The 57,671-nt window shown below is 40.2% G+C and carries 49 protein-coding genes, 4 tRNA genes and 1 pseudogene (1 of these 54 running past the window's edge); 21 read left to right on the top strand and 33 right to left on the bottom strand.

Features of this window, described 5'->3' with window-relative positions:
- On the bottom strand, window positions 1-2,193 hold the 5' portion of the coding sequence (locus ACSC97_RS05345) for a Tex family protein (protein ID WP_416701266.1). The gene continues 165 nt to the left of window position 1, outside the view; only the first 2,193 of its 2,358 coding nucleotides appear in the window; it begins with the start codon at window positions 2,191-2,193; its stop codon lies beyond the left edge, outside the window.
- A 318-nt stretch (window positions 2,194-2,511) separates the two neighbouring features.
- On the opposite strand from ACSC97_RS05345, the gene ompR reads away from it, so the two are divergent.
- The 3 genes from ompR (at window position 2,512) to ACSC97_RS05330 (ending at window position 6,414) form a co-directional block, all read left to right on the top strand.
- The gene (ompR, locus tag ACSC97_RS05340) at window positions 2,512-3,276 is read left to right on the top strand and encodes an osmolarity response regulator transcription factor OmpR (protein ID WP_004657337.1); all 765 of its coding nucleotides are present in this window, start codon (window positions 2,512-2,514) and stop codon (window positions 3,274-3,276) included.
- Between the two features lie 17 nt (window positions 3,277-3,293).
- Window positions 3,294-4,748 (top strand): ATP-binding protein, encoded by a 1,455-nt coding sequence (locus ACSC97_RS05335; RefSeq protein ID WP_039047992.1) that lies wholly within the window; start codon window positions 3,294-3,296, stop codon window positions 4,746-4,748.
- Window positions 4,749-4,899: 151 nt separating this feature from the next.
- Window positions 4,900-6,414, top strand: coding sequence for an acetyl-CoA hydrolase/transferase family protein (locus tag ACSC97_RS05330; RefSeq protein ID WP_004964686.1), 1,515 nt, complete (start codon window positions 4,900-4,902; stop codon window positions 6,412-6,414).
- A 53-nt stretch (window positions 6,415-6,467) separates the two neighbouring features.
- Here ACSC97_RS05330 and ACSC97_RS05325 read toward each other — a convergent pair whose 3' ends face one another.
- From ACSC97_RS05325 to ACSC97_RS05310, 4 genes are all read right to left on the bottom strand, one after another.
- Window positions 6,468-7,727 (bottom strand): OmpP1/FadL family transporter, encoded by a 1,260-nt coding sequence (locus ACSC97_RS05325; protein WP_436659629.1) that lies wholly within the window; start codon window positions 7,725-7,727, stop codon window positions 6,468-6,470.
- A gap of 196 nt (window positions 7,728-7,923) precedes the next feature.
- Window positions 7,924-7,999 (bottom strand) — tRNA-Phe (locus ACSC97_RS05320).
- Between the two features lie 139 nt (window positions 8,000-8,138).
- Window positions 8,139-8,214 (bottom strand) — tRNA-Phe (locus tag ACSC97_RS05315).
- Window positions 8,215-8,322: 108 nt separating this feature from the next.
- Window positions 8,323-8,700 carry a GNAT family N-acetyltransferase gene (locus ACSC97_RS05310; protein WP_004909759.1) on the bottom strand — a complete coding sequence of 126 codons (378 nt, stop codon included), beginning with the start codon at window positions 8,698-8,700 and terminating at the stop codon, window positions 8,323-8,325.
- A gap of 103 nt (window positions 8,701-8,803) precedes the next feature.
- Here ACSC97_RS05310 and hisB point away from each other — a divergent pair, with 103 nt between their 5' ends.
- The 6 genes from hisB to ACSC97_RS05280 all read left to right on the top strand — a co-directional run bounded on the left by hisB (window position 8,804) and on the right by ACSC97_RS05280 (window position 13,985).
- Window positions 8,804-9,397: an imidazoleglycerol-phosphate dehydratase HisB gene (gene hisB, locus ACSC97_RS05305; RefSeq protein ID WP_004877928.1), complete on the top strand. Its 594-nt coding sequence runs from the start codon at window positions 8,804-8,806 to the stop codon at window positions 9,395-9,397.
- Window positions 9,397-10,014: an imidazole glycerol phosphate synthase subunit HisH gene (gene hisH, locus ACSC97_RS05300; RefSeq protein WP_042893150.1), complete on the top strand. Its 618-nt coding sequence runs from the start codon at window positions 9,397-9,399 to the stop codon at window positions 10,012-10,014. The genes hisB and hisH overlap by 1 nt, the downstream gene beginning before the upstream one ends.
- Window positions 10,015-10,195: 181 nt before the next feature.
- The gene (locus tag ACSC97_RS05295) at window positions 10,196-10,729 is read left to right on the top strand and encodes a DUF805 domain-containing protein (protein ID WP_436659625.1); all 534 of its coding nucleotides are present in this window, start codon (window positions 10,196-10,198) and stop codon (window positions 10,727-10,729) included.
- A 93-nt stretch (window positions 10,730-10,822) separates the two neighbouring features.
- The gene (locus ACSC97_RS05290; protein ID WP_436659623.1) at window positions 10,823-11,485 is read left to right on the top strand and encodes a 3'-5' exonuclease; all 663 of its coding nucleotides are present in this window, start codon (window positions 10,823-10,825) and stop codon (window positions 11,483-11,485) included.
- A gap of 65 nt (window positions 11,486-11,550) precedes the next feature.
- Entirely contained in the window at window positions 11,551-12,282 is a 732-nt protein-coding gene (gene hisA / locus ACSC97_RS05285) for a 1-(5-phosphoribosyl)-5-[(5-phosphoribosylamino)methylideneamino]imidazole-4-carboxamide isomerase (protein WP_004951455.1), read from the top strand.
- Between the two features lie 233 nt (window positions 12,283-12,515).
- Window positions 12,516-13,985 (top strand): SulP family inorganic anion transporter, encoded by a 1,470-nt coding sequence (locus ACSC97_RS05280; protein ID WP_199955482.1) that lies wholly within the window; start codon window positions 12,516-12,518, stop codon window positions 13,983-13,985.
- A 61-nt stretch (window positions 13,986-14,046) separates the two neighbouring features.
- Here ACSC97_RS05280 and ACSC97_RS05275 read toward each other — a convergent pair whose 3' ends face one another.
- Window positions 14,047-14,598, bottom strand: a complete 552-nt coding sequence (locus ACSC97_RS05275; RefSeq protein ID WP_199955481.1) for a helix-turn-helix domain-containing protein — start codon at window positions 14,596-14,598, stop codon at window positions 14,047-14,049.
- Between the two features lie 155 nt (window positions 14,599-14,753).
- On the opposite strand from ACSC97_RS05275, the gene ACSC97_RS05270 reads away from it, so the two are divergent.
- Window positions 14,754-15,596: a DMT family transporter gene (locus ACSC97_RS05270; RefSeq protein ID WP_436659636.1), complete on the top strand. Its 843-nt coding sequence runs from the start codon at window positions 14,754-14,756 to the stop codon at window positions 15,594-15,596.
- A 1-nt stretch (window position 15,597) separates the two neighbouring features.
- Here ACSC97_RS05270 and ACSC97_RS05265 read toward each other — a convergent pair whose 3' ends face one another.
- From ACSC97_RS05265 to ACSC97_RS05245, 5 genes are read right to left on the bottom strand one after another with little or no spacing between them, the layout of a single operon-like run.
- Entirely contained in the window at window positions 15,598-15,924 is a 327-nt protein-coding gene (locus tag ACSC97_RS05265) for an antibiotic biosynthesis monooxygenase family protein (RefSeq protein WP_436659620.1), read from the bottom strand.
- Entirely contained in the window at window positions 15,914-16,417 is a 504-nt protein-coding gene (locus ACSC97_RS05260; protein ID WP_436659618.1) for a GNAT family N-acetyltransferase, read from the bottom strand. Before ACSC97_RS05260 ends, ACSC97_RS05265 begins: the two co-directional genes overlap by 11 nt.
- 37 nt (window positions 16,418-16,454) lie before the next feature.
- The gene (locus tag ACSC97_RS05255; protein WP_004909785.1) at window positions 16,455-16,847 is read right to left on the bottom strand and encodes a DUF4870 family protein; all 393 of its coding nucleotides are present in this window, start codon (window positions 16,845-16,847) and stop codon (window positions 16,455-16,457) included.
- A gap of 27 nt (window positions 16,848-16,874) precedes the next feature.
- Window positions 16,875-17,492 carry a DUF1294 domain-containing protein gene (locus ACSC97_RS05250; RefSeq protein WP_346808802.1) on the bottom strand — a complete coding sequence of 206 codons (618 nt, stop codon included), beginning with the start codon at window positions 17,490-17,492 and terminating at the stop codon, window positions 16,875-16,877.
- 9 nt (window positions 17,493-17,501) lie between these two features.
- Entirely contained in the window at window positions 17,502-18,452 is a 951-nt protein-coding gene (locus ACSC97_RS05245; RefSeq protein WP_436659616.1) for a homoserine kinase, read from the bottom strand.
- A 112-nt stretch (window positions 18,453-18,564) separates the two neighbouring features.
- Here ACSC97_RS05245 and hisF point away from each other — a divergent pair, with 112 nt between their 5' ends.
- Window positions 18,565-19,323, top strand: a complete 759-nt coding sequence (gene hisF / locus ACSC97_RS05240) for an imidazole glycerol phosphate synthase subunit HisF (protein WP_004812244.1) — start codon at window positions 18,565-18,567, stop codon at window positions 19,321-19,323.
- Between the two features lie 300 nt (window positions 19,324-19,623).
- Here hisF and ACSC97_RS05235 read toward each other — a convergent pair whose 3' ends face one another.
- Window positions 19,624-20,271 (bottom strand): sterol desaturase family protein, encoded by a 648-nt coding sequence (locus ACSC97_RS05235; RefSeq protein WP_129261401.1) that lies wholly within the window; start codon window positions 20,269-20,271, stop codon window positions 19,624-19,626.
- 115 nt (window positions 20,272-20,386) lie between these two features.
- On the opposite strand from ACSC97_RS05235, the gene ACSC97_RS05230 reads away from it, so the two are divergent.
- Together ACSC97_RS05230 and aqpZ are read left to right on the top strand one after the other, a co-directional pair.
- Window positions 20,387-21,397, top strand: a complete 1,011-nt coding sequence (locus ACSC97_RS05230) for an AraC family transcriptional regulator (RefSeq protein WP_004951429.1) — start codon at window positions 20,387-20,389, stop codon at window positions 21,395-21,397.
- A 164-nt stretch (window positions 21,398-21,561) separates the two neighbouring features.
- Complete coding sequence (aqpZ, locus tag ACSC97_RS05225) at window positions 21,562-22,251, top strand: aquaporin Z (RefSeq protein ID WP_099947949.1); 690 nt, start codon at window positions 21,562-21,564, stop codon at window positions 22,249-22,251.
- Window positions 22,252-22,303: 52 nt separating this feature from the next.
- Here aqpZ and ACSC97_RS05220 read toward each other — a convergent pair whose 3' ends face one another.
- The 3 genes from ACSC97_RS05220 to ACSC97_RS05210 all read right to left on the bottom strand — a co-directional run bounded on the left by ACSC97_RS05220 (window position 22,304) and on the right by ACSC97_RS05210 (window position 25,726).
- On the bottom strand, window positions 22,304-22,546 hold the full coding sequence (locus ACSC97_RS05220) for a hypothetical protein (RefSeq protein WP_004951422.1): 243 nt from the start codon (window positions 22,544-22,546) through the stop codon (window positions 22,304-22,306).
- Window positions 22,547-22,616: 70 nt separating this feature from the next.
- Window positions 22,617-23,690, bottom strand: coding sequence for a DNA/RNA non-specific endonuclease (locus tag ACSC97_RS05215; protein ID WP_436659612.1), 1,074 nt, complete (start codon window positions 23,688-23,690; stop codon window positions 22,617-22,619).
- Between the two features lie 158 nt (window positions 23,691-23,848).
- Window positions 23,849-25,726 (bottom strand): potassium transporter Kup, encoded by a 1,878-nt coding sequence (locus ACSC97_RS05210; RefSeq protein ID WP_436659610.1) that lies wholly within the window; start codon window positions 25,724-25,726, stop codon window positions 23,849-23,851.
- 123 nt (window positions 25,727-25,849) lie between these two features.
- Between ACSC97_RS05210 and ACSC97_RS05205 the strand changes: the two genes are divergently transcribed.
- Window positions 25,850-25,940, top strand: a tRNA-Ser gene (locus tag ACSC97_RS05205).
- 101 nt (window positions 25,941-26,041) lie between these two features.
- Window positions 26,042-26,850, top strand: a pseudogene (locus ACSC97_RS05200) (IS5 family transposase); the annotation flags it as partial.
- Window positions 26,851-27,065: 215 nt separating this feature from the next.
- On the opposite strand, the gene ACSC97_RS05195 reads toward ACSC97_RS05200, so the two are convergent.
- The 4 genes from ACSC97_RS05195 to ACSC97_RS05180 form a co-directional block, all read right to left on the bottom strand.
- Window positions 27,066-28,172 (bottom strand): Imm72 family immunity protein, encoded by a 1,107-nt coding sequence (locus ACSC97_RS05195; protein WP_436659608.1) that lies wholly within the window; start codon window positions 28,170-28,172, stop codon window positions 27,066-27,068.
- A 33-nt stretch (window positions 28,173-28,205) separates the two neighbouring features.
- Window positions 28,206-29,756 (bottom strand): hypothetical protein, encoded by a 1,551-nt coding sequence (locus ACSC97_RS05190; protein WP_436659606.1) that lies wholly within the window; start codon window positions 29,754-29,756, stop codon window positions 28,206-28,208.
- Complete coding sequence (locus tag ACSC97_RS05185; RefSeq protein WP_436659604.1) at window positions 29,753-32,590, bottom strand: type VI secretion system Vgr family protein; 2,838 nt, start codon at window positions 32,588-32,590, stop codon at window positions 29,753-29,755. The genes ACSC97_RS05190 and ACSC97_RS05185 overlap by 4 nt, the downstream gene beginning before the upstream one ends.
- 600 nt (window positions 32,591-33,190) lie before the next feature.
- Complete coding sequence (locus ACSC97_RS05180) at window positions 33,191-33,463, bottom strand: hypothetical protein (protein WP_436659602.1); 273 nt, start codon at window positions 33,461-33,463, stop codon at window positions 33,191-33,193.
- A gap of 385 nt (window positions 33,464-33,848) precedes the next feature.
- On the opposite strand from ACSC97_RS05180, the gene ACSC97_RS05175 reads away from it, so the two are divergent.
- Window positions 33,849-33,924 (top strand) — tRNA-Thr (locus tag ACSC97_RS05175).
- Window positions 33,925-33,928: 4 nt separating this feature from the next.
- Here the strand turns inward: ACSC97_RS05175 and ACSC97_RS05170 are convergent.
- From ACSC97_RS05170 to ACSC97_RS05155, 4 genes are all read right to left on the bottom strand, one after another.
- Window positions 33,929-34,348 (bottom strand): GFA family protein, encoded by a 420-nt coding sequence (locus ACSC97_RS05170; RefSeq protein WP_005403371.1) that lies wholly within the window; start codon window positions 34,346-34,348, stop codon window positions 33,929-33,931.
- A 7-nt stretch (window positions 34,349-34,355) separates the two neighbouring features.
- On the bottom strand, window positions 34,356-35,180 hold the full coding sequence (locus ACSC97_RS05165) for an SAM-dependent methyltransferase (protein WP_436659600.1): 825 nt from the start codon (window positions 35,178-35,180) through the stop codon (window positions 34,356-34,358).
- Between the two features lie 2 nt (window positions 35,181-35,182).
- Window positions 35,183-36,481 (bottom strand): FAD-dependent oxidoreductase, encoded by a 1,299-nt coding sequence (locus ACSC97_RS05160; RefSeq protein ID WP_035338523.1) that lies wholly within the window; start codon window positions 36,479-36,481, stop codon window positions 35,183-35,185.
- Between the two features lie 431 nt (window positions 36,482-36,912).
- Complete coding sequence (locus ACSC97_RS05155) at window positions 36,913-37,773, bottom strand: pirin family protein (RefSeq protein ID WP_346801687.1); 861 nt, start codon at window positions 37,771-37,773, stop codon at window positions 36,913-36,915.
- Window positions 37,774-38,060: 287 nt separating this feature from the next.
- Between ACSC97_RS05155 and ycaC the strand changes: the two genes are divergently transcribed.
- The gene (gene ycaC, locus ACSC97_RS05150; RefSeq protein ID WP_004951392.1) at window positions 38,061-38,687 is read left to right on the top strand and encodes an isochorismate family cysteine hydrolase YcaC; all 627 of its coding nucleotides are present in this window, start codon (window positions 38,061-38,063) and stop codon (window positions 38,685-38,687) included.
- A gap of 73 nt (window positions 38,688-38,760) precedes the next feature.
- Window positions 38,761-39,687 (top strand): LysR substrate-binding domain-containing protein, encoded by a 927-nt coding sequence (locus tag ACSC97_RS05145; RefSeq protein WP_436659633.1) that lies wholly within the window; start codon window positions 38,761-38,763, stop codon window positions 39,685-39,687.
- 70 nt (window positions 39,688-39,757) lie between these two features.
- Here the strand turns inward: ACSC97_RS05145 and ACSC97_RS05140 are convergent, their stop codons facing one another.
- Window positions 39,758-41,206 (bottom strand): NAD-dependent succinate-semialdehyde dehydrogenase, encoded by a 1,449-nt coding sequence (locus ACSC97_RS05140; protein WP_436659597.1) that lies wholly within the window; start codon window positions 41,204-41,206, stop codon window positions 39,758-39,760.
- Complete coding sequence (gabT, locus tag ACSC97_RS05135) at window positions 41,203-42,495, bottom strand: 4-aminobutyrate--2-oxoglutarate transaminase (protein ID WP_212638964.1); 1,293 nt, start codon at window positions 42,493-42,495, stop codon at window positions 41,203-41,205. Before gabT ends, ACSC97_RS05140 begins: the two co-directional genes overlap by 4 nt.
- Window positions 42,496-42,649: 154 nt before the next feature.
- Here gabT and ACSC97_RS05130 point away from each other — a divergent pair, with 154 nt between their 5' ends.
- The gene (locus tag ACSC97_RS05130; RefSeq protein WP_125299672.1) at window positions 42,650-44,149 is read left to right on the top strand and encodes a PLP-dependent aminotransferase family protein; all 1,500 of its coding nucleotides are present in this window, start codon (window positions 42,650-42,652) and stop codon (window positions 44,147-44,149) included.
- Window positions 44,150-44,220: 71 nt separating this feature from the next.
- On the opposite strand, the gene ACSC97_RS05125 is transcribed toward ACSC97_RS05130, so the two are convergent.
- From ACSC97_RS05125 to ACSC97_RS05110, 4 genes are all read right to left on the bottom strand, one after another.
- The gene (locus ACSC97_RS05125) at window positions 44,221-45,663 is read right to left on the bottom strand and encodes an amino acid permease (RefSeq protein ID WP_436659594.1); all 1,443 of its coding nucleotides are present in this window, start codon (window positions 45,661-45,663) and stop codon (window positions 44,221-44,223) included.
- Between the two features lie 506 nt (window positions 45,664-46,169).
- Window positions 46,170-46,754 (bottom strand): single-stranded DNA-binding protein, encoded by a 585-nt coding sequence (ssb, locus tag ACSC97_RS05120; RefSeq protein WP_004909838.1) that lies wholly within the window; start codon window positions 46,752-46,754, stop codon window positions 46,170-46,172.
- Between the two features lie 52 nt (window positions 46,755-46,806).
- Window positions 46,807-48,171, bottom strand: coding sequence for an MFS transporter (locus ACSC97_RS05115; RefSeq protein WP_204379460.1), 1,365 nt, complete (start codon window positions 48,169-48,171; stop codon window positions 46,807-46,809).
- A gap of 136 nt (window positions 48,172-48,307) precedes the next feature.
- Window positions 48,308-49,390 (bottom strand): DUF475 domain-containing protein, encoded by a 1,083-nt coding sequence (locus tag ACSC97_RS05110; RefSeq protein ID WP_004909842.1) that lies wholly within the window; start codon window positions 49,388-49,390, stop codon window positions 48,308-48,310.
- Between the two features lie 174 nt (window positions 49,391-49,564).
- On the opposite strand from ACSC97_RS05110, the gene tenA reads away from it, so the two are divergent.
- Window positions 49,565-50,239 (top strand): thiaminase II, encoded by a 675-nt coding sequence (gene tenA / locus ACSC97_RS05105; protein WP_004951380.1) that lies wholly within the window; start codon window positions 49,565-49,567, stop codon window positions 50,237-50,239.
- A gap of 154 nt (window positions 50,240-50,393) precedes the next feature.
- Here tenA and ACSC97_RS05100 read toward each other — a convergent pair whose 3' ends face one another.
- From ACSC97_RS05100 to ACSC97_RS05090, 3 genes are all read right to left on the bottom strand, one after another.
- On the bottom strand, window positions 50,394-50,747 hold the full coding sequence (locus ACSC97_RS05100; protein ID WP_436659590.1) for a DUF1304 domain-containing protein: 354 nt from the start codon (window positions 50,745-50,747) through the stop codon (window positions 50,394-50,396).
- Window positions 50,748-50,819: 72 nt separating this feature from the next.
- Window positions 50,820-51,797 (bottom strand): zinc-binding dehydrogenase, encoded by a 978-nt coding sequence (locus tag ACSC97_RS05095; RefSeq protein ID WP_436659588.1) that lies wholly within the window; start codon window positions 51,795-51,797, stop codon window positions 50,820-50,822.
- Window positions 51,798-51,800: 3 nt separating this feature from the next.
- Window positions 51,801-52,403 (bottom strand): TetR/AcrR family transcriptional regulator, encoded by a 603-nt coding sequence (locus tag ACSC97_RS05090; RefSeq protein WP_436659586.1) that lies wholly within the window; start codon window positions 52,401-52,403, stop codon window positions 51,801-51,803.
- Window positions 52,404-52,769: 366 nt separating this feature from the next.
- Here ACSC97_RS05090 and uvrA point away from each other — a divergent pair, with 366 nt between their 5' ends.
- Window positions 52,770-55,601, top strand: a complete 2,832-nt coding sequence (gene uvrA, locus ACSC97_RS05085) for an excinuclease ABC subunit UvrA (protein WP_234856597.1) — start codon at window positions 52,770-52,772, stop codon at window positions 55,599-55,601.
- Window positions 55,602-55,673: 72 nt separating this feature from the next.
- Here the strand turns inward: uvrA and ACSC97_RS05080 are convergent, their stop codons facing one another.
- Window positions 55,674-57,395: a GGDEF domain-containing protein gene (locus tag ACSC97_RS05080; RefSeq protein WP_234856598.1), complete on the bottom strand. Its 1,722-nt coding sequence runs from the start codon at window positions 57,393-57,395 to the stop codon at window positions 55,674-55,676.
- Between the last annotated feature and the right edge of the window lie 276 nt (window positions 57,396-57,671).

Raw genomic sequence — 57,671 nt, 5'->3', positions numbered from 1 at the left:
ACGCTCTTGCTGTGGGCGCTGCTGCTGACGTGGTGCTTTAGCAGGTGCAGAACCTTCAGCACGCATACTCAAGTTCACACGATTACGTTCAACATCAACTTGCATCACACGAACTTGCACGATCTGACCTGGTTTCACAACTTTGTGTGGGTCAGAAACGAATTCATTTGCAAGTTCAGAGATATGCACTAAACCATCTTGGTGTACACCTACGTCCACGAATGCACCGAAGTTGGTTACATTGGTTACAACGCCTTCAAGCTGCATCCCCTCTGTGAGTTGTGCAACTTCGGTAATGTCTTCACGGAACTTCGCTGTGCGGAACTCTGGACGAGGATCACGACCTGGTTTTTCCAATTCTGCTAAAACGTCTTGAATCGTCGGCAAACCGAATTTGTCATCGACAAATTCCTCTGCTTTTACTTGGCGAATAATTTCTGTATTACCAATGATGTCTTTTACAGTTGTTGCTTTTGCGGCAACAATTTTCTCAACCAAGCCATAACTTTCAGGGTGAACAGCAGATGCATCTAATGGCTCAGAACCATCTTGAACACGTAAGAAACCAGCTGATTGTTCAAAAGTACGCTCGCCTAAACGTGGAACTTTCTTCAATGCTTGACGATTATCAAAACGTCCATTTTCTTTGCGGTATTCAACGATTTGTTGTGCAATCGCTTTGTTTAAACCTGCGATATAAGCCAAGATCGCTGGAGATGCTGTATTGACATCCACACCCACCGCGTTCACACAGTCTTCAACAACTGCATCTAGTGTTTTTGCTAAACCTGTTTGGTTTACATCGTGTTGGTACTGACCTACACCAATTGATTTTGGATCAATTTTTACAAGCTCTGCTAATGGATCTTGTAAACGACGAGCGATTGAAACGGCTCCACGAATAGATACATCAAGCTCTGGAAGTTCTTGTGCAGCCAATTCACTTGCAGAATAAACAGATGCACCTGCTTCACTCACAGTGATACGTGTTAATTTCAGATCCGTATTTGCCGCCATCATTTCAGCAACAACAGCTTCTGTTTCACGGCTTGCTGTTCCATTACCAATCGCAATAAGTTCCACGTGGAACTCTCTGCATAAACGCGCAAGCTCTGCAATCGAACCTTCTTTATCTTCTTTCGGTGCAAATGGATAGATCGTGCTATGTGCAAGGACATCACCAGCTTCACTAATCACTGCCAGTTTTACTCCTGTACGAATACCAGGATCAACACCTAAAGTAACGCGTCCACCTGCTGGTGCAGATAGAAGTAAATGACGCAAGTTCTCTGCAAATACATCCATTGCTTCAGCTTCAGCAGATAGACGCTTATCTGTTAGTAATGAGTGTTCAATCTGTGGACGAATCTTACCTAGCCAGAATAATTTTGCAGTTTGCTTTAAATAATCTTGACGGCTCTGTGGTTGTACTTGGTCTAAGTTGTATTCAGTTTCAATACGCGCCAATGGTGCATCATCTTCACCATCCACTTTTAAACCTAATACATTTTCTTGACGACCACGTAGCATCGCTAACAAACGGTGTGAAGGAACTTTGTTTAAGTTTTCAGAGAACTCAAAGTAATCACGGAATTTCTTACCAACTTCTTTTTTCTCTTCAGATGCCACAGCACTTTTTAGCACAGCAGTTTTAGAAAAAGTTTGTTTTAATTCAGTGGTTAACGCAATATTTTGCGCCCAATCATCAATTAAAATATGCTGAATCGCATCCAACTGACTTTCAAGATCTGGGTAATCTTCATGGCTGAAGCCTGATAATGCTTCTGTAAGATCAACTTGTTCAGCAAAAATCTTTTCTGCGATCGGCCCTAAACCCGCTTCTTTCGCTTTGAAAGATTTGCTTGTGCGTTTTGGACGATACGGCGCATAAATTTCTTCTAATGCATTTTTGGTTTCAGCCGCATTTACACGTGCAAGTAAATCATCACTTAACTTATCTTGTTCTTGTAAAGATTGAATCACTTTCTCACGACGTTCGTACAAATCACGTAGGTAAGCCAAACGTGTGTCGAGTTGACGCAATTGAGTATCGTCTAAGCCTTGCGTGACTTCTTTACGGTAACGTGCAATAAAGGGAACACTGGCGCCTTCATCAATTAAACGAATAGCAGCTTCTACTTGGTTTGGACGTACGGCAAGTTCATTTGCCAACTGCTGAACTAAGTCAGTCATCGTGATTGATTCCACAAGGGTTAATTCTAAAAGCACTGATTATAAAGTCCACGGCTATAAAATCCACCATTGTTTTTTTGAAAATTTTACGAGTAGATTATGCAAATTGATCAATGTTTCTAAAATCCCAAGATTTTTTCAGCTAAATATTGAAAAATAGATTGATTGTCATAATTTTACCTGTATATGTTTGGTATCTATCTCTTGATTTTATTGGCAATATTTGTTGCTTTATAACATAGCCAAACCTGTGCAATGAATCGTATACTGCCTGACATTGCATAATTACGATGACAATAAACGATAAAGGAGCACATCATGAGTTTAGTTGTACCTGCTGAATCGACGGAAACCGTACACCATGAGACAGACCGAGTCGAACGCATTTTAGTGGTCGATGACGATGTGCGTTTGCGTACGCTTTTGCAACGATTTTTAGAAGATAAAGGTTTTGTAGTCAAAACTGCTCATGACGCGACACAAATGGATCGTTTATTACAACGTGAATTGTTTTCGTTGATCGTTCTTGATTTCATGCTTCCTGTCGAAGATGGCTTAAGTATTTGTCGCAGATTACGTCAATCTAATATTGATACTCCAATTATCATGTTGACGGCACGTGGAAGTGACTCTGATCGCATTGCAGGTTTGGAAGCTGGCGCAGACGATTATTTACCGAAACCATTTAACCCAAATGAACTTTTAGCTCGTATTCGTGCTGTATTACGTCGCCAAGTGCGTGAAGTACCGGGTGCACCGAGTCAACAAGTTGAAGTTGTTAGCTTTGGACCATGGTCTTTAGATCTTTCAACTCGTACACTTACTCGCGAAGGTCAAGTTGTGACTTTGACGACTGGTGAATTTGCTGTATTAAAAGCACTGGTTCAGCATCCACGTGAACCTTTGACCCGCGATAAATTGATGAATTTAGCACGTGGTCGTGAATGGGGTGCAATGGAGCGTTCGATTGATGTTCAAGTGTCTCGTTTACGCCGTTTGATCGAAGACAACCCTGCCCGCGCTCGTTATATTCAAACTGTTTGGGGTGTAGGCTATGTTTTTGTTCCAGATGGTGCTGAGTAAGTTCAGGAATTTCAACGTTGAAACTGGAACCCATTGACCCTCAAGCTTTTACTGAGTTTGTATCTTACTCTGAACGACCACGTACCAAGTGGGAACGTTTCTTAGATAAGATCAAACCACGTTCCGCTGCGATGCGTACCACTATTTTGGTACTGTTCACCGTATTCTTCAGCTTATTTATGTCTTTGTGGTTCTTCTGGCGAACTTTGTATTTGCCAGAATTACAACAACACGCACGCTATCTCGCTATTGAATTAGAGCTGGTCAATAATCCTGATATTCGAATTTTGCATCGTGATACAGAAGTCGATATTGATACGTGGTTAAAAAACCGTATCGGTATCGAATACATCACTGATCCGAAAGAATTTCCAAAGATTGAAGACAAATTTCTAGCTGAATTATTTACTGATGAAATCGAAGCCAAACTTGCCAAAGAGTTAGGTGTTGATAACGTCACCGTTTATTTTAAATTTAAACCGATTCCACGTATCTGGATTCAAACTCCAGAGATGAATGGTAACTGGGTGCGTGAACCACTAAAAACCTATACCAATTACAGTGTTGAGCTGATTGCAACATGGTTATTTGGTGTACCGATCTTATCTTCAATTATTATTCTAACCTTGGTTCGCCAAATGAATCGTCCATTGCGTCGATTACAAAATGCCGCCAATAGTTATAGTAAAACAGGTAAAGCACCTTATTTAGATACTAATCACGGACCTTTAGAAATTCGTCAGGTGAACCAAGCTTTTAACCATATGGTTTATACGCTTGAACAAACTGAGCGAGACCGTCAAATTATGTTGGCTGGGATTTCTCACGATTTGCGTACACCATTGACGCGTATTCGTCTCACTGCAGAAATGCTACCCGATGAATTCTTTCGTGAAGGTCTAATTTATGATGTTGATGATATGGATGCGATTCTCAACCAATTCATTTCGTACATGCGTGATGGATCGGATGAAGAACTTACTGATACCAATATCAACACGTTGCTGCAAGAACTCGTCATTCAATTCAAACCATTAGATATACGTTTTGAAATGCAGGATTTACCTATTATTCCTGCACGAAGTCTCTCTTTAAAGCGTCTGATCGCCAATTTAATCAATAATGCGAAACGCTATGGTGCTGAACCCATTGAACTTTCTGCAAGTCATGTAGACGAACACATCCTCATCACTGTTGCTGATCATGGTGAAGGTATCCCACCCGATCAAGTTGAAGAACTCATGCAACCCTTTGTACGTGGTAATTCAGCACGCACTGTTCAAGGTAGCGGACTTGGCCTTGCAATCGTAAAACGTATTGTGGATATTCATCAGGGTAAAATTAGCATTCGCAATCGTGAGCAAGGTGGCTTAGAAGTTGTGATCTCTTTACCAATCGTGACCCCTCATGTTGAAGAGACTGAGAAAAATACGATTAGCAAGATTAAACAAACACTTAGTGAACACTTCTAATTCAATACGAGACCAGTCAAAAATGTCTCGTATTTTTCCTCGCAAATCATCTTCTATTTCACATATTAGACCTTAGCCTTAGTCCAATTCCCTTTTGCTTTTTTAGCGCTAAAATCCATATCTAATGAAAAAGCAATATTGAGAATGGATGATGTCTTTAAGTCGTATTCGCCTTGCGTCTCTACACGACAAAGTGATGAGTGCAGAACAGGCTGCTCGCTTTATTGAAAATGATATGACGGTTGGTATGAGCGGATTTACTCGTGCAGGAGAGGCAAAAGCTGTTCCTCAAGCACTGGTTGAACAAGCCAAAAAAAATCCGTTAAAAATCACGTTAATTACTGGTGCAAGTCTCGGAAATGACTTAGACAAACAACTGACGGAAGCAGGTGTACTTGCGCGCCGCATGCCATTCCAAGTTGACAATACCTTACGTCGTGCAATTAATAACGGCGAAGTGATGTTTATTGACCAACATTTATCTGAAACCGTTGAACAAATGCGTAATCAGCAGCTCAAACGTCCAGATGTAGCTGTGATTGAAGCGGTCGCTATCACTGAAGATGGTCACATTGTTCCAACAACATCCGTTGGTAACTCTGCAAGCTTTGCAATTTTCGCGGAAAAAGTGATTGTAGAAATCAACACATCACTCAGCGAAAACTTTGAAGGCTTACACGATATTTACATACCAACCTATCGTCCAACGCGTACACCACTGCCTTTAACTCAAGTGGATGATCGTATCGGCTCTACTGCGATTCCAATCGATCCTGCAAAAATCGTCGGCATCGTGTTCAATGATACAGCTGACTCACCTTCAACAGTGACAGCGCCAGATGATGAGACTCAAGGCATTGCGAATCATTTGATTGCATTTTTTGAGAAAGAAGTTGCTGCTGGTCGTTTAGCGAAAAACTTAGGTCCTTTACAAGCGGGTATTGGTTCTATTGCAAACGCTGTTCTCACTGGTTTGAAAGATTCAAACTTCGAAGATCTTGTGATGTACTCTGAAGTACTTCAAGACTGTACGTTTGAGTTGATCGATGCAGGTAAAATGAAGTTTGCTTCTGGTAGCTCAATTACACTTTCAGCTCAGTGTGGCGAGCGTGTATTTGGCAATCTAGAGCACTACAAAGATAAATTAGTCTTACGTCCACAAGAAATTTCAAATCACCCTGAAATTGTGCGTCGCTTAGGTATTATTGGGATCAACACTGCCCTTGAATTTGATATTTATGGCAACGTAAACTCAACTCACGTTTGTGGTACCAAGATGATGAATGGTATCGGTGGATCAGGTGATTTCGCACGTAATGCGCACTTGGCAATCTTTGTCACCAAGTCAATCGCAAAAGGTGGGGATATTTCTTCGATCGTGCCAATGGTGAGCCATGTTGATCACTGTGAACATGATGTTGATATTCTAGTAACAGAACAAGGCTTGGCTGACCTTCGTGGTTTAGCACCGCGTGAGCGTGCACGTGTGATTATCGATAATTGTGTACACCCACTCTACCAAGCCGCATTAAACGATTATTTTGATCGTTCATGTGAGCGTGGTGGACATACACCTCATATTCTTCGTGAAGCATTGTCATGGCATGCAAATTTTGAAGAAACAGGTCATATGCTATCGAACGGTTCTTTAGCTAAAACAGCTTAAATTTCCCTTGTAGCAAATAAAAGGCTGAATCTGTTGATTCAGCCTTTTTCTATTTAGAACTTCACACCGTAAGATATACCTAAGATATGTTGATCCATTTCTAGATTTGCCTCACCCCCACCAAATGCTGTCGGGATAGACTGATTGCCTTTTACGGTTTCTTTTAAACCATAGGTATAGGCAACACTTAACTCTTGCGCTCGGTCAATATCCCACGTCGCACCTAGACTAACATGATCTTTAATCACACCTGGTGCTAGAATATTTAAGAAAGTCTGATCTTGTGGGATAGGCTGATCATTATGGCTATAACCAGCACGCACTGTGAGTTGTGGATTGACTTGATAGCTTGCTCCCAACTTATAGACGTTAATATCTTTCCAGCCGAAACCCTGTCCCTTTTCTGATCCGAAAGTATTCCCTTGCATCACTGAAGCTAAACTAAAAGGATTACCGACCGAATCAACATCCGAATAATTGATTCGCTGTACATCCGCTAATACAGTCAAAGCAGGGGTTAACTTGAAGCTCGCTCCAATCCCGTAACTCTCAGGAACATCAAAATCACCCGATTCAGCAAATAAACCGCGATACTTATCAAATTTATCTGCATCAATTTTTGACGCATAGTTTGCTCCGACAGTAACGACATCATTTAATTTCGCACTCCAGCCCACTCGTACCCCAATCCCTGTAGCAGAGTCTTTACCTTTATTGCTTAGATTTTTTCCATCATTTGAAAATGGGGCAAAACCAGAAATTCCTTTCGCTTCAAAACGTTGATAAAGAAAATTTGTCGCAATCCCGATTGATTGATTTTCACTATAGCGCCATGCAACCGTTGGAGAGACAAATACTTGAGATAAATCAACACCCGCTTCGTCTGTATTACCAAATGCAGCATAAGGATTGCGTTTATAGGTCGTATTCATACCACCATTGCCATAAATCGCTAGACCTAAAGCAACGGTATCATTTACTTTCTTATTGATCGCAAATTCAGGCAGTACAAAGTATTCACGACCATTACCACTGTATTGTCCATTGGCACCTGCTAAGTTACCCTCAATCTCAGCTGAGCGTTTAGGATTAAATAGGGTCGCACCAACATCTACACGGCTATCAATCCAGCTCAAACCTGATGGATTACTCGCTATAGTGAGCGCATCGTTAAATGAAGCAATAGAGGCACCAGCTTGACCTTGGGCTTTCACGCCATAACCATGCATAAAATAGCCCGTTGTCGCAGATGCGTGCTGTGCTATACCCGATAAAAGAACAACTGGAAGAGCTACCCCGATAAACTTTTGCATAACTTATCTTCAACAAAAATAATATATTCGCAAGTATATTGTTTTTGTTTTATTCATATAACTAAGTAAAATTGAGATGCATATTCTTTTTATTCATAAAGAGTTTTTAATATAGAACTTAGAAAGACTTAAATATGAATTACGCATAATTTAACCCATAAAAAAACCCCAAACTTTAGTTTGGGGTTTTTGAATATGGTGGCGTGACCCAGGATCGAACTGGGGACACACGGATTTTCAATCCGTTGCTCTACCTACTGAGCTATCGCGCCAATGGCGTGTATTAAGCCGTATCTACAGCAAATAGTCAACAATTATCCTGAGCTTTTGATTTGATTGCCCATTTTTCAGGCAAAAAAATCCAGATAAAAAAAATCCCTGATGGGATCAGGGATTGAAATTTCGAATCTATGGTGGCGTGACCCAGGATCGAACTGGGGACACACGGATTTTCAATCCGTTGCTCTACCTACTGAGCTATCGCGCCAAAGTGGGCGTATTAAACAATGTTTGTCAAAATCCGTCAAGTTAATTTAAGGATTTTTAGATTAAGTGTTTAATTTAACTCCAATTAGACCCCATATTTAGCTCGCGATTAGATTTTTCCAAGATGTGATAGACAACGATGAATCGCGCCACATCCAGGTTCAAACTGTTTTACGCCCTGCTCTTCCTCGATACGGCAAACCTCCTCAACGAGGCGTTCTGCCACACCACGACCGCGATTGGATGGATGTACAACAATATATTCCAAAACACGGCTTTCACCTTGTCCTGTGACCCAGATTGCACCTATAATTTTGGTGTTAAATTCAGCGGTATAAACTGTGGTATATTGCTGTAGATCTTGTTCAAGTTGCTGCATTGCATCTTGCCCATCACCAAACTCTGGACTGGTGTCATAAAGTCGCTCTAGCTGGGTACGAATTCCTAGATTTTCTAGTGAACTGTAAGCATGTACGGTAATAGGCATTGATTAACCCTCCTGAGCAAACTATGATGCTGTCACTTTTTCGTCACAGCGAAACTTTGGTTTTTAATTCAATCATTTTTGACGTTTTTTGAGGAACGTGTCCATGACGCAACGTATCAGTGAAGTGGTAAGAAATACCAACGAAACAAAAATTCGAGTTCGTCTCAATCTCGATGGTACTGGTCAAGGCACACTCAACACTGGAGTTCCATTTTTAGACCATATGATTGATCAAATCAAGCGCCATGGTCTATTTGATATCGATATTCATTGCGATGGTGACTTGGAAATCGATGATCACCATACCGTCGAAGACTGTGGAATCACCTTGGGACAAGCCTTTGCGCAAGCTTTAGGCGATAAAAAGGGCTTACGTCGTTACGGTCATTTTTATGCACCACTCGATGAAGCACTTTCTCGTGTTGTCGTTGATCTCTCTGGTCGTCCAGGCTTGTTTATGGATATTCCATTCACACGTGCCCGTATCGGAACATTCGATGTCGATTTATTTTCAGAATTTTTCCAAGGTTTTGTCAACCATGCGTTGATGACCTTACATATCGACAATTTAAAAGGCAAAAATAGCCATCACCAGATCGAAAGTGTATTCAAAGCTTTGGCACGTGCTTTACGTATGGCGTGTGAGGTTGATCCTCGTGCCGAAGGCATGATTGCATCAACGAAAGGTAGCTTGTAATGACGCGTATTGCTTTACTTGATTATGGCATGGGCAACTTACACTCAGCAGCCAAAGCGCTAGAGCATGTAGGTGCAACAGTTGATGTGACTAACGATCCTAAGCTGATTGCCAAAGCGGATAAAATCGTGTTCCCAGGCGTAGGTGCCATGCGTGACTGTATGCAAGGCATGCATGAGGCAGGAATTGATGAAGTCGTTCGTCAAGCGGCTTTTAACAAACCTGTACTCGCGATTTGTGTTGGTATGCAAGCATTGCTACAAAGCTCTGAAGAGAATGGTGGCGTAGAAGCTTTGGGTATTTTTGAGGGTGTAGTCAAACACTTCCCTGAAATTCCGAATTTAAAAGTTCCGCACATGGGTTGGAACCAAGTACATCAACTTGATCCAAGTCATCCAATGTGGAACAACATCGAGCAAGATGCTCGTTTTTATTTCGTACATAGTTACTATGTAGAACCAAAAGATTCTACAGTTACAGCAGCAACTTGTGATTATGGTGTGAACTTCTGTACCGCGATTCACAAAGACAATTTATTCGCGACCCAATTCCATCCAGAGAAAAGTCATACTGCTGGTTTACAGTTGTTAAAAAACTTTGTGGAATGGAAAATCTAAGCATTTGAACAAGTTTAGTTCCTGATAATAAAGCCAATTTTAAATTGGCTTTATTTTTTTAATTGCCTTATCTATTTATTTCTCATTATTTTTTGCATATCATGCAAACACTTTGAATAAAAATCAAACAACAGATAATTTCAAAATTAAATTTAAAAATCAGAGACTACAGGAAAATAATATGTCTTCTCAGCTTCAAACAAATGATTCAGGTTTTAGTGCAAATGGGCGTTTTGGCAGACTCTCTTACTTAGGCTGGAATATGTTACTCGTGGTCTTCGTATTCATTTTAGGTATTATCGCAGCGTTTTTTGTTCCAGCTTTGAGTCCTTCAACGACAAGTTCATCGATGTATGTATTTGGTGGACTCTTTATCATTGTTTACATTGCAATGATCTACTTCAGCTTTGTTTTCTCAATCCGCCGTTTACATGATCGCAATCAAACAGGTTGGTTGTCATTAGTGATGATTATTCCACTCATCAACTTCTTATTTTTTATTTACTTGAGTTGTGCAAAGGGTGATGAAAATGCAAATAACTATGGCTCACCTCGTATTACTCAGGGTTGGGAAAAAGTCTTAGCTTGGATATACATTATTATTCTTCCACTCTGCATTTTAGCCATGGCTGCGTCCTCAATTACTGCTTACCAAAACTATATTCAAAAAAGCCAACAGCTCCAGATGGAACAAATGAATAGATATGCAAAATAAACCAAGTCTATTTTTCAAAGCCAAGTGGGAAAACTTGGCTTTTTCATTTGATCAAAACGGTTTAAGCTGAGTGAAACGATTTGAGCTCATTTCATGGAAATGCAACAACAAACTGCGCTTTTAAGCAAAGAACAAATACGCACCTTCCCTGCATTTCAAAACTTAAATCCAGATCGAATTTATGTCATCCAAACACTTGATCAGTGTTTACAAGTTGAAGCTGAGCTTGAATCTGTGCAAGTGTTCGGCTTTGACACAGAATCCAAACCAACCTTCAAAGTCGGTGAAAAATCAACAGGCCCTCACCTTATCCAGTTGTCTAGCTTGGAAAATGCTTATCTTTTTCAGGTGAATCCAGAAATATTGGCTTTCTTAAAACCTATTTTAGAAAATGAACAACAACTCAAAGTTGGTTTTGGTTTAAAAAATGATGCCAGTGGTTTTAGACGCAAAGGGATTGATCCAAACGGTCTGATTGATTTAGCAAAATGCTTTTCAAATTTTGGATATAACACCCAAGTCGGTGTACAAACGGCAATTGCTTTATTATTTCAGCGTTATTTTCCTAAAAGTAAAAAAATTAGCACCTCTAACTGGTCTGTTAAACAACTCAGCCCTCAACAAATCAATTATGCTGCGGCAGATGCTTATGCCGCGCGTATTATTTTTGAATATCTCTACCGGCATCAAAGTTTCACGTCACCACTTCAACAACAAATCGAAAGAATACTCACAGGTTCTCAATCCAAGACTTAGAGATTGATCAATACTTTGTTAATATGTAGCCAATTTTAATTTACGATGAAGCTAGGAGCGAAAGCATGCTAATCATCCCTGCAATTGACCTGAAAGATGGTAAATGTGTACGTTTAAAACAAGGACGCATGGAAGACGATACTGTTTTCTCTGATGATCCTGTGGCAACTGCACAACATTGGGTTGATGAAGGCGCACGTCGTTTACATTTAGTTGATTTAAATGGTGCTTTCGCTGGTACGCCAATTCACAAACCAGTGGTTGAAGCTATTGCGCGAGCACAACCTGAATTACCAATCCAAATTGGTGGTGGCATCCGTTCACTTGAAACCATCGAGCACTACTTAGATGCTGGCGTATCGTTTGTCATTATCGGTACCAAAGCAGTCAAAGAACCTGAATTTGTTGAAGAAGCATGTAAACAGTTTGCAGGTCGTATTATCGTTGGTATCGATGCGATCAATGGCATGGTTGCCACTGACGGTTGGGCAAATGTCACTGATGTCAAAGCGACTGATCTCGCTAAACGTTTCGCTGACGCTGGTGTATCTAGCATCGTCTACACTGATATTGCACGTGATGGCATGATGCAAGGTGTCAACGTTGAGCAAACTGTTCACTTAGCTCAATATTCAGGATTACCTGTTATTGCATCTGGTGGTGTCACCAATCTTGATGATGTACGCAACTTGAAAGGTCAATCAGGTATTTTAGGTGCAATCACAGGTCGAGCAATTTATGAGGGCACTTTAAGCCTTCGTGAAGCTCAACTTTTACTTGATGAACAATCACTTTAATTGTGTTTAGCTCTAGCGATTTGAATAATGGCTAGAGCTTTTTTCGCTTAAATGTTATCCTCATCCTGATTTTTATCTCGATCTTCAATTCTATAATGTCACTTACGCCACCCTAGTTTTTACAGCCCCCTCTTGTAAATAACTCATCACTGTCTAGTGATGTGGTGTAGTCGTGTGCTTTTTTATATCACATCACTAGCCTTTAAAATATTTTTCAAAAATAGGCTATTTCTATGTTTTCCAATGTACGAGAACAATGGTTCTCTAATATCCGTGCCGATGTGCTGGCGGGTCTTGTGGTCGGCTTAGCGCTGATTCCTGAGGCGATTGCATTTTCTATCATCGCGGGGGTTGATCCCAAAGTTGGTTTATATGCGTCCTTCTGTATTGCAGTCGTGATTTCTTTTGTTGGTGGGCGTCCTGCCATGATTTCAGCAGCGACGGGCGCAATGGCTTTGGTCATGGCAAGTCTAGTGAAAGAACATGGATTACAATATCTACTTGCAGCAACATTATTAACAGGTGTACTGCAAATTCTGGCGGGCTATTTAAAACTCGCAAAACTCATGCGATTTGTTTCTAAATCTGTGGTGATTGGCTTCGTTAACGCGCTTGCTATCCTCATTTTTATGGCGCAATTACCTGAATTGATCAATGTAACATGGCATGTATATGCATTAGTTGGCTTGGGTTTAACCATTATTTATCTCTTCCCTTTACTCCCTAAAATTGGAAAACTTATTCCCTCTCCTTTGGTCTGTATTATCCTTATTAGCCTGATCGCAGTAGGTTTCGGAATTGATATTCGCACTGTGGGAGATATGGGTGAATTACCAGATACACTGCCTGTATTCTTATTACCCGATATTCCTCTTAACCTAGAAACGCTACAAATCATTTTACCTTATTCGATTGCACTCGCAGCCGTGGGCTTACTTGAATCCATGATGACAGCCACGATTATCGATGAAATGACCGATACGCCAAGTGATAAATTCCAAGAATGTAAAGGTCAAGGGATAGCTAATATCGCATCTGGTTTTATGGGTGGGATGGCGGGGTGTGCCATGATTGGTCAATCCATGATTAATGTGAAATCTGGTGGTCTAACCCGATTATCAACATTTTCAGCAGGCGTATTTTTGCTGATCTTAGTCGTCTTTATTAGTGACTGGCTCAAAGTTATTCCTATGGCAGCATTGGTTGCCGTGATGATTATGGTCTCGATCAGCACATTTGAGTGGAAATCACTGACAGGTTTTAAATCTAATCCCAAAAGTAGTAACGTGGTTATGATTGCCACTGTTATTGTAGTTGTAGCAACCCATAACTTGGCACTCGGTGTACTCACAGGTGTATTACTATCCGCTTTATTCCTTGCCAATAAATTAGAAAATGATATTCGTGTTGAAAGCTATATAGAAAATGATGCACGAGTCTACGATTTAAAAGGTCAAATCTTTTTCAGCTCCTCAGAAAAATTCATGCAGGGTTTTAATTTCCAAGAACCAATTTCTAAGGTCATTATTGATTTAACTCATTCACATATTTGGGATGTAACTTCAGTGGCAATGCTAGATTCTGTGGTGAATAAGTTCCAAAGAAATGGAGTCAATGTCACGGTACGTGGGTTGAATGAAGCCAGCTCAATCATGATTGATAAATATGGAACACATACTAAACATCAGTTTGATGCAATTTAGTTCAACAGACTGACTCCATTAAGCATAAAAAAGCCAAACTTTCGTGTTTGGCTTTTTTAGATCAATAAATCACATTTCGAATAAAGCGAAGTATGTCAGTACCTTGATTGCTATAGCGATAAGGAACAGAACTATCAAATAAAAAAGATGTACCCGTTGCAACTAAATGTGTTTCAGAAGCAAATTCTAGACTCAGTTCACCTTCAATGACATAGATCAACTCCTGCCACCCTTGTTGATCAGGTTCGGCAATATAGGTCTCTCCAGCAGCCAATATCCATGTCCATAATTCGACTTGAGTACATGCAGGGATGGATGCATGTAAAGTTGCCTGACTCTCAAGATGAGTGCCTTGCCATGCCAAAGTCTTAACGACCGCAGAATCCACAAGCTCTGGTGCTGTCACAAGTTGCTTGAAATTCACATCTAAAGCATTTGCAATCGCATCCAGTTTCGTCAGACTAATATTCACCATTCCTGTTTCTAAAGATGCGATGGTACGTCGGCTGACTCCAGCCCGCTCTGCCAGCTCTTGCTGACTCAATTGGTGCTGGTTTCGATAAAAGCGAATATTCTGCCCTACATATTGCAATACCGCATCAGGATGATTCATGCAGTTTCACTCTCATTTGATTATGTGCAATATATTGCACAAATACATAAATTAATGCAACATGTGCAGTATATTGCACGTTGATTTGGAATTTGGTTTTGACAGCTTTCTCGCAATCACCTAGAGCAGCACAATTTGCATTGATTTTTATCACCATGATTTGGGGTGGGACTTTTCTAGCCGTGCAATATGCACTCAACTTTAGTACACCGATGTTTTTTGTCGGTTGTCGTTTTGCAGTTGCTGCGGCTGTAATTTTCCTACTTTCATTAAAATCCATGTCGGGTTTAACGCTCAAAGAAACGCTGGCTGGAACTGCTATCGGTATTATGATTGCGATTGGTTATGGCACTCAAACGATTGGTCTACAAAGTATTTTAAGTAGCGAATCGGCTTTTCTTACTGCGCTTTATGTTCCTTTAGTACCTATTCTCATGTGGGTTATTTTTCAAAAATCACCATCACTCATGACATGGATCGGCTCAGCATTAGCATTTACAGGCTTAGTCCTACTGACAGGAAATGGTTTTTCCAATATCACGCTCTCTTATGGACAAGTACTTACCCTGATCTGTGCTTTGGTGATTGCATTAGAGATTATTTTGATTGGTTATTTTGCAGGACGAGTAAATTTACGACGCGTTACTGTGATTCAACTTATGGTTGCCGCCCTACTCTCTTTCGCCAGTATGCCTTTAGTTGGTGAACATCAGCTACCAGCATTTTCATGGCCTCTCCTATTAATCGCAACTGGATTGGGGCTCGCCAGTGCTTTAATTCAGTTTGTTATGAACTGGGCACAAAGCATGGTTGATCCAAGTCGTGCAGCGATCATTTATGCAGGTGAACCTGTTTGGGCAGGTTTGATTGGAAGAATTGCAGGTGAGCGTTTGCCCTTACTCGCATTATTTGTCGGATTACTGGTGGTATTAGGTGTTTTGGTGAGTGAGCTCAAACTCAAAATCCTCAACTCTCCTCAAAACAATAAAGATGCTTAGCTTACTTTTCTTTTATTGGCGGCTCATTCTTCTTCAGTAGCATCTGAGGTTGATAATATTCAACGATTGGCATTGGATCATAGAAGGGATGTAATAAAGCTTTCCATTCTTTATAAGCAGCAGACTTTCTAAACCCTTCTGTGTGATCTTCAATATGATCCCAAAATATCATTAGAATATAGCGATGATCATCTTGAACATTTTTGATCAGCTGTACGGCATTTAATCCTGCCATCGGATAAATAATCGCTTTGGCTTTTTGAAATGCTGCCTCAAATGCCTGACTTTGATTAGGTTTAATTGTTAAATGCACATGCTCAATAATCATAATCCAACCTGTTTAAATGATTTTTACTAAAAACAGCATCACTTCCATCACAACCACTATATTTAAAATGGCATTTTTCCAATACACGTTTGGATGCATGATTATTTTGATCGACATAAGCCTCTATATTATTTATAGCATATTGTTGATTTAAATAGGTTTCAAGCCATTTTAAGGCTTGAGTTGCATAACCTTTATTCCAGAAATCCTTAAAAATGATATAGCCAACGTAAGCAGTTTGCTTATGAGGGAAAATGGTAGCTTGCAGCGTACCAATCGGTTGCTGTTGACTTGTGTCATCAAAAACCACCCAATTTACCCACACTTCTTCGAGTGTGCCTGAACCTTTGGCGAGTTGTCTAAACCGTTGTCTTAATCCTTCTCGCTCAGGATATTTCACGTCAGGAATAAAACGATATAGATCATCATCAAGCGTATATGAATAAATGAGATCTGCATGCTCAACAGTCAAAGGTTCATAATATAAACGCATCAAATAACTACCAATTCTTCAGGTTCAACACCTCAATTTACTGATACATAGGTTTATTGTCATTGAGAGCAATCAATCCACGTATTGCACGATATACAATCCAAACCCAAGCAGCGAAAATCACCGCTACACAGAAAACCGTTCCTGATAATGCAACACCCGCAAACGCATTCGGATTATCGCCTGTAAAAAACAAGAAGAAGAATGGAATAAAGGCAATGATATTCCAAGCGAGATACCACCAAAATGTCCGAATCTGCCAAGTAAAATGACTTTCAAAAATAGAGCCTCTTACATCGCTACGTTTTACATAGTTAATAATTAAGGCAATCACTGCCAATAATCCACCTGTAAAAATCGCAATGATATAAAGTACGTAAAGGACCAAAGTCAAAGTACGGTTCGGGTCTTGATCAACGGAATAATTCATTTTATTTATCTCCAGAAACGAACTCCCTCAATAGAACACATTGAGTGGAGAAATTAACCAACATATCAATAATATATGGAAGACTATGGTACAGAAATAAATCTTACGAAACGGTTGTTTTTGTGTTTTATGTCTCAGTTTTTGTTGTGCTAACCAACCTGCACACCATCCTCCAAGCGAATCCACGATATGTAAGGTTTGCTCAGGAATACGGCGATTCCCCAATTGTGCCGCCTCTTTGTCTTGAGCATATAGCCAATAACTCAAGACATTCATCAAACTGACGAACAATAAAGTATAAGGCGGTAATAATTTACTAAAGCTCGCGATGACCATGAATACAATATAAATCACAATGGCAATTTGCATCGCTGTCCAACGTTTAGCAGGCTTCGCAGCTGAAGGTTTCGGCTTATGTTCAAATACTTGGGCTGCTTTTAGATAACTGACTTGCTGAGCGCGATAACGACCACGCTCATCCAAGATCACCAAGTACTCCAAAGCACAACCTACAATAGGTCGAGGACCTGTACGAGCAAAGTCCTTGATGTGTAAAAAGACCCGATCTTTGTGCTTATCATTCGGTTGAATAAAACCATAGCCTTTATCATCAAACCATTCTACTAAACGACCTTGGTCTCGCATGCTTTTTCCTTAAGCTTGAACTTTTTGTAAACGATCTTGCAGCATCATCCGCATTTCCATCGGGTCTTTTTGGGAAATGTCTTCACCAGTACGACCCTGTTCCGCATTTTTTTGTGCAACTTGGAGACGCATACTCCAGAAACGACATGCAGCCATTGCCAAGAAAACATTTAAACACGCTAACTCGTCAGCTGTGAGTTGACGAATGCTTTGATACGCTGCAAGGAAAGCCTCCGCCTTGGCTTGGTCTAAATGAGCGTTTGGATAAGCTGTACAAAAATCATTGATACTAATCGCAATATCAAATAAAAACTCATCTTGATTTAACTCATAAAAATCAAGAATCCCTCGTAATTGATCGCCTTCAAACAAGGTGTTATCTCTAAATAGATCAGAATGAATAAAACCGACAGGACGATCAGGATATTGCTGTGTAATTTTGGCAAATTGCTGAAAAACTTGATCCAATAGGAATTGATCATCGTCATTCATATTGGGTCTCAGTTGCTCTGCTACATCTGACCAATACTGATGATTACGATTAAAATCACGCTTTAAAGGAAAACCTTTCAACGCCACATGAATTTTTGCTTGAGCCTGAGCAATCGCTTGGATTTGTAATAATGTTGCTTCTTCTGGATGTTCACCCATCAAGCGTGGGGCGATTTGTGCAGGTTTATCTGCAATGCTATGAATGGCTTGACCATGATGTTTCAATGGTACAGCAACGGCAACCCCTGCCTCTCCCAAACAGTCTAGTACAGGAACTAGCTCACCAGCTCCTTCAGCATCAAGCTCTTCAAAAACAGTAAGAACGTAATGTTTTTGAGTTTGATCCACCAAAAAATAGTTGGTGTTTTGAATACCGCCTTGGATTGGAATCAGGTCAATCACTGCCAAACCATAAGGTTCAGCAAAAGCTTGAACATCTTCTAAACTCAACGGGGTATAAACCGACATGGAAAACCTGCAAAAAATAGCTGTGAAGTTTGATAGAATACCCTTTCCCTCCATGAAGGTGTAGCACCAGAGTCGGTCTCCTTTCTCTATTGGCGATTTTTTGGAAAATTTTATGCTCGCAAAACGTATTATCCCTTGCTTAGATGTTGATAATGGTCGAGTCGTCAAAGGCGTTCAATTCCTTGATATTCGTGATGCAGGTGATCCTGTCGAAGTTGCACGTCGTTATAACGAACAAGGTGCCGATGAAATTACCTTTTTAGATATTACTGCTACCCATCATGGACGCGATACGACTTACCGTACTGTTGAGCGCATGGCTGAGAGTGTCTTTGTACCTTTAACCGTAGGCGGTGGTGTACGTAAAGTCGAAGATATCCGTTTACTTCTGAATGCTGGTGCAGACAAAGTCAGTATCAACTCGGCAGCGGTGTTCAACCCTGAATTTGTTCAAGAAGCATCCCAACGTTTTGGTGCTCAATGTATCGTGGTTGCAATTGATGCGAAAAAAACTGGCGAAAATAAGTGGGAAATTTTTACCCACGGTGGACGTAAGCCAACAGGTATTGATGCAATAGAATGGGCTGTCAAAATGGCAGACTTTGGTGCAGGTGAATTACTGATTACCAGTATGGATGCCGATGGAACCAAAGCAGGCTATGACATCGCTTTAATGCGTCAAATCAATGATCGTGTCACGATTCCAACGATTGCTTCAGGTGGTGTAGGAAATTTACAACATTTGGCAGATGGTATTTTGAAAGGTGGCGCAGATGCTGTACTTGCCGCTTCCATTTTCCACTTTGGTCAACATACGATTCCTGAAGCGAAAAAATATTTAGCTGAGCAAGGCATTGAAATGCGCCTTTAAGCAATAAAAATAGCTAGATCCAAACCTCTCAATGCGATTGCTTGAGAGGTTTTTTATTCGGCAAATTTTAGTCAAAAAAATACCTTGCTCAGCAAGGTATATGAAAATGCGTTTATACAACGCTAGAGGATAAACGAAAAACAATAAATTTGGATAAATATCAAGCAACAAAAAGGCTTGGGCTAAATTAGCGAGATATTCAGCAAAAATATTGACATTAAAAACCAATTTTATTGACAATTCACGACATAAGCACACGACCAGCATCATGTTTTGTCAAAATACCCTCTTCACGCTTTATCAAGATGCAACCGACACTTTTTCGATCTCTTTTGTCTCAGCGGCGGTCACCAATTTTGGTTTCTGTTCTACCCATTTTGCAGGAAATACTGATTCAATCGCTTCAGTTAATATCTTCGAAATCGGTGCAGGTAAAGGCAGACCCAATGGATTGGCTTCTTTCAAATCTGCAGAAGACACCACACGCGTCCCCATCACATAATCAAACCAAGGACGAGTCACACACCAATTTGCATCTTGGTTCGAGTTCATGTGGTGATCATAGTGCCACGGGATCGTGCGCTTCGCCCAATCAGGCTCAAGATGGGCACGGCGATGAACATAATAATAATTCCCCGCACTATAAATCGCTGCAAGTGCCATGCCTTTTGAAAAAGGATAGAACACAACACTTGCCACACCTGCGGCTACAGCAAGTGACATTAACTCATTACGCGTACGCCAGTGATCAATGCCTTCCACATAACATTCATCCGAGAAATCTTGTTTACGTACTTCACGATGATGCGCCCAATGCGACTCCATGCTTTTAGGAACAGGGCTATAACGGGGTTGCCCAGGACGATGCACACCATGCAAAACGTATTTATGTGCGAACCATTCAAATGCATTTGCAACCGCTAAACCAGCGATAAAACCCTTGATCATTTTGATCTCCTAAACTGTGCTTCTTTTTATTTAAGATATAAATTTTTGTAGGCGAAGTATTGACGATACGATATATTAATATTGACAAAACACGACAATAAGAGGAACAGACAGGATGTCTCAACTCAAGAATTATACAGGATCAGTTTACGGTGGCTTGGGGCATTTACTGGCGACTTATTGTGAAGCTAAAAATCTAGCTTTACCTGAACAATTACAAAAAATTCAAAACCTTGAACGCTTTGATTATGTCATTTGGCGGGATCTACTTGAAGAGTTGAATCAACTACATCCAAAAATCGGTTTAGGATTAGAAATTGCGGAATACGTCCAACCTAAGCATTTAGGGATTATTGCTTACTTAGCCTTATCTTGTGAAAGTCTTGGTGAAGCTTTAGCACGCTATCATGATTTTCATCGACTTATTTATGATGGAAGTCCTTTAATTGTTGAATTTAATCAACCCTATGCATCTATTCGTTGGGAAGCACCTGAACTACACCCCACTCAACTGACAGACGAAATTGCAATAGCACTGATGGTGCAATTCCTTAAACTGTTTATGTCAGGGGAAATGATCCATTTACACGAAGTTCATTTTGTGAATCCTGCACCTAAAAACCTCACGGTGTATGAACAGTATTTCCACTGCAAAGTTCGTTTTGATCAACCTAAGACTCAGCTCTTACTCCCGATTACTGAAGCATTCAAACCACTAAAAACAGGTGATCACACCCTGCAACAATTGTTATTGCAACAAGCTCAGGCACTATTAGATAAACTACCGAATTCAACACAATTAGATCAGCGTTTACAACATGCAATTTTAACGGGCTTACAGAAGAATCAATATCAGATTGATTTTATCGCTGAGAAATTGGGACTTTCTGTACGACAATTACAGCGTCATTTACAGCAGCAAAACACAACCTTTCAGGAGCGTGTCCAACAAGTCCGCTTTATGTTGGCTACAGAATACTTAAAAGATCCGCACCTGAGTTTGCAAGAAATCTCTTTATTACTTTGCTACTCAGAACAAAGCGCTTTTCAACGTGCTTTTAAACTTTGGACAGGACAAACTCCTCAACAATGGCGAAAACACAACACAACTTACAGTTCTTTATAAAAACGCTTAATGTTCTCACCATTTTACAATTGATCACTAATTAAACAATCCTTATACAAGATTCAGTGACCTATGCTTATAAATTCACATTAATTTCACAGGCACAATAATTAACCATCCATCCAATGGGTGCTTTTATTCTTATAATTAATTTGGTGATAACAATGAACAAATATTTAGCAGAATTTCTCGGAACGTTTTGGTTAGTGTTTGGTGGTTGTGGAAGTGCCGTACTTGCCGCCGCATTTCCAGAACTCGGAATTGGTTTTCTAGGAGTGGCTTTCGCTTTTGGCCTTACTGTCTTAACAGGCGCTTATGCATTTGGACATATTTCTGGCGCTCATTTTAACCCTGCAGTAAGTGTCGGTTTATGGGTGGGTGGTCGTCTTGATGCCAAAGATCTCGCTCCCTATATTATTTCTCAGGTTGTGGGTGCAACTTTTGCAGCGCTGATTCTTTATATGATTGTACAAGGACAAGCCGGCTTTGCAGGCACAGGTGGATTCGCAACCAATGGTTATGGAGAGTTATCGCCAAATCACTTTTCTCTAGCTTCAGCGTTCTTAATTGAAGTCGTTCTAACAGCCGTCTTTTTAATTATTATTTTATTATCAACTCATCAAAATGCTCCAGCAGGTTTTGCACCGATTGCAATTGGTTTAACCCTCACCGTAATTCATTTAATCAGTATTCCTGTGACGAATACATCCGTGAATCCTGCGCGTAGTACGGGTGTGGCTTTCTTTGCAGAAACTGCGGCACTTGGTCAATTATGGTTATTCTGGATTGCACCAATTGTAGGTGCAGTTATTGGTGCTCTCATATACAAAGTGGTTGCTACACCCCGAAATTAAATGATCACTCAATAAAAAAAACAGCCACTATATGGCTGTTTTTTTTATTGGATTATAAAAATGGATTCTCTATTTCCTGCTCTGGCTTTCGCTCGATCTGTGCTGGTAATTCCTCTTTTTCTAAAGCGGTCACCACATCATTGATCAATTGCTGTAAAGCTTTAGCTGCTTTTAATCCCACTTGATCTTTTGTAATCTGCAAATTACCGTACAAACTGACGCAGTCCACTTGGTTTTCAAGCGTCAAATCATAAATCGAAGATGATTCATTTCCAGTTTCAAATGGTTTAAACATTTTCTACTCACTTTATTATTGTCGGGCTATATTCTGAATCTAAATCAATTTACAGCCAAGAGCGATTCGATTATCGCAACAATTGTAAGAAATACTGCACAAGTGCATCCACCAATTGTTTAATTAAAGCTTGTTTGGTTTCTTCATCAATTTGCGGAAGACTACTCTGTGAAGTTTGGCTTTGACCCGAACTAAACTGTTTTTGCTGTGCCTGTATCGCTTCTGTAGTCGCTTCTTCAGCACATTGACTTTGACCATCCCAATGTGAATAGCTGATCTCTTTATTGGCTTTTACCTGTTGAGCCGATAATGGTAAATGATAAATATTGCGCTTTTGCTGTTCAGTCAGTTGTGGAAATAAATTAATCCCTAATTTTTCTTCTAGATAACAAACGCTCACCACCTCAACCTGTTCAGAATTATTATTTGGTGCGTAATAAACCCCAATAATCCCTTGTTTAGGTAAGTACACAGCTTTATAAACCGCAGTCGGGACAATCACACCGCTACCGATCGTTTTGAGTCGTTTTCCTTCAAAAACTGGACCTGTTACAACATATGCATCTTTATGATGTTTGGTCACAACTGCACGGACAGCCTCTTCAAGTTTTCGCCAAACTTCCTGATTGTTTTTAGGTGCTTGAGGCACCATGTTGGCTAAAGAAAAACTATCATATTGTGCAGCAGTATTGTTCATATCTGCATTGGGTGCCATATGCCCACGATCATATCCTGAACCACGATAGTCCGATAACAATGCTCGATGAGCCATTTGTACACGTGTTTCTTCGTGGAAATTATCTTCGCGTTTAATTTTTATACTTAATCGATCAGGGCTTAAATACTCGGCTGACCATAGTGGCGTTTTTGAAACACCTGAATACATGACATTAAAATCATTAAAACATAAGGCATAGCTATGTTTGGTTAAGCTTTCCTTATTGAGCAATGGAGGAACTTCACGATAAAACTGATTAAGACACGCTCCATTACTTGATTGTAATGGAATGAATTTAGAAATCTTTTCACTACCAAAGGCTATCGCAAAGCTTCCTGTTGCGATCAACGCGAGCAGCACTTTTCCAGTATTTTTGCTCAAAAAAGTAGTTTGTGATTTACCTTTTCTCGTTGTTTTCTTTGCCATGACTACATCAAAACCTTTAAGAATGCGAAGCTTAACAACTCAAAAGCTTGATGTATATTGCGTTCCGAGCATGAACGACAATTTATGTCGCAAAACTGTACAATTGATCAGCAGACAATAAAAAAGGCACGCGAACGTGCCTTTTTTAAAACCAGTTCTTAAATTTCGATTTGACTACCTAACTCGACGACACGGTTAGTCGGAATTTGATAAAAATCACTTACAGGGCTGGTATTCCGTTGCATTGAGATAAATAATCGTTCACGCCACGGAGACATTCCATCACCAACACTGTGCACGATACGATCACGTGAAATGAAGAAACTAATCTGCATCAAGTCATATTCAAATTCTAATTGCTCATATGCTTGCATTAATGCACGTGGAACATTTGGCTCATCTTTAAATCCATAGAAGATTTTAATGCGATAGAAATGCTCATTTAGTGTTTCGACTTGCACCCGCTCCTCTTGAGGAACAAAAGGAACATCTTCAATCACAACCGTGACTAGAATATTTCGCTCATGCAATACTTTGTTGTGCTTAATATTATGCAACATCGCATGAGGTACAACATTAGGCGTACCTGTCAAAAATACTGCATCGCCAGGCACACGATGGACATTATCCCCCAGACTTCGGACGAATAAATCCAAAGATAAAGTATCGTGTTCCAATTTGGCAAAGGTCAACTCACGACCACGCTTCCAAGTCATTAGAATCATGACCGCGATACTGCCGATGAGTAAAGGAACCCAACCACCAGAGAACATTTTTAATGAAGCAGCCGCAACCAGTACCGACTCCAAGAGGAAAAATGGAATAATTAAAAGCAATACTTTAGGTAGGCTCCATTTCCATGCATAGAAAACAAAGATCGCAACCAGAATGGTGTCACATAACATCGTTAAGGTCACAGCTAAACCATAAGCACTTGCAAGGTTTGAGCTGGTCTTAAAGATTAAGATCAAAATTACAATCGCGACGAGAAGCAACCAATTCAGGAATGGGACATAAATCTGACCTTCTTCTGAATCTGATGTATGTTTAATACTTAAACGTGGCAAATACCCCAATTGAATCGCCTGACGTGCAAGTGAAAAAACCCCTGAAATAACCGCTTGTGATGCGATCACAGCTGCCATAGTTGCCAAGATAATCATTGGATATAAGGCCCAACTCGGTACCAATAAATAAAATGGGTTTTCGATCGCAGCAGGGTTACGAAGTAGCAATGCACCTTGACCCGCGTAATTTAACACCAAGCATGGTAAAACGACGGTGAACCAACCAAAGCGAATTGGACGAGGACCGAAATGTCCCATATCCGCATATAAAGCCTCACCACCTGTCACGGTAAGGACTACAGCTCCCATAATGAAAAAGGACTGTAAAGGATGAGTAAAAATAAATTGGATTGCCCAATGCGGACTCACCATACCCAAAACCACAGGTGTCTGGATGACACTCACAATTCCGAGAATACCTAATGACAAAAACCAAAGTAAGGTAATTGGACCAAAAAATTTCCCGACAAAAGCTGTTCCATGTTTTTGCATCAAAAACAAGGTCGTAACGATCACAATTGCGATCGGTACAATAAAAGGATCGAGTACATCTGTTGCGATGGATAAGCCTTCCACTGCGGAGAGGACTGAAATTGCAGGAGTGATGATGCCATCACCAAAAAAGAGTGATGCGCCAATAAACCCAATTGCAATCAAGTAAATTTTTTTAGTATCTGATATTTTGGCTTTACGCAAATTCAAGGCCAGTAAAGCCATGATTCCACCTTCACCATTATTGTCTGCTCGCATAACAATAGCGATGTATTTGATACTAATAATGAGCATCAAACACCAGAAGATAATGGACAGGATACCCAATACATTTTCAGGCTGAATCCCGAGTCCATGTGCAGCATGAAATGATTCTTTCAATGCATACAGTGGACTTGTTCCAATGTCTCCAAAGACTACCCCTAGTGCTGCTAGTGCCGTAGCGGGCAACGCTGCTTTTTTTGCAGTACTTTGCATATATTGTCTTCAATATAAAACGTGACTTGACGCAATATTATCATTAGACAAGAAGTTTTTCTGCAAATCTGTTTCGCTATAACTTGGCAGCCTGCTTTTTTTTAGTTACTATCGCACCCCATTGGTGAGGTGTCCGAGTGGCTGAAGGAGCACGCCTGGAAAGTGTGTAAACGTTTATAGCGTTTCGAGGGTTCGAATCCCTCTCTCACCGCCAAATTTAGTTTTCATGATGTCTCATAGAGTCCTAAAAGCTTAAATCTAAAGGGTTTAAGCTTTTTTATTGCCTTATACGGCTTTTTGCACAAACCTCTGCTAAAAGGTAAACAAGGACGAAATCAAACTTACTCCGATGCAGCAATTCAATGCTGCCTCATGATGAAATCTCTATTTCGGCTCTCTTTGCGTATGGTTACGGGCTTTGTTTAAAGCCTCATTAAACTCTGTGGCTTGAATTGGACAGCACCAGATTATTCGACCCTCTGTCGCAGAAAAAAGTATATTTATATTGCGATTCTCTATCACAAAAGTCGTTATGGTTTACACTTACTCGTCGACTCTACGGGTTTAAAATTCTTAGGTGAAGGTGAATGGAAGCGTAAGAAACATCAGCCTGAATACCGTCACCAATCGCGAAAACTGCATATTGGGATCGATGCCGAAACGCTGCAAATACGAGCTGTTCAGCTCACCACAAACAATGTCAGTGATTCACAGGTGCTGGAGGATTTACTAAAGCAGATTCCTGAAAGTGAGCGAATTGATTCGGTCTATACGGATGGGGCTTATGACACAAAATACTGCCGACAAGTGATTGCCGATCGGCAAGCTCATGCGGTGATTCCACCTAGAAAGAATGCCAAGCCCTGGAAAGATTCTAAAAGCAGTTCAGTAGAACGAAACGAGTTACTTCAAACGATTAAACATTTAGGCAGAACCATATGAAAAAATGGTCGGGTTATCATCGTCGAAGTTTGGTGGAGACCAAGATGCATTGCATCAAATTATTAGGAGATAAACTGAGTGCACGGAATTTTCAAAGCCAAGTCAATGAAATACATGCACGTGTGGTAGTGCTAAATCGATTTACGGAATTAGGTAGACTACATACCCAAGTCGTCTGTTAAATTTGAATGACTTGGGGGAAATTCGGCTTTTGAATGTTTATGCAACAAAGCCGTTTTGCTGTTCTAAATGTTTATAAATAATTGTTTTACTGAAGCAATCCCATGTATCCAATTCATCAATATTTGCTGATAAACAGAATCTATGGGCACTAATAGTGCATCCAGAAGTAAACGTAATAGGATTTTTCATATATTTGATCTAATAAATATAACCATTACTCACCATCGAATTGCCAATATACTTCGCCCCAATCAGATTTGATCTCAGGTAAAATTTCACCTTCCTTAAAGTATTGACGAGAATTCTCTTGTGCAACTGTAAACCAATAACCTGATTTAGGACAAACTTGACCTGCACTTACACTCAGTTTCTCAGTAGCGTCTATGTTAGTATGAGCTTTGATACCAATACTCTCAATATCAAAGATATAAGCTTTCTCTTCTTCTGGAATTGTTCCATCTAAATAACGATTATCTTCCCAAATTAAACGCCACTTAACATCAACCCACTCATCAGTGCTTTCTAGTTGATAATCTGTTGCTATAGTACCTTCAAGAAAATAGTTAGGACATCCTACTTTTCCATTAATTGGCAACCATGGCTCATAAATACCTGTAATTTTTACTTCTTCACCTGTAGCTATTTCGCCTATAGAGTTTACATTGAATGGTGGACAGTCAAAGATAGATTGCGGATAAAAGCGATGTAAAGGCCATTGAAAGCCATTTAAAAGTGGCTTGTAGAAAAGCGTTTCATATGTCCATTTTTCAAATAACCTATCTTCTTCTGGAATAAAATATTTTGAATCCTCTCCTGATATAGTTATAATTAAAATAGATACCATTTCTGAGGCGATCAAGACATCTCTGATATAATCAATGTGATCATTTTTTAAAAATAAATTACCTGAGTATTCATGTCCTAACCCCATTAATTGATAAAATGGATCATTATCCAACCCAATTTCATCAGCATAACGACCAAATAATCTCCCCTTAAAATCAGCAATACATAATTCATATGCTTCTGATTTATGCTTACTATTTTTTAGTAATGATAAACCTTGTTCTTGCCTTGCCATTTTCTCCAAAAAATAAACGTATTGACCTTCATGCTGCTTTTGCAAATATTCAACATCTTTACTTTGTAAAAACTCTAAAGAAGGGTTTCTTAACTGCCTCTCAAATGCATCTAAAAATTGCTGATTCAGTTTCCTAGCATAATCCAAAAACGTATAGCTCGTGTACTTCTTAATTAAATAAAATGCCTTAGCTCGTGCTTCTTGTTCTTGCAGTGGTAACATTATTTTAGAATTTATCATTGATTAACGTTTCTCATTTTGTGATTGTTTCTGTTATTGATATTCAATACTTGAACGTGTAGTTGATGAAATTCCTCGTAATATTTGTCCTTGCTGGACAATTTTTGCAGATCGTTCACGCTTTTCCAGATATTCAACCATTGTTTCCACATCACTAGGAATTTTAGCATCTGTCCAACCTGTTGCTTTTTCCTTAATCATTTTATCAATATATTCTTTAACAGGGGTATGATGAGGATCTCTAAAATTAATAAAAATTTGAATATCTCCACCTGGCAATAATAAATTAGTGGCCTGATGTCCTCTTTCTAAACTATTCTCATTATCAAACTGTTCTGCAATCTTTCCACGCCACACACGTAAACCATCCCAATTATCAGGTACAGTTATACCTAGTTTTCTCATTTCAGCAACAGTGGGAACATGGTCTAATACCACATATGCCCCATTAGTACTCCATGCACCTTTTACAGCACAGTCCAACCGCCAAGCCTTACCATTTTCAGACATTTTTTCTGCCCAATAACCACCAGATTTTCCAGGATTTACTTGCTCTACCACCCTAAATAAAGGAACTTTTGATCCTGCTTTCAATAGTTTAGGTTGAATAGGTGCTTTACTACTAAAAGAGTGGATATCCGGAAAAATTATTTTCTTTGTAGTTTCATCTTCTTTTCTAAAGCTTCTCAAGTCAGGCCAACCTTCTTTATGTTTATAATGACTCAAAGGTGCAGGCGTATGTCCCTTACTTGCAATCACCTTAGAAGCAGTTGAACTTAAACGGGCTTCGGTTGTCATGACTTTGGTTTGAGTACCACCAATCTTTGCCCCCGCTTCATTCATTTGACGGATCACTTCAGAACGAACTTTATTTAAGGCTTGATCTAACTCTTTGACAGCAGAAGGAATCATCTTGTCCGCAAGATGTCCTAGCTCATCCAATTTTGGTCCCATTGAATTTACATAAATTCTGACACTTTCAGGTAATGCCTTACCCATTTTTTGATTAATGAAAGTAAAGCCACCCTTCATACGTGAGAGGCCATTCTTAAATTCAGCTAAAATTTTAGCTTGATACTGTGCAAAATTAAGTTTTTGAATAAACGCAACTGAGTTTCCATAGCCCATTTTTCTTAAAAAAGCGAGTATCGCAGCAGCAACTTCAGCAACTCTAGTTGCATCTTTCATTACTGTGATTAAGAGACGACCAACACCTTTTAAAATACCGCCAAAAATCGGAATAATAGGTAATAAACATAAAATGATTTTGACCCAATTAATTACTTCTGAAGCCTGTTTCTTATCATCAGCCATCTTTAATAACAATGCGACTAAATCACGCGCTGCCGTTACTTCACCAGCAACTGGAAACATACTTATTGCAGCATCAGTAAAAATCTGACCTACCGTTGCTTTATCGTTAAACTCACCTTGTAGAGCTCCACCAATCCATTTTCCACCACTAACCACACCATCTTTAACTTGTTTAGCACCATCAGCTATTTGATTTCCCGCTTTTTTCGCTCTATTCCAGATATCATTACCAATTTCAATAACGGCGATTTTTTTTTCTGCACTATTCATTTATTCTTTTCCTCTAGTGCTTGCTGATATGATGCCTCAAAATCATCAATTGCCCAGACCGCTTTATATTCTGGGTTTTCATCTGCTACCGCAACAACTTGATATGGTCTTTGATCTTCACCAAAAATAATTATTCCTTCACCTTCGGGAGCATCTGTAATATCTGCGATTCCTTTATTATTCACAATCCCAGAATATTGCTGTCCATTGTTATACCTTATGGTGAAGTTAGCACCTTGGACAGGTTCTTGATCATGATATTGTAGTAATAGTTGTTTTCTGATTTCATTTGGCATTAGAGGGATATCCATAGGAACTTTCGCCCCACCCTTAAATAAATGCTGCCCTGCCTTCACCTCAAACTTACCACCCGTAGTAGGAAAAATACCTGAACCATTCAGTTTAAGTTGTGAGCCTCCAGCAGTAATCACAATCTCCTTAGGACTACTAATCTCTATCCGATCTTCTGTAGAAATGATTTGAACTCCTTGTTTAGCAAGCAAGTCCATCCCATCCGACTGGGCATGCACTTCAAATTTACCTTTGGCAGCCACCTGTTTGATGCCATTCTGTGCAGCAAACAAGCTGATTCTATTCTGGACATGGGTAACCAGATTCTTTTGTGTACTCAGGTTAATGCTATCTCCAGCAATTTGATTGATCTGCCCATCCGCAGAGAGATGAATATCTTGATTGGTGCTTAGACCGATCCCCGCAGGTGAATTCAACAGCAATAAGGCTTTTTCAAATTTTGCGATCTTCTCTTGTATCTGATCTGCAAATTCTTTCAATTGATCTAAAGATTCAATTTCATCAGTTTTCTGATTCTTGGCAACTTCACTTAAAGCTTTAGCATTAGCTTGATTGCTTTCAAGCTGTTGTTTGGCAGGCTGTGCATCAAGGTGATCACCCTGTGCTTGTTCTTGGGAATGGGTAGTGAGCAATAAACCTTGTCCAGCACGTACAGCACCCCATTGATCAGTACGCAGTTCAAAGCCTTCTCCTCGATCTTCACTTTCAGCTTGGGCTTTTGGATGGCTGAGTTTGCCGAGATTGAGTTGACTCACAGCATGGCTACTTTGCAACTGCGCGCTGATCTGTCCAGTGGTGTCATCAAAGCGGAGTTGGTTAAAACCTTCCCCTTGAACTTCTTTGGATTTAATCCCTGCCAGCTTCTTGGTATCAGGTAACTTGCCCACATTGTCAAATTTGGTTGGGTTACGATACGCCTCATGAATCCGCCCTGTGACAAATGGACGATCAATGTTGCCATCAAAGAAGTCTATTACTACGATTTCGCCAATACGTGGTAGGAAGCGTGCGCCATAGCCTTCTCCTGCCCACGGGGCTAGAACATCAATCCATGCTGAATCGGTATCGTTGTCATTGCTACCCGCACCACCATCATGCTCATGATCTTCATTTCTTGTGAATAGGAATCTAACTTTTATCCTGCCCCATTCATCGACATAAATTTCCTCATCACTTGGCCCAACAACTTTAGCGCGTTGTGGTGAGGTTGTTGGTCGATGTTGCTGAGGGTTGTATTCAGGAACAATAGGGATATTGCGGCGTTGTAAAATCAGTTGATTGGCTTGGCGTTCTTCAGTTTGAAGATTAGGCTGCTTCCATTGGCTTTGGCTGATCAGCGAATGAACTTGTTGTTGTAAATCCTTAGGTAGGTTGTTCTGGTTGTAATAGCTTTTAGCCGTAATCAAAAACTCTTGGTCTACGCCAGTATGTTGATCTATTTCTGGATGTTCAATCAGTTTAAACCAATAACCGACTTGGCTATCTCTTACAGTGGTGTTGGCAATGAACTGTTTGGCTTGGCTGTCATGGTAATGACTTAAGTTTTGATTGAGTTTTTCTATTTGTGGATTGCCTGATGCAGTAGCCCCATCGGCTCCATTCAAGTCTTGCATCCATGCAGGGGTAAAGTGCCATGCGTCTTCTAGGCTAAGACTATTGTTATCATAACTTTCACTGTGTTGGTGCGTACTTTGCACGCTGCCTGCCCCATCCACTTGCTCTAAAGCATCAGCTTGCCAACGTTGGATGTATACTGCGGTGGGCTGTAGGCTTCTCTGTCCAATCAGACTGGTCATACTGTCGTATTGTTCGGTGGCACTGCTACGGTGATAACGAATGTTTCTCCGAGCTAAGGCATGATACTGGCTGTTATCATCAATCAAGCGGAGCTTTTGTGCTTGGATTGGAATTTGATTATTTGGCACAATAAGTTGGTCTTCATCAATCAACCAATTCATGCCTTCGCTTCTGAGTAAGCGTGTAATAAAGTCATAGTCCGTTTCATTTTGACTCATGATAAATGGTCGGACATCATAGTCTTGGGTTAAACCACTTAAATCAAGTTTAAGACTGGACGCAAATAATGGACTACGTTGTTGCCACTCTTTAAAAATGACTTCAAACACTTCTATTACACTTTTATTCATAAACACACGACTATTTCTTCGTTTATGCCAAAGTGCTGTAGGGTCTTGTAATACCAGTTTGTATAAGGTCAGGCTTCCATCGGATTGCCCTTGTTGGGCTTCAGTAATAATACCTGTTGTTCTAAAAAGCGTTCCCGTATCTGTCACTTGATCCACTGCAACCTGACAGCCTATAAATTGTTTTAATGGAATCGCTGCATGGGTCGATAGGCAAATTAATTCGGCTCTTACACCTTCGTTGATTTGATGTTGACCATCGATACGTTGCAAAAACACTTGTGTGTTTAAATCAGGATTTGAAAATAAAATATGCAAAGCACGTTTTTGTGCTGTAAGCCCTAAACTGTCTAAGGCTTGAAATATATTGTTCAACATCTTGTTATAGGCTTACGCTTAAATTTAGTGCATTCTACAAAGTATCACGTCCTTATGTCCATACAGTTCTGTCTATTTGTGACAATTTACGTCACTAATTCTTTTTTGTGCTTGCCTCAAGTGCATTCCAGATTTTAAAACTCTTACTTCTCATAACTAATGATGAAAACCAACAAACATTTTGCGGGGGGACGGGACGATTGTGGGATTTTTTCAACAAACCTAAAACAAAAAAATTAAATATCAATAGTTTGATCGAAAAATAGAATCCCTCTCTCACCGCCAAATTTACTTTCTATGATGTCTCATAGAGTCTTAAGGGCTTAAATCTAAAGGATTTAGGCTTTTTTATTGCCTTATGTTTTCCAATATATCCTATTGAATCCTAAAATCGTTGCGATACGAATTGAGATAGAGTCATTCATATAAATTTTATTCCTTAATTTTTTATACAAATCGCCAGACGATTCAGAGTAAATCAAGTCGCAAAACAAACATAAAAAAAGCCACCTCTTGGGGATGAGATGGCAAAAACAAAAAGTGTGTCTTTTTATTCAGGATAAATATTGATACTTCAACAAATCAGTCATATCTGAAGCTTTAATTTTTCGAGATGTTGTCCAATAACTCAGGCTCTAACATAAAAAACTCTCGCCCAAAGTGTTCAACATCCATTTCCGCAAGATTAATTTGATATTCAATCTCACCATTTAAAAATGATTGAGATGTTTGAATCATTTTCCCCCAGCCCAATTCTCGCTCACAGTGTGTCAATAAAAAGTGATATACCTTCGCATCATTGATCTTCAATACAAAAGCAGCATCAGATAATTGAAGAATTGAGACATTTTCGGAATATTGCACATCAATCATGAACTATCCCTAATTTAAATGCAGAAATGCTTAATTCATATCAATACATAGAAAGCAAAAAAATTTCAATGAAAAAATAATTTTTTATATATTTGTTATATATTTAGTTTTAATTTTTGACACAAAAAAACCACATTTCTCGTGTTATGGCATAAAGTGTCACTCCTAATATTTATAAATATTTTCTAGGGTATCCCACTCATATAGTTCTGAATCGGAGCAAGTACTTTTGCAGTTTTAGCAGCTCTTCCTATACTTCTCACTTTCAAACAAGCAGAAATTGATCAAAATTTGATATAAAAAGTTTTAGTGGGGATAATTCGAATTATTTGCTCATTTTTTCGCTTGTTTTTTTCTACGGATTATCTATAATTCTCGCCACGTTGCCGGCATAGCTCAGTTGGTAGAGCAACTGACTTGTAATCAGTAGGTCCACAGTTCGAATCCGTGTGCCGGCACCATTTTCTACTTTTTCTTCCTCATCATTTTCTCAAAATGCAAAAGCTCTGGATTTAACATATCCCACTGATTTGCATGACTCACAAAAATTTCTGCTTGCGGTTGATACAAACTTGGATCATCCAAAGTTCCTGCACGAATCGAAATCATATCTGGTACTATTTCTGGTAACCCAAACATTTGCGAGCCGCATGTCGGGCAAAATGCACGTCGAATTGGCTTCCCAGATGCACCAAATGATTCAAAATAATGAAGTTCACCCTGAATATTGAGTTCTGATTGATGAAAAAATGCGATCGGCGCATATGCAGCACCTGTTGCTTTCTGACAATCTCGACAATGACAATTAAATTGATAATGTGGCTCTACACTAGCTTGATAACTGACCGCACCACATAAGCATGATCCTGAATATAAGACTGGCATATTATTTTCACTTTTTGACTGCACTGACCTGAATATACCGCACCAATCCATCATGGTAGAGCTTTGCACACAACTTGGCAGTCATCTCAATCTTAAGTTGAGCAAAATCAAACTGTTTTTTTATGCTGGTTTTATTTTTTATAAAATTTGAAAAACCATTTAAAACGGGTTCTGAAAAATCTTGGATCATGATGTCATCTAAACCATTTTCCAACAAAGCTAGACGCAATTGTGACTCTGTTTGGAGGTTTAAATCATTAACATCCGCAGCCTTTAATAAATAACGGTATTGTTGCTTTTGGAGTTGAGAACAGTTTTGCCAACGGTCAGACCACATTAAATAATGAAAAGCAATTCGTCCTTTTGAATTTAAAACTGATGATGCTGATCGAAGAAATGAATTCAAATCACTGTGATAAACTGCGTCCAAACACAGCACCACATCAAATGAATTCAAAGTAACGGGTTGCTGTAAATCTAAAAAGGATTGGCAATAAATTTCAACCTGCGGTAACTCATGTTGAATTCGTTTGACACATTCAGTTTGCAACTCTACAGCACTGAGTTGACGAACATGATACCGCTCAAACCAATGCAATAAACTTGCACCTTGCCCACATCCGAGATCTAAAACACGATCGGAACCTTTAAGCTGAACTGCCTCAGCGATTTGATCTGCTAGCGTTTGACATGCTAAGGGATAATCCTGTTGCTGTTGCCAATATCCTAAATTACTCCAAGCAAGCGTAGATTCATCACCAAGTCGTTTTGCATCTATGGCATATTTATGCCCGATCAGACTTTCAATCCATGCTTGCTTGAAGCGATTCATATTTAGTAACCGAGTTCAGGTGCAACTTTAACTTGTGGCTTGAGTCCAACAAATGGAACTGGGGCACCCAAAATTTCTGCAATATGCATCGCAGAAGTCACTGCTGATTCTAAAATTGGCAAGCCATCACATGACCAAGAACCACAATAAAAGACCTTACGATTCTGTTGTAGATGACGTTGTTGAATCTCTTTATTCAAAGCAACAGTTTCTAAATCAACCACTGCTCGTGTCAATTTAACCTTAGAAATAATTTTCTTTGGATCGATATCAATCACTGGACACCAAGTTTGAAACACTGCATTTTTTCCAACCAGAGATGGTTCAACTGCATTAATCCAAACTGTAAATTGTTGGCGGGTAAATTTACGATCCATCATATAGCTCAATACAGCCCAATCTTTACGACGTGCTGGCATGACGACAGGATCGGTATGAATCACCAAATCACCATCTTCAAATCTGAACTTTTTCAATATGTCGATGTCATCAGCAAATTGAGGTTGCTTTAAGAAATTCTCAATCACAGGTGTCGGCGTTGCAATCACAACACGGTCAAAAGCTTTACTTTCACCTTGTCCATTGTCGACCAATACTTTATCGCCGTGCTCTTCAACCTTCTGAACGGGCGCACCACTATGAATCTCAATCCCTTCGATTAAACGATTCACCAAAGCAGGTGTTCCACCTTTCATTCGAAGTAGTGCTTCGCCTTCCGTCAATTGACGTACAAATTCAAGTAATGGTTTAGCTGGCCATTCACCAATGGTTTTAGGGTGACATGTACAAATGGTGTACAATACTGGCATCACCGTACCATGCCAAAATACTTCTTCAATATGATATTGATTCATGAATTCAGCTAAGGTGATGTCTTGATTTTCTGATTTGAAAAATTGATTAACCGCAGTTTTGAGTTGCAACATCCCTTTTACGAGACGCCAGCCATATTGCTGAATGCCTTTGCGGTTATTAATAATCGGAAAGTTACCAATTCGACTGCGCGAAGTGGTCAACCATGTGTCTGTTTTGTCTTCAAACAACCAACTACACGCCATAAACGTGCGCACTGGAAATGTTTCTATTCCTAAGTGACTGGCTAAACTTAAGGTATTCTTCCAAAGTTTAGGATTCATCACGCGTAAGGGTGCATCAATAATACCACCATCGAATTCGATACTGTGGCTATCCATACCTCGTCCAGCGAGTGCTTCGAATATGGTTACTTTGTGCCCTGCATCATGTAGGATTCTGGCGGCAGCGAGTCCTGCCATTCCACTGCCAATAATTGCAATATCCAAAATTTTTGTCCCATCAGTTGATGATTTTTCTTGATTATGACTGATAGTTAACCCAAATGCCGTATTAAAAAATACCAGATTCAGCATTTAAGCCATACTTTTGTCGTAATAATGTCTTCATGTATTGTTACATTTTAGCACAGCTGATTTTTTAATCGTAAGCTTATGAATAAATTAATTTTATTGTTAAATGAATAATAAAAATATACAGATCGTTCTTTATTTTTCCATTTTTCACGCTGATCCCCCTTTGCAAGTCACAAAAATGGGGCTATTCTGATTACACAACAATTAAAACTGAGTCACATAATAAACTGCATAATTATAAGTGACATAACATTAAAATAATCAATAGAGGAACCTTACAGCCGAAAGCCCATAACTTCAAAGGAGTTATGGGCTTTCTTATATGAATCAATGTTTGGTTAAACTTAATTCATTATTCCAAACTTACCACGATTAAAATCATTAATTGCATCAACGATTTCCGCTTTATTGTTCATTACAAATGGACCATACCCTTCGATTGGTTCATTCAATGGTTGGCCAGTTAAGATCAAGAATTTACTGTTCTGAGTTGCTTGAACGGCAAAATCAATCTCTTCACGGCTTAACACGACTAAACTTGGAGAATCAATGGTTTGATTACTCAATACAACCTGACCTGACAAAAGCACAAATAATGTGGTGTGTCCTTCAGGCACATAGAATGTATGGCTTTGACCTTCGATCAATTGACCATCCCAAACATTGACTGGACTAAATGTTGTTGCTGCACCTGCAAGGTCTTGGTATTCGCCCGCAATCACACGTAACTCGCTGCCCACATCATCTAATGCGATTTTCTGAATCTTGCTAGATTCAATCGCTTGATACTTTGCAGGTGTCATTTTTGAGTGTGCAGGTAAATTGACCCATAGTTGCACCATTTCAAACAAACCACCTTGCTGGGCAAACTCAGGAGAATGAAACTCTTGATGCAGAATTCCACCGCCAGCAGTCATCCACTGTACATCACCAGTTTTGATCGTACCGCCGCCACCTGCTGAGTCTTTGTGTGTCACTTCACCCTGATAAGCTATTGTTACAGTTTCGAATCCACGGTGTGGATGTGTACCCACGCCATGCTGAGCTGTAGTTGGTTCAAAGCGATAAGGTGCTGCGTAGTCCAACAGTAAAAAAGGACTGATTGTTTGCCCTAAGCGATCATAAGAAAATAAGTTGTACACTGGGAAACCATCACCCACCCAATGCATATGTTTATTTTGATAAATACCTGTAATCGTTTTCATCTTTTTACTCCTAAAGTGTAGAAGTTGCGATCTTGATGATTATTCTACGCCTCACAGAGACAGACTTATAGGCACAGGACAGCAACACATTATTTCATAAATAGGACAAATAACTTGGTCACAGGGTATAAATTAGGATGAGACTTAAATAATCCTATTTATAGTATTGTTTGTCTCATTTTTCAGACTTCTGAACCTAGAAAATTTCCAATAGCATAATTTTAATTTCAAGCTTCAATCGAAGCCTTTCTTTCAAAATCAACCTAAAACAACTTGAGGATAAAATCATGAGCCAAGACTATATTCGTTTAGATAAGAATAATGCGGCTGTGTTATTGGTCGATCATCAAACAGGCTTATTGTCATTAGTCCGCGATATCGATCCTGACAAATTTAAAAATAATGTGTTGGCACTTGCAGATGCTGCGAAATATTTTAATTTACCAACAATCCTAACAACAAGTTTTGAAAATGGTCCAAACGGCCCCCTCGTTCCTGAACTTAAAGAAATGTTCCCCGATGCGCCTTATATTGCGCGTCCAGGTCAGATTAATGCATGGGACAATGAAGACTTCGTTAAAGCGGTTAAAGCAACTGGTAAAAAACAACTGATTATTGCGGGTGTTGTGACTGAAGTTTGTGTGGCTTTCCCAGCACTATCAGCACTTGCTGAAGAATTTGAAGTTTTTGTCATTACCGATGCCTCAGGTACGTTTAATGAGTTGACTCGTGATGCAGCATGGGATCGTATGTCTAAAGCGGGTGCTCAATTAATGACATGGTTTGGTATGGCGTGTGAGTTACATCGTGACTGGCGTAATGATATTGAAGGATTGGGAACATTATTCTCAAACCACATTCCAGATTATCGTAATTTGATCAACAGCTATAATCAAAACACTAATCAAAAATAATTGACCTGCTCCATCAGTTGAGAATAGTTCATGCTATTCTCAACTGAATAGTTATAGGATTTGATCTGCCTTGATGAACTCATTTGATGATTATTATTATTTCTATCTAGTGGTAAAACATGGTGGGTTTAGTGCTGCAAGTGAAGCAGAAAATATCAGCAAATCAAAGCTCAGCCGTCGTATCATTGACCTAGAAAATAAATTTAATGTCAGCCTCATTCAGCGTACAACTCGACATTTTAAAGTGACCGAATTAGGGCAAGAATTTTATGAAGAGTGTTGTAAAGTCATCACTCAAGTTGAATGTGCGGAAAATGTCTTACTCAAACAAAAAAGCGAACCACAAGGCTTAGTTAAAATTAGCTGTCCGCCGTTAATGATGCATTTTCAAATTCGCAAAATCCTCAATCAATTTTTAAAAACCTATCCTAAAGTAGAAATATCACTTGAGCTCACCAGTCGACGAGTGGATATTTTACATGATGATATTGATCTAGCGATTCGAACCAATTTTGAACCAAATGAAGATTCTAATTTAATTGTTCGAGATGTCATTAAAACAGATCATTGTCTAGTTGCTTCCCCAGAGTTACTCCAAGATCGCAGCATCAACCATTTTTCAGATCTTAAAGATTATCCAAGCATTAGCTTAGGCACCCAAAAAGCAAATTATATTTGGCATTTTTGCAATACTCGCACAGGGGAAACGATGGATGTTCCCTATCAACCGCGAATCAAAAGTAATGATTTGGCCGGTGTGTATTATGCAGTAGCAGATGGTTTAGGTATTGCTGACCTACCATTTTTAACTGTGGAGTCCGACATTCGCAAAGGTAAACTGATTCATTTGATGCCTGAATGGAAATCTAATATTGGCACCTTGCAATTGGTTTATGTATCTCGAAAAGGACAACGCCTTGTCGTCGAACGCCTGATCGAAACCTTGATTGAACATTTAAGACGTTTGCCTGAGAGCCACAAAGGTTATCTTTCAGCTTAATCAAAAAAAACGGTCATGAATGGGCATGACCGTTTTATCGAACACGTTTGAGTGTTCAGTTATCCAAGATTTACTCAGATAAATCCACACAGAGGTATTTCATTTCGAGATATTCCTCAATGCCGAATTTTGAACCTTCACGACCTAAGCCTGATTGTTTAACTCCACCAAATGGCGCAACTTCATTTGAAATTGCTCCCGTGTTAATTCCAACCATGCCATATTCAAGTGCCTCACCAACACGCCATTGACGAGCTGCACTTTGAGTAAACACATAAGCTGCCAAACCAAATTCCGTATCATTTGCCATGGCTACGGCTTCGTCTTCAGTTTTAAAACGGAATAACGGCGCCAGTGGACCAAAGGTCTCTTCTTTAGATACTTTCATGTCTTGAGTGACGTTGGTGAGTACCGTCGGTTCAAAGAAAGTGCCACCGAGTGCTGAACGCTGACCACCAATACGTATTGTCGCGCCTTTTGCAGTCGCATCAGCAATATGTGACTGGACTTTGGCAATCGCATCTTCATCAATCAATGGACCTTGCGTTGATGTTTCCTGACGACCATCACCGACTTGTAGCTTAGCCACAGCTTCAACTAACCGATCCGCCAAAGCATCGTAGATACCATCTTGTACATAAATTCGATTCGCACATACGCAAGTCTGACCACTATTGCGATATTTGCTCGCCATAATGCCCTGAACGGCTTGATCGAGATTAGCATCATCAAACACCAACACAGGTGCATTACCACCCAATTCGAGCGATAGCTTCTTAATCGTCGGCGCACATTGCTGCATTAAAATGCGCCCCACTTGGGTTGAACCTGTAAAGCTCAACTTACGTACAATATCGCTCTCGCACAGTGTTTTGCCAACTTCAATCGCATCACCACTGATATTTAACAAGATATCGGCAGGCAAACCTGCTTTGAGAGCCAACACTTCCAGTGCATATGCAGTCAAAGGTGTTTGTTCAGCAGGTTTGACCAACATCGAACAACCCGCCGCAATTGCTGGTGCAGCTTTACGTGTGATCATCGCCGCAGGGAAATTCCACGGCGTTATCGCAGCAGTCACCCCGATAGCTTGTTTAATGACAAGTAAACGTTGATTTGGCAATGTTGGCGTTAACACTTCACCATCAATACGACGAGCTTGCTCAGCAAACCAACGGATGAATGAAGCGGCATAACCAATTTCACCACGGGCTTCAGCCAACGGTTTACCTTGTTCGGCAGTTAAAATCTGTGCAAGATTTTCTTTATGCTCAAGCATCAACTGATACCATGCCAAAAGCACATCGGCACGAACTAAAGCAGTTTGCTTTTTCCATGCAGCTTGGGCTTGGGCTGAACGCTGAATCGCAGCTTCAACACCAGCACGGTCATAACTTTTCACCCATGCCAATGTTTCACCTGTCGCAGCATCTTTCACTTCGATATCGTTATGAGCCGTAGGTGCAGCTAATGAAATATCGGGGTGCTGTAATAAATACTGCAAATTGTTTTGAATCATGCAGATTGCTCCACTGCTTGTGCACTGTCTGCTGTTAATGCTGCAAAACCTTGTTTTAAAATATCGAGACCTTGACGGAATTGCTCAGCAGGAATGGTTAACGGATATAGGAAACGAATAACATTACCGTATTTACCACAAGTGAGAATCAATAAACCATGTTCCATTGCATAACTTTGTACTGCTTTTGCTTGTTCAGCTGTTTCTAGCTCGGCAGCGACCATTGAACCCAAAGCACGAATTTGTGTAACAACATCGCCTGAAGTTTCTTGAATTTCTTTTAAAACAGTAACCAACTCTGTACCTAGCTCATTGGCACGATCACATAAGTTTTCTTCTTCGATTGCATCAATCACCGCATGAGCAGCAGCAACCGCGATTGGGCTACCTGCATAGGTGCCACCCAAACCGCCTGGGTTTGGTGCATCCATCACTTCGGCACGTCCCACTACACCTGAGATTGGGAAACCACCACCCAAGCTTTTCGCCATCGTGATCAAATCTGCTTTGGTTTCATAATGATTCATGGCAAATAATTTGCCTGTGCGCGCAAAACCAGATTGCACTTCATCAGCGACCAATAAAATACCGTGCTTATCACACAAAGCACGTAAGCGTTTTAAGAATTCTGTAGGTACAACGTTGAAACCGCCTTCACCTTGTACAGGTTCAAGCACAATTGCCGCGACGTCATGTGGGGCAATATCTTCGCTAAAAATATCTTCAACACTTTCAATCGCTGCTGCAACTGAAATACCTTTTTCTGGCACAGGATAACGCGCATGGAATACACCTGCTGGCATCACACCAAAGTCACGTTTATATGGTGCTGTTTTACCTGTCATTGCCATAGTCATAAATGAGCGACCATGGAAACCATTACCAAAAGTAATGATGCCGTGACGACCTGTATATGAACGTGCAATCTTCACTGCATTTTCAACTGCTTCTGCACCTGTAGTGAAAAATGCTGTTTTCGCTGCACCTGCGATCGGCGCGCGCTGATTAATGCGTTCAGCCAAAGCAACATAACTTTCATAAGGTGTCACTTGATAAGCCGTATGGGTAAATTTAGTCAGTTGCTCTGTGACAGCCGCGATCACTTTCGGATGACGATGGCCTGTATTGAGTACTGCAATACCACCCGCAAAATCGATATATTGCTTGCCTTCCTTGTCCCAAATGGTTGCATTTTCAGCTTTTTCTGCATACCACTGACACATCACACCGACACCACGTGGCGTTGCTTGCTGTTTGCGTGTATTCAGTGCAGAATGTTGAGTATCCATTTTATTCCCTCATATCTCATCATCAGTTACAGCTTTGGTCGTACATCCTAGGGGTCGATTTTTAGGATGCGATACAATGACTGCCTATAGCTGTAATTTCGCTCGTCTCAAGGCAAGAGACGAGAGCCATTTTTAAACTGTAGGAGAGAGCCAATTGCGTAGTTTACTTGGAGATCATTTGCTGCAAAGGCTCCAACAAGACACGGAGGGAAAACTACATCAACGCCTTTTTCGATGTCTACGTGGTGCAATCATAGAAGGCGTCATTCAACCGATGACGCGCTTACCTGCGTCACGTGATTTAGCCAGTGAAATTCATGTCTCTCGAAACACTGTGCTGAGTGCTTATGAGCAGTTACAAGCAGAAGGATATTTAGAAGCACGTACAGGACATGGAACTTGGGTCGCAGAAAAACTCCCTGAAAGTTTCTTAAACACCAAAAATAAAAAGAAAAAACCTGAACTCCCTAATATCCAAAGTTCATATGTACTATCGCAACGTGGCTCAAACTTATTGGGCTATGCTGCTGCATCACCGCATCAATGGGGAGCATTTGTACCTGGGGCACCTGATGTCACTGAGTTTCCACATCATATTTTTAGTCGTATTCAAGCACGTTTGAGTCGTGAACCTGATGTGAATCGACTGATTTATAGCAATGCTGGAGGATGTATTGAACTACGCAGTGCTTTGGCAGATTACTTAAAAGTCGCCCGCTCTGTGCAATGTGATGCAGATCAAATCATTATCACCGAAGGCATTCATCAAGCGATTGACTTAGTTTCTCGTGCGCTGAGTGACATTGGTGATCGTGTTTGGATTGAAGATCCCGCATATTGGGGAATGCGTAACACACTCAGGATCAATGGCTTGGATATTCAACCTATGCCCGTTGATGCAGAAGGTATTATTCCTGAAAACAATCCAACTCAACCGCCTAAACTGATCTTCGTTACCCCTTCTCATCAATACCCTTTAGGCTCTCATCTCAGTGTAAATCGACGTAAAGAATTGATTCAAATTGCTCGTCAACACAACAGTTGGATCGTAGAAGATGATTATGACAGTGAATTTAGATTCTCAGGACAACCTTATCCCTCTTTGCAGGGTTTAGAAAATAATGCCCCTGTGCTCTACATGGGTACCTTTAGTAAAACCATTTATCCATCACTCAGAATTGGATATCTCGTTGTACCTAAACCCTTGTTCTCATCTTTAAGAATCGTGGCAGCAGAACTATATCGTGGTGGGCATTTGCTTGAACAAAAAGCACTCGCTGAATTTATTCGTGAAGGTCATTATGAAGCGCACATTCGACGTATGCGCCTACTGTATGGCAAACGTCGGGATTATTTGGTCAGTTTGATCAAACGCTATCTAGGTACTGAATTTCTACATGAATATGATGAAGCCGCAGGCTTACATTTGGTTCTCAAATTACCAAATGATTGTGATGATGTCGCGATTACCAGTAAAGCCTTAGAACGAGGCGTGAAAGTTCGCCCTTTGTCGCAATATTACATGCAATCACATGCTCTCGCTGAACGTGGACTGTTGATGGGCTTCGCCTGTGTTAATGAAAAAGACATGGTGATGGCTTTTGGTGTGTTATTGCAATGCTTACGAGAAGCAGGTGTTCCCACGCTCAATTGATGTTGTTTTACGATTGTCATATCTAAAAAAGAGCCTCATGATTTGAGGCTCTTTTTGACTTTTAAATGAACTTAGACCAATTTTTCTTCATGCACTTGGCTCAGGTGAGATGCTCGACGCTCTTCTCCCCAACGCAATTTTTGCGAGACAAAACCAAAGAACACGATAATGCCAAAGAGCGCTGTGGTGTAAATGACTTCTTTAAAATAAGTTCCCTCTATCAACATCGTGAGAATTGCACCGATAATGGCAAATATCACGAGATAAGTGATATAAGGGAATAACCACATTTTAAATTCAATGTTTGCGCCCTCTGCTTCAAGTTTTTTACGCATACGAAGCTGAGAATAGGCAATGGTTAAATACACATACAGTGTTGCTGCACCTGTAGTTAACATGAAAAAGTCATATACATTCATACTTTCGGTAGCCGTTAAAATCACAGCAATTACCGAGAAAAAGCATGACACAATCACCCCAACCCAAGGACTGCTCTTACTATTTACAGAACCAAAACTTTTCGGTGCATCACCACGTTTTGATAATGAAAATAACATACGTGAACAGGTATACAATGCTGAGTTAAAACAGCTACATACCGAAGTCAGCACCACGAAATTCACGATATGACGTGCTTCTGGAATACCAAGTGCCGTTAAAGTCACACTATAAGTTCCCCAAGTTGAGTCTTTTAATAACTCATTATTATGTGGAATCAAACAAACCGCGACAAACATAGAACCGACGTAAAATAATACAATTCGCCAAACCACTGAATTTGAGGCTTTACGAATTTCTTTCGATGGATTTTCTGATTCAGCCGCTGCAACCGTGACAATTTCAGCTCCAATATAGGCAAACATAACTCCAAGTAATGCCGTAATCACTGACGATGCGCCATTTGGCATAAAACCTTGAGCGGTTAGATTACTGACCCCAGAAGCAGACGCATCACCCCACGGCCATAAATTCATGATCGCTAAGCTACCGATCACCAAAAACACCACGATCGCAATGACTTTGATCAAAGCAAACCAAAACTCAAACTCACCATAGTTTTTGACGTTTTGTAAGTTGACTGCAACTAATCCGCCGATGACCAAGACCATATAAGCCCAAATCGGGATAAAGGGGAACCAACTATTCAGAATTTTACCTGCGACATAGGCTTCCCATCCCATCAACATCGCCAAGGTACACCAATACAACCATCCGATTGAAAAGCCTGCCCATCGACCAATTGCACGGTCAGCATAAGTTGAAAATGAACCGCTGTCTGGGTTTAACACCGCCATTTCACCCAACATACGCATGATGAACCAAACCAGTAAACCACCTAAGGCATAGGTTAGAAAGACCACTGGTCCTGTGTTGTAAATAATACTGCCTGAACCGACAAATAAAGAACCACCGATCACACCTGCAATTGAAATCATCGTGAGGTGGCGTGACTGTAGCCCGTGTTTTAGACCTTGGGAGAGATTGGCTTCAGAACCATTTTGATGTGCTGCCATATCATTTTCCTTAATATATTGAAGGTATTAGTGGCTTTTGGCATCACATACACCATGCCGCAAATACCTCCTAAAAACTGTGTCGTTCAACCTATTCCGTCCAGAATGGAATAAGGATTAAAAACGACGCTTCCGCATGCATACTTTCTATGGCTTTAATTTGTCGTTTCGGCTCTGAAGAAACGAGAGCCATTTTTAGAATAACAGAGAGAGCCAATTGTAAAAATAATGCTCAATCTCGGAGAGTTTTTTAAACAAAATTGAAAGGAAACATCATCAAATTAAAAAATACAACCTAAAATTAATTAAAATAAATCAGTGATTTAATATATCAACCCCTTCTTTAAAATCCTTTCTAAAAATAAAATCTGAATCGAAATATAAATTTGTCTAGACCCCAAACTTCGATTCAGCTCCATTTAAACTTGGCTTCTAGTTTCAATAAATCTCCATAAAAAAACCTCTTTTCGGATCAGGAAAAGAGGTTTTTTATTTCATTTAACCGATTAAAAAGGTAAATCATCATCTAAGTCAGCTGGAGCCGCAGCAGGTTGAGGTGCGGCTTTTGGTGTATTAAAACCATTACCTGCTTGCGGACTGCCTGCATAATTGCCCTGATTTCCACCACCAAAACCGCCACCTTGACCATAACCATTTTGGTTGTTGTTATAGCCTGTGTTTTGGTAGCCACCGCCTTGATTGTTGTTAAAACGCGGTTGGTTAAAATCATTACCCGCTTGATGCTCACCACCTTGCTGACGAGAATCGAGCATTTGCATTTGGTCACCACGAATTTCGGTGCTGTAACGCTCTTGACCATTTTGGTCTGTCCATTGGCGCGTACGCAATGAACCTTCGATATAAACTTTTGAACCTTTACGTAAGTATTGCTGTGCAATTTCACCTAAACGGTTATGCAATACGATACGATGCCATTCTGTTTGTTCTTTTCGTTCGCCTGTATTTTTATCTGTCCACGATTCACTTGTTGCAATCGAAAATTGGGTCAGTGATCCACCATTTGGAAAGGTTTTTGTCTCAGGATCTTTACCCAAAGTACCGACTAAAATAACTTTATTCACACCACGCATTAGCTTGTCTACGTCCTATCTATTTCTATGTTTTACTTTATAAGAGTTATGCTTAAATGGCTACCTCTTTACCCAACAAGTGCGTTAAATCTTGTCGCGCAGCATCATCTAGATGTTGTTTATCGACTTTAATATAAGCAACTTGTTGCTCAGACATCACCACGACTTCTTCAATACCACGAATTGCCAGTAATTTTGAAGACCATTCATCTGTTTGTTGCGCTTCAGGTAGTCGAAGCACAATTGAAGACAAATATCTTGGTTGAGACAACCCAAAACTAACCAGCAGCCATAGTATAGCAATCCCCGTTAACACACTCCAGCCAAGCGCCGTGTTCTGTAACATCAAAAGCTGACCGCCCAATGTTCCACCAAAAAAAGCACCTAAAAACTGACTACTTGCATTGACACCCATCGCAGTGGCTTTGGACTGAATCGGAGCGACCTTCGATAACCAAGAAGGCAATAAAGCTTCCATGACATTGAAAGCAATAAAGAAAATTCCTAAGCCTGTTAGCAACACATATTTCGATTCATAACCAAAAATGAGAATTAACAAGCCCCCAATAATGCCTGCGATTGCAGATAGAAAAATCCCACGCATCTTGCGGTACTTTTCCGCGATAATGATGCTCGGAAATGCAAAAAACAAACTCACCAATAATAACGGCAAGTAAATCAAACCATGTTTTGCTAAAGGAATTTGTGCGTAGTCGATTAATTGCGAAGGGATGTAAATAAACATTGCAGTGAGCAATAAATGCAATGAGAACACTGACACATGCAAGCGATTTAGATCGCCCATTTGAATCACTTGTTTTAGTTGTGCCCAATAACCTTGTTGAAAATTTCGATGATGGCGAGTGACTTTCGGCACCAATAACAATATTAAGATCGCGGCTAATCCCATGATGGTCGTGACAAAAAATAAACCTGAGATTCCGACTAAACTCGTCAACCACGGCCCTAAACTAAATGCCACCACAAAAGACAAGCCAATACTCATACCCATAGCTGCCATTGCTTTCGTTCGTTGCTCTTCACGGGTGACATCTGCCAACAAGGCCATCACAACTGCCGAAACAGCACCAGCACCCGCAATCGCACGACCGATGATTACACCATAGATCGTCTCGGAAAACCCTGCTATCGCACCACCAATCGCAAACAACAGCAGTCCCAGAACAACCAGTGGCTTACGACTAAAACGATCTGCCAACAAGCTAAAAGGAATCTGTAAGATCGCCTGCGTTAAGCCATACACCCCGACAGCTAAACCGATCAAAGCAGGTGTTGCGTATTGATATGATTGCCCTGCAACTGAAAAAACAGGAATAATCATGAACAAGCCCAACATGCGTAAGGCAAAAATGCTACTTAAGGCAAAGGTTGAACGACGTTCTAAAGCATTCATCATTGACTAGACACTAAAACTGGCTCAAAGGATTATAAGCTATTCCTTTTAAAGCGTTGAAAAAATAACAATCGAATAAATAAAAAAGGGACGTTACCGTCCCTTTAAAAGATCTTAAGTGATCAAACTGAAACTAATCTTAAGAGCTTAGCTTCTGTCGTTTACTGTATTGGATCGAGGCAATTACCGCCCAAACAATAAATGCGACACCAATCAAACCAGTCACCACTTCAGGTACATGTAAACCTGTACCACTAGCAATCATAATGAATGCCAATGCACCAATCGCATAGTGCGCACCATGTTCAAGGAAGATGTAAGCATCTAAAGTGCCTTTCTCAACCAGATAGATCGTCATCGAACGGACGAAGATCGCACCAATCGCAAGACCCAACATAATGATCACAACATCACTGGTAATCGCAAATGCGCCAATAACACCATCAAAACTGAACGATGCATCTAGGACTTCAAGATATAAGAAACCACCAAAACCTGCTTTGACAACACCTGATGCAGCACCATTACCATCATGCATTACGGCATTACCGTGTTCATCAATTTCAGGTTCACCACCCAATAAATGACTGAGAACTTGCACACCGATATAAACCACGATCCCCCAGATTCCAGCCATCGTCACTACCAGACGTTTGCTTTCCTCAACATTCGCCGCCATGATTAACATCGCAACCAAAGCAATGAAAACAGACATCGCAGGAACACTTGCAAGATGTGAGAGTTTAGATTCGATCCAACGGAACCAATGAGTTTCCTTTTCATCATCGAAGAAGAAATTCAAGAACACCATCAATAAGAAAGTACCGCCAAAGGCTGCAATTTCTGCATGATGTTCCATCAAACGAGCTGAATAAGACTTCGGATCGTTAAGTGCCAATTTTACGACTTCCATCATGCCCATATCTGCTGTGACAGCAACAATCACGACAGGAAAAACCAAGCGCATACCAAATACGGCAATTAAAATACCCACCGTTAAGAAGATCATTTTCCAGAAATGATCCCAATTACGGAGTACTGATGCGTTGACCACGGCGTTATCAAAAGAGAGAGAGACTTCCATCACTGCCAAAATTGCAGTAATTGTTAATGCCTTCAGCATTGTTGCAATACCTGCTTCTGGACCATGCGTATAGCCCCAGTAAGCAGATAGTGCTAAACACACTACTGTAAAGAAAATTGAGAAACGAAAATGCTTCATGAGCAACCTTTTATTCGAAATCGTTTGGGTAGAAAAATGTGACTATTGTAGGCGAGTTTTGACCGAAAGACAGAAAAGATTGTTGGACTTATTTTGAGATCAAATACGATCAAAGCTAAGTTCTGATATAGTTTGAATAAAATCTTAGACTTATTGTTTTTACAGGTTCAATTTATGACTTTTTCTCAGGATGTCTGGCAGCGCAACATCGACCTTTATCAAAAAATCCTCGCACTTCCATTCAACCAAGAACTTGCAGCAGGAACATTGGACCCTCAAGTTTTTTGTCATTATGTGATTCAAGATGCACATTATCTATTGGCTTATGGTCGTGCGCTCGCTGTTGCTGCTGCTAAAGCTTATGAAGCGGATGATGTGATTCAATTTTCTGAAGCTGCAAAAATTGCAATCATCGTTGAACGTAGTCTGCATAGTGATTTCATGCAAGAGTTTTCCATCAGCAAAACTGAGTTTGAAAATACCCCGCTCACCCTTGCCTGCCATCACTACACATCTTTTCTAACAGCTACAGCTTGGTCAGAAAGTTATCCTGTGATTTTAGCGGCATTGCTTCCATGTTTTTGGATTTATGCAGAAGTCGGGAAATCAATTATTCACCAATCCGCTGACAATAACCGTTACCAAGCATGGATTGATACCTATGCAGGTGAAGAATTTAATACAGCGGTAAGTAATGTGATTGCAACGATTGATAAAGTAGCAGCGCGTTGCGATGAAGATACTTTAGCAAAAATGCACGCAGCATATACGATGGGTGCAAAGCTGGAGTGGTTATTTTGGGATAGCGCTTATCAGCAACGCCAATGGTTAGGGTTAGATCACGCTTAATCCCATAAATAATTAAACATGACATTCTTTTAGACATAAAAAAGCCCCATAAAGGGGCTTAGTCGTATATCGTATCGTCCGATATACTGTATGAGGCTCATCTCAAACTGGCTGCATTAAAACACAAATCAGATCGAGTGAATACCTTTATTACTTAAAAAAAGTTAACGGCAATTAAGGCAATCACTGCGGGCATAGATTGGATATAAATAATTTTTTTGCTCGCCGTCAAACCACCATAAATACCTGCAATCAATACACAGCCTAAAAAGAAATTCGCCAAAGCCACAGCATAGGTTTCAGGTGCAATTAACGACCAGAATAAGCCTGCTGCAAGAAAACCATTATAAAGACCTTGGTTTTGCGCTAAAACTTTGGTGAGCTGGGCTTTTTCAGGAGTATTCGCAAATGCTTTTAAACCTGCTGGTTTATCCCATAAAAACATTTCCAACACTAAGATATAAACATGCAAGACAGCAATTAATCCTACGAGCAGTTGTCCGATCATCTCATTTTCCTTTTTATTGTATGACTCAATATCAGTAGACCAGCCTCACGACTGGTCATGCAATTTTCAAAATTAAGCTTTTAACAACACTTTACCCTGACGTGCTCCCTGAGTCGCTTTCAGTGCAGCTGTTTTAATGTCATCAAAACTGAAAACGCCTTCTACAGGTAGAACCAGTTTTTTCTGGGTCGCAAGTGTAAGTAGCTCAACAAATAATGCCTTTTTACGCTCTGCTGGCATTTCTTTATTGACTACACTTGCCCAAAAGCCTTTCACTGTAGCCTGTTTGAAAATCAAATCACCCGATGAAATCTGCATGGTTTCACCCGTCATGCTGCCAAATGAAACTAATAAGCTATTTTCACTCAGTAGATTCAGCATTTCACCACTCGCCGCTCCACCAATTGAATCCACGCCTGCAATTAATGGCTGATCAGCATGAATGGCTTTCACTTGTTGCTTCCAATCCGCCTGATCAGTCGCAACTACATGTTGAACACCTAAAGCCTGCATTTCAGCAATCGCATCGGTACGACGCACGAGATTAATCACTTGCAAACCACGCGCTTGAGCAATCATGGCAACGGTTTTACCCACAGCACCATTCGCTGTGTTCTGAATCAGCCATTGACCTGCTTGAACATTTACAAAGTCCAATAACATCAATGCACTAATCGGCATACCAATCAATTGAGCTGCTGTTTCATCATCAATCGCATCATTTAAAGGAATGATGCTTTGCGCAGGGGCAATAAAATATTCTGCCCAACTGCCATGTACGCCAGCAACTGCAACCCGTTGCCCCAATTTACTTTCATCGACACCTTCACCCACAGCGTCGACGATACCTACCGCTTCACTACCACCAATTGCAGGTAAAGTTGGCTTATAGCCATAACTCCCCCTCACCGTCCATACATCATGATTATGGATTGGAGACATAATGGTCTTGATACGCACTTCACCTGCTTTAGGCTCTGGTTGAGGCATATCCGCTACTTCTAAAACATCTACGGGTTCGCCAAATTGGTAGTGGATAACACTTTGCATGATTTATTCCTGTATCGGTTGTAACAGCTGTTTCGTGGTATCCAAAGCTAGATGCAATGGTGCTTTGTCTTGTGCCAATTTGGTCATCAATGCCGCACCCAACCAAAGCTGATACATCACTTGAGCTGTTTTAAATGGGTCAAGATGTGTTGGAATCGAACCTTGCTGCTGCCCTTCTTGTAATAGCAGCGCTATGCGTTGCGTGAGTCGATGCACACCTAAATTCAAAATTTGTCGCATGTCTTCTGATAAATCAGAGACTTCAGCCGCGAGTTTCACAATTAAGCAGTTTTCTGCCCAACTGCCGTAAATTGGATCGTCAATCCACGCCTGCCACAACGCCATCAAACGTGCATAAGCACTTTGTTCAGTGTGCTGCCACAGCTGTTCGACACGTACTTTATAGTCAGCCATGTACTGCTCTAATAAAGCACAACCAAAGGCCTCTTTAGACGCAAAATAGTGATAGAACGAACCTTTGGGTACGTCACAGGCTTTCAACATTTCTTGTAAGCCAACCCCAACAAAACCTTTATGCAATACCAATTCAAAACTGGTATCCAAGATGTGTTTTCGGGTTGCTTCATTTTTCATTGATCGTTTCATGTTCACACTATAAATAAATATTAGACCAGTCGTCTAGTAAAGTTATGTATTTTTATTTAGCAACAGCTTTACAGTAGTAAAATGAGAAAAGGAATGATAAAAATACAACTCGGTTTGAGACTGATTATGTTTGAAAAAGTGGTCTGACCGTCACAATTTGTCGTTTTAAATATTTTTATACCACTTGAACAATTTTAAGGCGCTATCATATAAGACCTGTTAAACAGCACGATGCTGCTCTGCAATTATTTTAAATTGATTGGTACTGAACTTTCTCTCAAGACATTCAAATTAAATAATTGATGATGCACCCCATCAATGTTCAACGTCTTTTGATCTTCTATTGCATATTATTGAGATGTTTTCATGAGCCAAAGTCATATCCGTATTCGAGGCGCACGTACCCATAATTTAAAGAATGTGTCACTCGATATTCCACGTGACAAATTTGTGGTGATCACAGGGCTTTCAGGTTCAGGGAAATCATCGTTGGCATTTGATACCTTATATGCTGAGGGTCAGCGCCGTTATGTTGAATCACTTTCGGCTTATGCACGACAATTCCTTTCGCAAATGGAAAAACCTGAAGTTGATTCAATTGAAGGTTTATCCCCTGCGATCGCGATCGAGCAAAAATCAACGAGCCATAACCCGCGTTCAACTGTCGGAACAATTACCGAAATTTATGACTATTTACGACTGCTCTATGCACGTGTGGGTACACCCTATTGTCCAGAACATGACTTACCGATGGTCGCACAAACCGTTTCGGAAATGGTCGATGCAGTAAAATCGCTTGAAGAAGGTACGGCACTGATGTTGCTCGCACCTGTGGTCCGTGAGCGCAAAGGCGAATACAGTAACTTATTTGAACAATTACAAAGCCAAGGCTTTGTGCGTGCGCGTGTCGATGGCGAAATTATTGATATTGATACCCCACCTGAATTAGACAAAAAGAAAAAACATACCATCGAAGTCGTCGTCGACCGTTTCAAAGTCCGCGATGATCTTGGCAATCGAATTGCTGAATCCTTTGAAACTGCCTTACGTTTAGGTGGTGATATTGCGATTTTATCGTGGATGAATGATGAACACCCTGAACGTGTCTTTTCAGCGAAACACTCTTGCCCTGAATGTGACCGTGCGGTTGCTGAACTCGAGCCTCGTTTGTTCTCATTTAACAATCCTTTTGGTGCTTGCCCTGTCTGTGATGGTTTAGGGACGCGTAGTCATTTTAGTGCCGACAAACTTATTCCAAATCCAGAAGTATCGATCAGCCAAGGTGCAATTCGTGGTTGGGACAGACAGCGACCGTATTACTATACGATGCTTCAAAAAGTCGCAGATCATTTTGATATTCCACTCGATACCCCATGGAATCAACTGGATAAAGAGACACAAAAGAAATTCTTACAAGGTACAGGCAAAGAAAAAATCGACCTCAGTTATATTGATGAACGTGGTCGTAAACATAATCGTGTGCAACCTTTTGAAGGAATCTTGCCACATTTAGAACGTCGTTATCGTGAAACGGAATCGAATTATGTCCGTGATGACTTAGCCCAATACTTATCTAATGCCGCTTGTGATGCCTGTGGTGGTTCTCGTCTCAATGAAATCTCGCGTCATGTTCGTGTTAAAGACAAAACCATTGCTGAAATCACCAAGATGTCGATTGGTGATGCAGAAAGTTATTATCAAGACCTCAATCTTGAAGGGGCTAAAGGCGAAATCGCCGATAAAATTTTTAAAGAAATTCGTGAACGTTTACACTTTTTGGTGAGTGTTGGACTCAATTATTTAAGCTTAGCACGTTCGGCTGAAACCCTTTCAGGGGGTGAGGCACAGCGTATTCGTCTCGCTTCGCAAATCGGTGCAGGTTTGATGGGCGTGATGTATGTGCTTGATGAACCATCGATTGGTCTGCATCAACGTGATAATGATCGCTTATTACAAACGCTCATTCGTTTACGTGATTTGGGCAACACCGTGCTCGTCGTTGAGCATGATGAAGATGCGATTCGTGCTGCGGACCATATCATTGATATCGGACCAGGTGCAGGGATTCACGGTGGTGCGATCATTGCTGAAGGAACTTATGACGAATTGGCGAACCATGCCGATTCGCTTACAGGTCAATATCTTTCAGGCAAATTAAAAATTGCAGTGCCAAAACAACGTACCCAATCACCACGTCCTGATGAAGTGATTAAGCTTTCAGGCGCAAGCGGACATAATCTTAGAAATGTCGATTTAACCATTCCTTTAGGCATTATGACCTGTGTCACTGGCGTTTCAGGTTCAGGAAAGTCAACCTTAATTAACCGAACTTTATTGCCTTTAGCAGCCACTCAACTCAATGGTGCAACCACTCTTACCGCAGAAAAGTTTGATTCAATTGATGGTTTACAGCACTTGGATAAAGTGGTCGATATTGACCAAAGCCCAATTGGTCGTACACCACGTTCAAATCCTGCAACTTATACAGGGTTATTTACCCCAATTCGTGAGTTATTTGCGCAAACCCCTGAAGCCAAAGCACGTGGTTATAGCGCAGGTCGTTTCTCGTTTAACGTAAAAGGTGGGCGCTGTGAGGCATGTGAAGGTGATGGCATGATCAAGGTCGCGATGCATTTCCTGCCTGATATGTATGTGCCTTGTGATGCATGTCATGGCAAGCGTTATAATCGTGAAACACTGGAAGTAGGCTATAAAGGTAAGAATATTTCTGATGTGTTAGAAATGACGGTAGAAGATGCAGCCGAATTCTTTAGTGCAATTCCTGTGATTCATCGTCGTCTAGAAACACTGACTCAAGTAGGACTGGGTTATATTCGTTTGGGACAGGCAGCAACAACCCTTTCAGGTGGTGAAGCTCAACGCGTGAAATTAGCGCGTGAGTTAGCAAAACGTGATACGGGTAAAACCTTATATATCCTAGATGAGCCAACCACTGGTTTACATTTCCATGATATTGCCAAGTTACTCGATATCTTGCATGAGCTACGTAATAAGGGTAATACCATCGTTGTGATTGAGCATAATTTAGATGTGATCAAAACTGCCGATTGGGTGATTGATCTTGGCCCTGAAGGTGGTTCTGGTGGTGGTCAAATTATCGCTGAAGGCACACCTGAGCAAGTTGCTGAAGTTGAGATTTCACACACAGGTAAGTTCTTAAAACCGATGCTTAAATAAAATACAACTTGTTGTATTTTAACGATAAAACGGTGATCAATTCACCGTTTTTTATTTAATGGACAAAATTATTTATCCCTCCACCACATTCTTCCCTTTTGCTTTCGCTCTTAACATCGATTGATCCGCACTTTCTAGCAGTTCAAGCCAGCTTTCTGCTCCGACAGCAACTCCAATACTTACCGATACTTGGATGGATTCATCTAAACTCGAAACCTCTATAAACTGACTAGCGATTTCAGTACGAATACTTTCCGCAATATGCTTAGCTGCATCTAACTGAATATTTTCAATAACCACTAAAAACTCATCACCACCATAACGCACAATCAGATCAGATGCCCTTACGTTATGCTTCAATTGATCCGCGATCATTGTAATCACCTGATCACCCACAATATGACCATACTGATCATTGACCAACTTAAAGTTATCAATATCAATCACGATCACACCTGTTTTAGAAAAGGCATTTGGGCGACTTTCCAAAACACGAATGTATTCATCCAAAGCTAAGCGATTCGCTACACCAGTCAGCACATCGGAGTTCGCAATTTTCTTCAACTGAGACTCCATCATGTCTCGTTGTTTTAACATCGCTTTTAAACGATCGATCGCTTCGAATAATGAAGCAAATTCCTGTTTTGATGCTTTCGTATGCAGGTCTTCATAGGGCGTGTTAGATAAGCGTAAGATCATTTGGCGAGCCCTAATTAAAGGCATAAATACCTTTCGCTTGGTATAAATCATAATAAATAGAGCAGTCAGCAATGAAACACTGGTCATACATAATGTAAAAATCAGTTGTTGTTTTGCTTTTCTATTCTGTTCATACGCTACTTGGATACTGCTATCCAAAATATAATTTTGTAGATCCATCACCGTAATAAATTTATCTACAATTTGCTCCGTGAGTTGCGTTCCTGTAAGTGAATATGCTTGTTTCTTCGCACTCTCATCTAATAATCTTGAGATCAGTGGTAATCCCTGATCAAGAAACTCCGTTTTTACACGTCGATGTAAACGATAATATTCTGTAGTTTTGGTTTGTTCAGGCTGAATCGTATCAACCAAAGACCATAGATATCTGGCTTGATGTTGAGTTTGTAATGATCGAGCACGATTAATATCTGATATCGTTTCCTTAAACGTCACAGGTGCCATGATATTAGATGCCACGCGGCCAGCTTGATCACGCATATCCGTTAAAACAACAATAGAAATAAAGTAATTTGACATCTTACTGTCTTTACTTTTTGCTTCTAGCATCAGAGCACTCAGATATTCACGTGTCTTATCCCATGCAGCGAACATGGATACTATCGCATGATCTAATTCTGCTGCATTACGTTGTTTTGGAGGGATCAGAGCATAGTCATCAACGACTTTTCGTGACTGTGCTAATTGAGTTTTTAAATCCGAATTTAAAGCCGTCGCGATAGAGTTAAAACCTGCTTGATGAAGTGTTGTAATCGCCTCATCAATTTGCTGATCGACAACCAGTCTAAATTCTTTCAACTCCTTTTGATGTTGCTGAAGCTCATCAGGCGTACTCGACATGAGCTTATTGGCAGGCGCTCGCTCTCTTGAAATCTTATTGGCTGTTTTTACTAAGGCCCGCAAACTTGTGATTTCTGATAATACTTGTTGAGTTTTTATATAATCTTGATAACTATGAATTATTAATGGAATAGAAATGTATAAGATCGAAAAAATAATCACGACCATGCAAGAAAATAGACGAAGGCTAATCTGCTCTGAACGTAATTTAACACGTTTCAAACTACGTTCCATGAAGACATCCTACTCTTTTCAAAAATTCATCCTATTTGATTTCTTGAGAATATTAATCTTACCTTAATTTTTAATTTGCGCTGATATGATTCCAATTAATTTTGAGACTTTTATAATCAAAGAATAATATGCAACTTTTTTAAATTTCATTTTATTAAAATAATGAACCGTACCGGGTTTGTCGGAGACCACTTTTCTTGAGAGAATGTCCCGATGAAAAAAGTAAAATACACCCCTGAAATCAGAGATAGAGCGGTTCAATTATTGATTGAATCT

Origin of the sequence: Acinetobacter sp. P1(2025) (assembly GCF_051390655.1) — a bacterium.
GTDB classification, from domain to species: domain Bacteria; phylum Pseudomonadota; class Gammaproteobacteria; order Pseudomonadales; family Moraxellaceae; genus Acinetobacter; species Acinetobacter junii.
Note: the sequence above shows the minus strand (reverse complement) of the source record. Positions and strands in the feature narration are given on the sequence as shown.

Coding starts and splice junctions, on each gene's coding strand:
- ompR (WP_004657337.1), top strand. CDS start 2,512: ATGAGTTTAGTTGTACCTGCTGAATCGACGGAAACCGTACACCATGAG.
- ACSC97_RS05330 (WP_004964686.1), top strand. CDS start 4,900: ATGTCTTTAAGTCGTATTCGCCTTGCGTCTCTACACGACAAAGTGATG.
- ACSC97_RS05325 (WP_436659629.1), bottom strand. CDS start 7,727: ATGCAAAAGTTTATCGGGGTAGCTCTTCCAGTTGTTCTTTTATCGGGT.
- ACSC97_RS05310 (WP_004909759.1), bottom strand. CDS start 8,700: ATGCCTATTACCGTACATGCTTACAGTTCACTAGAAAATCTAGGAATT.
- hisB (WP_004877928.1), top strand. CDS start 8,804: ATGACGCAACGTATCAGTGAAGTGGTAAGAAATACCAACGAAACAAAA.
- hisH (WP_042893150.1), top strand. CDS start 9,397: ATGACGCGTATTGCTTTACTTGATTATGGCATGGGCAACTTACACTCA.
- ACSC97_RS05295 (WP_436659625.1), top strand. CDS start 10,196: ATGTCTTCTCAGCTTCAAACAAATGATTCAGGTTTTAGTGCAAATGGG.
- ACSC97_RS05290 (WP_436659623.1), top strand. CDS start 10,823: ATGGAAATGCAACAACAAACTGCGCTTTTAAGCAAAGAACAAATACGC.
- hisA (WP_004951455.1), top strand. CDS start 11,551: ATGCTAATCATCCCTGCAATTGACCTGAAAGATGGTAAATGTGTACGT.
- ACSC97_RS05280 (WP_199955482.1), top strand. CDS start 12,516: ATGTTTTCCAATGTACGAGAACAATGGTTCTCTAATATCCGTGCCGAT.
- ACSC97_RS05275 (WP_199955481.1), bottom strand. CDS start 14,598: ATGAATCATCCTGATGCGGTATTGCAATATGTAGGGCAGAATATTCGC.
- ACSC97_RS05270 (WP_436659636.1), top strand. CDS start 14,754: ATGATTTGGGGTGGGACTTTTCTAGCCGTGCAATATGCACTCAACTTT.
- ACSC97_RS05265 (WP_436659620.1), bottom strand. CDS start 15,924: ATGATTATTGAGCATGTGCATTTAACAATTAAACCTAATCAAAGTCAG.
- ACSC97_RS05260 (WP_436659618.1), bottom strand. CDS start 16,417: ATGCGTTTATATTATGAACCTTTGACTGTTGAGCATGCAGATCTCATT.
- ACSC97_RS05255 (WP_004909785.1), bottom strand. CDS start 16,847: ATGAATTATTCCGTTGATCAAGACCCGAACCGTACTTTGACTTTGGTC.
- ACSC97_RS05250 (WP_346808802.1), bottom strand. CDS start 17,492: ATGCGAGACCAAGGTCGTTTAGTAGAATGGTTTGATGATAAAGGCTAT.
- ACSC97_RS05245 (WP_436659616.1), bottom strand. CDS start 18,452: ATGTCGGTTTATACCCCGTTGAGTTTAGAAGATGTTCAAGCTTTTGCT.
- hisF (WP_004812244.1), top strand. CDS start 18,565: ATGCTCGCAAAACGTATTATCCCTTGCTTAGATGTTGATAATGGTCGA.
- ACSC97_RS05235 (WP_129261401.1), bottom strand. CDS start 20,271: ATGATCAAGGGTTTTATCGCTGGTTTAGCGGTTGCAAATGCATTTGAA.
- ACSC97_RS05230 (WP_004951429.1), top strand. CDS start 20,387: ATGTCTCAACTCAAGAATTATACAGGATCAGTTTACGGTGGCTTGGGG.
- aqpZ (WP_099947949.1), top strand. CDS start 21,562: ATGAACAAATATTTAGCAGAATTTCTCGGAACGTTTTGGTTAGTGTTT.
- ACSC97_RS05220 (WP_004951422.1), bottom strand. CDS start 22,546: ATGTTTAAACCATTTGAAACTGGAAATGAATCATCTTCGATTTATGAT.
- ACSC97_RS05215 (WP_436659612.1), bottom strand. CDS start 23,690: ATGGCAAAGAAAACAACGAGAAAAGGTAAATCACAAACTACTTTTTTG.
- ACSC97_RS05210 (WP_436659610.1), bottom strand. CDS start 25,726: ATGCAAAGTACTGCAAAAAAAGCAGCGTTGCCCGCTACGGCACTAGCA.
- ACSC97_RS05195 (WP_436659608.1), bottom strand. CDS start 28,172: ATGATAAATTCTAAAATAATGTTACCACTGCAAGAACAAGAAGCACGA.
- ACSC97_RS05190 (WP_436659606.1), bottom strand. CDS start 29,756: ATGAATAGTGCAGAAAAAAAAATCGCCGTTATTGAAATTGGTAATGAT.
- ACSC97_RS05185 (WP_436659604.1), bottom strand. CDS start 32,590: ATGTTGAACAATATATTTCAAGCCTTAGACAGTTTAGGGCTTACAGCA.
- ACSC97_RS05180 (WP_436659602.1), bottom strand. CDS start 33,463: ATGATTGATGTGCAATATTCCGAAAATGTCTCAATTCTTCAATTATCT.
- ACSC97_RS05170 (WP_005403371.1), bottom strand. CDS start 34,348: ATGCCAGTCTTATATTCAGGATCATGCTTATGTGGTGCGGTCAGTTAT.
- ACSC97_RS05165 (WP_436659600.1), bottom strand. CDS start 35,180: ATGAATCGCTTCAAGCAAGCATGGATTGAAAGTCTGATCGGGCATAAA.
- ACSC97_RS05155 (WP_346801687.1), bottom strand. CDS start 37,773: ATGAAAACGATTACAGGTATTTATCAAAATAAACATATGCATTGGGTG.
- ycaC (WP_004951392.1), top strand. CDS start 38,061: ATGAGCCAAGACTATATTCGTTTAGATAAGAATAATGCGGCTGTGTTA.
- ACSC97_RS05145 (WP_436659633.1), top strand. CDS start 38,761: ATGAACTCATTTGATGATTATTATTATTTCTATCTAGTGGTAAAACAT.
- ACSC97_RS05140 (WP_436659597.1), bottom strand. CDS start 41,206: ATGATTCAAAACAATTTGCAGTATTTATTACAGCACCCCGATATTTCA.
- gabT (WP_212638964.1), bottom strand. CDS start 42,495: ATGGATACTCAACATTCTGCACTGAATACACGCAAACAGCAAGCAACG.
- ACSC97_RS05125 (WP_436659594.1), bottom strand. CDS start 45,663: ATGGCAGCACATCAAAATGGTTCTGAAGCCAATCTCTCCCAAGGTCTA.
- ssb (WP_004909838.1), bottom strand. CDS start 46,754: ATGCGTGGTGTGAATAAAGTTATTTTAGTCGGTACTTTGGGTAAAGAT.
- ACSC97_RS05115 (WP_204379460.1), bottom strand. CDS start 48,171: ATGATGAATGCTTTAGAACGTCGTTCAACCTTTGCCTTAAGTAGCATT.
- ACSC97_RS05110 (WP_004909842.1), bottom strand. CDS start 49,390: ATGAAGCATTTTCGTTTCTCAATTTTCTTTACAGTAGTGTGTTTAGCA.
- tenA (WP_004951380.1), top strand. CDS start 49,565: ATGACTTTTTCTCAGGATGTCTGGCAGCGCAACATCGACCTTTATCAA.
- ACSC97_RS05100 (WP_436659590.1), bottom strand. CDS start 50,747: ATGATCGGACAACTGCTCGTAGGATTAATTGCTGTCTTGCATGTTTAT.
- ACSC97_RS05095 (WP_436659588.1), bottom strand. CDS start 51,797: ATGCAAAGTGTTATCCACTACCAATTTGGCGAACCCGTAGATGTTTTA.
- ACSC97_RS05090 (WP_436659586.1), bottom strand. CDS start 52,403: ATGAAACGATCAATGAAAAATGAAGCAACCCGAAAACACATCTTGGAT.
- uvrA (WP_234856597.1), top strand. CDS start 52,770: ATGAGCCAAAGTCATATCCGTATTCGAGGCGCACGTACCCATAATTTA.
- ACSC97_RS05080 (WP_234856598.1), bottom strand. CDS start 57,395: ATGGAACGTAGTTTGAAACGTGTTAAATTACGTTCAGAGCAGATTAGC.